Below are 56,599 nucleotides of genomic sequence, written 5' to 3'. Positions count from 1 at the left end.
TTTTTAGGTATTTTTTAGCGAAAATTAATAAGATTTTTGGCAGAATAGTTATTCATATTTCAAAAAAATCTTATAATTTGCAGCAAAAAATACCTAAAAATAGTAAATCAATTAGAAATGTTCACAGAACCTACGTTGCACTTTTAAAAAAAGTTAATAATAAAATTAATTTTTTATTCAGGGCTTTAATTAAAATTAATAATAAAAGAGGATAAGATGAAATGATTAATAATTATTAAAAGAACAAAAATTTTTCTAACTTATAATTTTGTTATATAAATAACACATTACTTTTAATTGAAAAACATTAATTAAATACTAAAATGTCTATAAGAATACTTATAAATAAAGTATTTCCTACATATAAAAAGTAACTATAAGTTACTTTTTCTTGTTTAAAATAAATTAAACTTTATGTATTTTTTATAGAAATTTGATAAATCGTATATAAAACTTAAGAAATACAAGGATAAAACCTATTTATTTTAGTCCTTTAATAAAAACAGCAAAATTTTATTAATTTTTGTATAGAAAGGAATACCCAAACCGTCACTATCATTGCGAGGAGGTCTGGATACCGATGTCATTCCTGCGAAAGCAGGAATCCAGCATAAAGCGAGATAAATCGAGCTTTTAATTTCAAAAATTTTCTGTATGTATACTTTTTTTCTGGATTCCCGCTTTTAGCTAAGAATGACATCAAGACCATATAACAAACCGCAGGAATGACACAATGATACTTAAAGATATAAACAAAACCGCTTTTTCTAGGCAAAATCTATAAATTTTTGCATAAACAAATTGATTTGCTACGAATAATAGAGTATATAGTATAGACATAATTAATTCTCGGGGCGTAGCGCAGCCTGGTAGCGCATCTGGTTTGGGACCAGAGGGTCGGGAGTTCGAATCTCTCCGCCCCGACCATAAAAACATAAATTATAATGTCAAAAGACGACCTCATTCAGTTTACAGGTACAGTACTTGAACTTTTACCTAATGCTACTTTTAGAGTAAAGCTTGAGAATGATCATGTAATTATTGCTCATACTTCCGGTAGGATGCGTAAAAATCGTATCAGAATATTACTAGGAGATAAAGTTACGATAGAAATGACTCCTTATGATTTAACTAAGGGGCGTGTGATTCATCGTCACTAGTCTTTATAAGTATGAAGCAGAACAAAAAAAAACTACCGATTATATTAGCATCAAGCTCTCCTGCAAGAATTGAGTTACTAAACAGAATCAAAATTATCCCTTCACAAATTATTCCGGCAGATATAGATGAAACACCTAATTTGCGTGAATTACCCGCTCCCTTAGCCATAAGGCTTGCTTACGAAAAAGCTATAAAAGTTGCATCTCAAATAGAGGAATCCGCTATAATTATAGCTGCCGATACCGTAGCGGCAGTAGGTAGAAGAATATTGCCGAAAGCTACTACTTATGAAGAAGTCAAGAATTGTATTAAGATGTTATCCGGACGTCGTCATCGCGTCTATACCGGTTTATGTATTATCAAAAAAGAGAATGATCAGCTTACAGTTAGACAAAAAATAGTTCAGACTATTGTTAAGTTCAAAAAATTAAGTGATGAAGAGATTAATTTTTATTGTTCTTTGGATGAGGGAACAAATAAAGCCGGCGGATGTAAAATTTCCGGTTATGCAGAAGCTTTTATCTCATTTATTTCCGGCTCATATTCAAATGTTATGGGATTACCTTTATTTGAAACGGTAAATGCTCTAACTTCTTTAGGTTTTAAGGTATATTAATATTGTAGTGTTGCCTCTGTAAAGATTGATCTCGTTACATGGATCGTTTATGTCATTCCCGCATAGGCGGGAATCCAGTAAAACACATAAAAAATAAGTTTTTTTATGTGTTTATTTTGTCAAATATGTAACTTCTATATCAATATTGAAGTTATTTTTCTGGATCCCCGCCGTTGCTAGGATGACATTGAGTAGGTTTTTCGAGCCATACACATCAATTACAATTTTAATTCCCAGGTTCATCCAAATGACTTCTCTCATAATTTTCATGACGCTCTTGAGCTTCAATACATAATGCAGCAATAGGTCGTGCTTCTAATCTTTTTATACCTATTGGGTCGCCTGTTTCTTCACAGTAACCGTATTCCCCATTTTTAATACGTGATAATGCTTCTTCTATTTTACTCATTAATTTACAATATCTATTTCTACTACGAAGCTCAAAAGCTCTTTCTGTTTCATGAGTAGCACAATCGTTAAGATCGGATTCTTTTAAATTTTCTTCCTTTAAATGATTTAAAGTCTCTTGAGATTCCTTTAATAAATCCTCTTTCCATCTTAAAAGTTTTTGTCTAAAATATTCTAGGTGATTAGGACACATATATTCTTCATCTTTAGAAGGTTTATATCCCCTAGGTAATTTAGGTGTTTCTAGCATATTAATATCTCAATATTAGCTTTAGTATATTATGTTTATAAGGTTTTTAAAATAATATAATATATAACTTAAAATTAACGCAAGAAGATTATGAATATTAATATATTTTATTTTTTAATTGGATATGCAGTAGTATATACAGCCTCTAAATGCTTTATACTTGTTTTAGTATAGTTTTGTGTAGTAGATAGACTTTTATGACCTAATAGCTCTTGAATAGAGCGTAAATCTGCACCATGCTCAAACAAATGTGAAGCAAAACTATGTCTAAATGAATGGGCAGTTAAATGCTGCGGTAAACCATAAAAATGCTTTAATTTAATTAATTCACGATTAAATACCGGTGGCTGCAATTTCTTACCCTGCTTTCCTCTAAATATTGGTTCATTATCACCTAGCTTATACGGCAATATTTCTAAATATTGGGTAATTAAATTTTTAGCAATCGGTAACCACGGAATTATTCTTTCTTTACTACCTTTACCTATTATTCTTATAAATTCTAGATTTTGTAGATGAAGTTTCGTAATTGATAATGCCTCCGATATACGTAGACCTGAAGCATATATAAGAACAAGTAGGGCTTTATTTCTAAGCTCTACCCACTTAACATTCCCGTATTCTTCAATATGTTCAAGTGATATTACTACATCATCCTCCGATAAAGCTTTTGGTAATAATTTAGTTTTTTTAGGAGATTTTATAGAAAAAATTATATGACTATTTAATTGTGTTGTTTTCTCTAAAAACCTATAAAAATTTTTTACTGCAGATAAACCACGTGAAATTGAAGAAGTGGTAAAATTATCACAGTTACGTTTTGCAAGCCAACTTCGGATTAATCTTATATCTGCGGTTTTAATATGATTTATCGTTACAAGCTCTGAATTATAATAATTCATAAACTCAAGGAAATGCTTAAGGTCATTATTATAAGAAATTACTGTATGATTAGAGTAATTTCTTTGCAAAACGAGGTATTTTTGCCACTTATCTATTAATTCTTGAATTGATGTATCTAACATTTATAAAAACTTAACTATTTTTAATATTATTCTTAATGCTAACAATTATTGACTCATAATTTTATAAATGTTAGCATGAATTGAGGGTTTATGTTTACATATACGTAACCTATAAAACACAAAAAATTTTTTAAGTAAAAAATTTAATTTATTTTAGGAGAATGAATAATGTTAAATAATACACAATTTTTAGATTTAATGAAATCCTATATGAATCCGGAATTTTATATGAGTTCTATGAAAAATATCCCTAGTGTAGATCTTTCATCTATCACAAATACAATGCAAAGAGCTATGAATATTCTTTTAACAACTAATCAAATTGCTACAGAAAGCATGCAATCTTTGCTTAAGAAAAATTCCGAGATTATACAAAATAATGTTAATACTATTTTGAATACTACTAAAGAAGCAGCAAATTCTAAAGATTTCAAACAAGCTAGTGAATGTCATCAAAAATGTTTAAAATCTATTTATGAAACATCTATGGATAATGCTAAGGAATTAGCAAGTATTGCTTATGAGTCTTCAAACAAAATATTAGAAGCCGCAAATAAGCATATTGCCGAAAATGTTCATCATGCTTCTAATAATATGCAAAATATGGCAGAACAAGTACAAAAAAACTTTAATAAGAAATCTGCGTAATTTTTAACTATTTTTTTTATGTCATTCATGCGAAAGCAGCAATCCATAATAAAGCGAGATAAATCGAACTTTTAATTTCAAAAATTTGCTGTATTTATACTTTTTTCTGGATTCCCGCTTTCGCGGGAATGACATAAAGAGCATTTACTGGTCCACGCAACAATGTCACGCGGGAATGACATAAAGGAGACATATGGCTGCTCGCAATGACGGCTCGGTATCGCACGCAATAACGGCTTTCCCCTCAATTACTCGCTTTCCTGTTTAACCAATTTTGTAAATAAGACTCTGCTAATTCCTGATCTTCTATAATAATTACATTTTCAGCATTACGTTTATCAGCAGCAGCCGTGAAATTAAACGAACCGGTTATTACTTTCTTTTTATCAATAATTATAACTTTATTATGAGCGATTCCCGGTACTTTATCTATACCCACATCAATTTTTGCTCGTTGTAATTCATGCAATTTAGAAAATTTTTGCTTAAGATTACTACGATCAAGCAATATTCTAACTTTTACTCCTCGCATCTGTGCATTAATAAGTGCAGTAGTAATTAACGCATCACTCATACCATATGCTTGCATATAAATAGATTCTTCAGCTCTATCTATCTGATTTGCTATAAACTTAGTACAACCGGCAGGAGGAGTAAAACATGTACTAACTTTACTTCTTGAAAGCTCTGAAATATTGTAATGCTTTATTTTCGGTGCAGATGAAGCTAATGATTTTTGATTTATTAGATTAGTAAAATAATCCGGATTTTGTCCATAAATACCTAAAGCAACTCCCAAGATAAAGACAATAGATATTTCTATAAATTTATTATTTTTTCTCTTCATGACTTATTTATATTTTAGGCGTTGTGTGTGGTTTTATGTCATTCCCGCGTGGATCAATTTTACCTCTGTTCATCCCGCGACTTGATCGCGGGATCCAGTTAAAAATACTAAAATTATTAGTATTTTTTATTGTTTTTATGGATACCGTGGTCAAGCCACGGTATGACATCGAGTGCTTTTTTCTATCCATGCGGGAATGACATAGAAGTAACAACACCTATCTTCTTACATAACTGCCTGGAGCCTCTTCAATAGCCTCTAGATTCTGATAATCTAAAGAATCTACTAGCTTATTATCATTATTTTTTATAAGCCAATCAAGCCAATAGTTCCACCATGAGCCTTCATATTCCGTAGCTTTCATAAGCCACTCATGACTACTTAAACTTAAGTCATCGTTAAGCCGATAATTATATTTAGCAATCGCAGGAGGATTAACTACACCTGCTACATGCCCTGAATCCGTGAGACAAAAAATCTTATGTCCGTTTAATAATTTTACTCCATCATATATTGAACGCCATGGAGCTATATGATCTTCTTTTGCGGCTACGAAAAAAGTGTTGCAATCAACTTTTCCAAGATCTATTTTTGTTCCGAGTAGCTCTAAATTATTAGACTCTTTTAGCAAGTTATTACAATATGTATTTTGTAAATATTCCTCATACATTTTTGCCGGCAAGTTAGTAGAATCCGCATTCCAATATAGCAAATCAAAAGGCATAGGTTTTTTACCAAGCAAATAATTATTGACAAAAAACGTCCAAATTAGATCATTTGCCCTTAGCAAACTAAAACTATTTGATAAATATTGTCCGTCAAAATAGCCCTTTAGCTTTATATCTTCTTTAATGTAATTAATCGTAGCTTCATTAAAAAATATTCCAAGCTCGCCCGGGTGAGTATAATCAAGCAAAGTAGTAAAGAAAGTGCTACTGTGAACAGAATCTATTTTTTTTACTTTAAAGTAGGCGATAATTATAGCAAGGAACGTACCACCCATGCAATATCCGACAAAATCAATTTTTTTAAAACCAAGGTTTCTCACATACTCAAAAGGTGCTAAAATACCGTCTTTTAAGTAATCCTCGAAGCCTTTTTCCGATAGAGAAATATCAGGGTTAACCCATGAAATAAGAAAAACTTGAAAATTATTTTCTACCAAAAAAGATACTAGAGAATTATGCGGAGATAAATCGAGTATATAATATTTATTTATACATAATGGTATGGACCTACCCTATATACGGAATCGATAAAAAATGTTATCGTTCTAGAGTAGGAAATTAATCCTAGACAACAATAAGGAGGTCCACAAATGGAAGTTAGCACAATTGGCATAGACATTGCAAAAAGAATTTTCCAAATTCATGGAGTAGATAAAAACGGGAAGACAGTATTAAAGAAAAAATTAATGAGGGATCAAGTATTAGGTTTTATGGTTAATCTGCCAAAATGTTTAGTAGGTATAGAAGCTTGTGGCGGGGCTAGTTATTGGGCAAGGGAGATAGTAAAATTAGGGCATGAAGTTAGGTTAATAGCACCGCAATTTGTAAAACCATATGTAAAAACTAATAAAAACGATCAAGCTGACGCAGAAGCAATTTGTGAAGCAGTGACAAGACCAAATATGAGATTTGTACCAATCAAGAGTATAGAGCAACAAGATATTTTTATCAATTCATCGGGTGAGAGCTAGATTAGTAAAAAACCGTACTGCACTAGCCAATGAGATTAGAGGCTTGTTGCATGAATTTGGTTTAATCATTCCCCAAGGGATAAATAAAGTTATCAGTACATTAACAGAGATTTTAGATAGTGGAGCTTTAAGCCAACTTAGCTATCAAACGTTTAGCGAGTTGAAAGAAGAATTTATAGATAATAATAAAAAAATAACAGAGTTAGAAAAACGATTAAAAATAATAGCTGGTGAATTGGATAAATACAAACAATTAACAGTTATACCTGGTATAGGTTTAATTACCGCTACGGCATTAATAGCAGTGATAGGTAATGCTAAATATTTTGAAAACGGCAGACAATTCAGCATGGCTTGGCTTGGTACCAAGACAGTATTCAAGCGGAGGTAAAGAAAAATTATTAGGTATTAGTAAGAGAGGTGATATTTACTTACGTACTTTATTAATTCAAGGAGCAAGGGCGGTTCTAAATGCTAAGCGAAGAGTTACAACTGAAGTACAAAAGACTAATAAAGATTTTAGTAAATTTACTGACTGGATGTTTAATTTATTAGAACGACGTGGACATAATAGAACTACTGTTGCAGTAGCAAATAAACTGGCACGGGTAGTATTTGCAGTATTACACACCGGTAATGATTATGATGAAACTAAAGTTTGTAGCTAATAAATTAATAATGCTTAGTTAAATATTAATAACGAATATAGGATAATATAGAGATTCTAACCTTGAATATGCGTGAGACGATAATATTGATGGTAAATAAGACAAACCTTAACCTACAAAAAAACTGAGGGCATCCAAGGCTCTAATGAAGTCGACAAGATGATAAGTTAAAAGTTTGTAGGTAGCGGATTCCATCAGGGCTATAGGGTTATTGATTTACTAGCTATAAGCCGGATACATGGCTGCATTTGATTTTTTTACTATATTATTTTTTTCTTGCATTGCGGGATAGGTCCATACATGGATACACGCTAAAGACGGGGTTTAAGCTGCAAGGCTCTGGATATATAAGTGTGTAATTCTAAAATAGGCATTAAATTCGCCCCTCAAATTTTATCAAAAAGTGAGCCATGGCCTCTCCCCAATTTTGGATAGGCATATTCCATTTTCGTGCAATATAGTCAATTGTCAAGTACAAAGTCTTAAATATAGAGTCGTCGTTAGGAAAACCCCTTTTGTTATTAGTAACCTTGCGTAATTGACTATTTAAACCTTCGATTGCATTGGTTGTATAAATGATACGCCTAATCACTTCTGGGTATTGTAAAAAAATTATCAAATTCTGCCAATTATTTTGCCATGATTTTGCAATATGTGGGTACTGTTTGCCCCATTTCATATCAAAATCAGATAAGGCAGTAAGTGCTTCATCCTCAGTGATAGAGCTGTATACTAGCTTCAAATCTGCTGCAAGTTCTTTACGGTCTTTATAGCTTACATATGACAAACTATTTCTGATTTGATGTACAATGCACAGCTGATGCTCAGTTTGTGGATATACTGCAGATATCGCCTCACTCATGCCCGTTAGATTATCGCTACAAGCAATTAAGATATCTTTTAATCCCCTGTCTTTCATTTCAGTAAAATTATTTAACCAAAATTTAGCTCCCTCATTCTCGCTAATACACAAGCCTAAAATATCTTTCCTTCCGGTTAAATCTACACCTAAAGCTACATATACTGCCTTATTGATAATTCTCTTATCTTGACGTACTTTAACTATAAGTGCATCAAAATATACTATAGCATATATGGCTTCCAGAGGCCTATTCTGCCAACTCCTGACCTCATCCATAACATTATCGGTAACCCGACTAATAAGGCTTTCACTGTTCTCTGCACCATATAGCTTATGAATCTGAATCTTAATGTCAGAGAGGCTCATCCCTTTAGCATATAAGGATAATATCTTCTGATCTAATCCATCAATCCTAGTCTGACGCTTTGGCACTAGTACAGGAGAAAATTCAGCATTTCTATCACGTGGTACTTCAAGTTCCAATACTCCACCTTCAGTAATTAGGCTTTTTTTGCATACACCATTTCTACTATTGTCAGTCTCTATCCTGCCATATTTGTTATAGACAAGATGCTCATCCATCTCAGCTTTTAAGGCTCTTTCAAATATATTTTTAGTTAACTGCTTTAATATCCCGTCTTTGGCAAAAAAACTCGTTAAATCAGTATCTTTATCTATTAGCAAATCTACTGCTTGTTTTATCTTCTCTTGGTTACTGTTACTCATGTTATTCCTGATAAATTATATTATTGTTAATATAACCTATCCTAGAAATTTACACACTTAGTGAGACAGCACCGATTCCTGCTTTGGTTTTAGCAATAGGGATATGTCTCTCTTTAATTCTAGCAGACTTACCGCTTCTATTTCTTAAATAATAAAGTTTAGCACGACGAACTACCCCGTATTTTACTACATCAATAGAGTGTACTATCGGCGAGTAAGTCATAAAGCGTCTTTCGACACCTTCACCATGGCTAATTTTACGTACTAAGAAAGATGAAGTAATACCACGATTTCTTTTTGCGATAACTACACCTTCATAAGCTTGAAATCTTTCCGTTAATTTTTCCTTACCGTCTTTCTCAATCGATCTATCAATAATTTTAACAGTTACCTTAACTGTATCGCCGGCTTCAAAATCAGGAATTTTTTTATTTGCAGTAAGCTTTGAAATATTTTCCTGTTCAAAGCGGTCAATAATATTCATTTTTTTAACTCCTTAACTCTATAAATCTTTAAGTAACTCCGGACGGCGTAATTTAGTAATCATACGTGATTGCTCTTTTTTCCACTCATTAATTAGACTGTGGTTACCGGATAATAAAACACTCGGTACAGCTCGATCACGCCAAATTTCAGGTCTTGTATATAGACAGCATTCAAGCCCGCCCTTAAATTCCCCGTCTTCTTCAAAAGACTCGGAAGATAAGGTATTTTGGTTCATTAAAACACCTGGCAGTAGTCTAATTAAGCAATCGAGAATGGCAAGGGTAGGTATTTCTCCGCCGGATAAAATGTAGTCGCCTACACTAATTTCTTTAACATTATACTCTTCAATTACACGTTCGTCAATCCCTTCGTAACGTCCACATAAGAATATAAGGTTTTTATTTTTTAACATCTCCTTAGCAAAGCTTTGAGTAAAGACTCTACCGCGAGGTGAAGGATAGTAAATTTCAGCATTAGGATTTAAAGAAAGGGCATGATCTATACTACTGCCTAAAACATCAGGACGCATTATAAGCCCGTCACCACCGCCGTAAGCTTCATCATCGACATTTTTATGCTTAGTTAGACCGAAATCCCGAATATTGATAATATCATATGACCAAATATTTTTATGCAGTGCTTGCCCTGCTAAAGAATACCTCAGAGTACCAGGAAACATTTCAGGAAAAACTGTTAAGATTGTAGCGTGAAGTATAGACATACCTTAAAAATAGTAGCCAGTACCAATTAATGCAATAAAATTATAATTTAATTATTTACCCCACCCACCTGTCCTATAATCTTCTTTTCTTTGTTTTTTAGCAGCAGCTGTTGCACCACTCCTAAATGCTTCAGCTTTTTGTTGATTCGTTTTATAAGCTTGATCACTTTGAAATTTTTGAAATTCTGCTTTCTTAGTAGCTTCTATATAACGACTTTTTATTTTCTCTAAGCGTCTCATAGCATCTTTATCTAAACTAATACCTGCTTCTTTTGCTTGCTGCTCTATTTTTAATGCTGTCTTATAACCTGCTGCTGCGTTTTTAGCTATAACTTGCTTCTGCATAAAATTCACTCTAGAATCTTTCTTCATTGCATCATTATATATGGATTTATCTTATTATTTTTAATATCCTTTATTTGTTTTTCTGCTTTCTTTTTATCAAAATCTTCCGGCATAACTTCCCTCAAAATTTAAGTTAAAAATATATCTATAGTTGCATATATTTTATTTCAAAAAAAGTTAATAAAGAAAAATAGAGGTAGAAGTAATTAAAAATTAACCAATTTGTGTTATAAAAACTTCATCACTTCTTCAGCGATGATTAGCTCTTCGTTTGTCGGCACAGCAAAAACTTTAACCTTACTATCAGATGTACTTATTAGATGCTCGTTTTTTTGGTTTTTTGTATCATCTATTTTAATGCCTAGCCATAAAAGTTTTTCGGTAATCATTTCACGTATTACAGGGGAATTCTGTCCGACACCGGCAGTAAAAATTAGACAATCAAGCCCCTCAAGGGCAGCAGTTAACTTACCTATTTCAAGTACAATGCGATACACGAATAAATCTATAGCAAATTTAGCATCAGGTGAGTTACTGGCAAGCAAAGTACGCATATCAGAGCTCTCACCGGACATACCGAGTAACCCTGATTTCTTATATAGTAACTCAGTTACTTCTTTCGTAGTCATTTTCTCATGGTCGATAAGATATAACACTACTCCAGGATCAAGGTTACCTGTCCTTGTACCCATCATAACACCGTCAAGTACGCTAAAGCCCATGGAACTTGTTAGACTAAGACCATTTTTAATAGCACATAGACTACTACCGCTTCCTAAGTGAGCTATAATAGTCTTTGTAGATAAATCTTCCTTTGTCATTTCTTTAAAATGGCTGCTAACATATTTATATGATAACCCATGAAAACCGTAACGAATTATCCCTTTATCATAATATTTTTTCGGTAAACCGAAAGCTTTTGTAATAGGCGGATTGGTAAAATGAAACGACGTATCAAAACATGCTATATGCGAGATTTCTTTATATTTTTGAAGAAATAAATCCAGTACCTGCAAATTATAAGGTTGAGGCAAAGGGCTTATAGGTATTAATACTCTCAAATCTTCACTAACTTTTTCATTAACAATAACCGGTTTATTAAAATTTTTTCCGCCATGGACAATACGGTGACCGGTTGCAATTAAATTGAGATTCTCTTGTTTTTTCCACCAATCTTCAAAAAGATCAATCATCATTTCAATAGCATCATCTTTAATATCGGTAGCAGCTTCCTGTTTTTTATTTATATGAAATAATATTTTATTGTCGTTCTTTTCTAAAAAAATATTATAAATTTTATCCTTAACTTTTTTATTCTGAATTTCAAAAATAGAAATTTTTAAACTAGATGAGCCGGCATTAGCTATTAAAATAACATCTTTCATATTATTTACCTGCTTGGATATGTAGCTTTGCCTTAGTGTGATTATAGATAAATGAAGCAAGTACACAGGAAATAACCCGCATATCCATAGGATCGGCTCTAATTGTTAAAATAATAGGCACACGGGCTCCAAGAACGATACCCGCCATAACCGCTTGACCCAAATATTTTAGCTGCTTTGCAAGCATATTGCCTGATTCAAGATCAGGTACTACTAATATATCGGCATTTCCTGAAACCGAAGAACTAATGCCTTTTGCTTCTGCAGCAAATAAAGATATAGCATTATCAAACGCAAGCGGCCCATCAACTATAGCATTCGTAATTTGCCCTCGATCTGCCATTTTCGATAAAGCGGCTGCGTCAAGAGTTGTAGGGATTGCGGAGGTTACCGTCTCAACTGCTGATAATACCGCAACTCTAACCTGCTTGTCTTCTTTAATCATATGCATTAAATCAATAGCATTCTGCACTATATCACGCTTATCTTCTAGAGTAGGACGAATATTAATAGCAGCATCAGTAATAATAAAAGGCTTTGGGAACGTTGCAACTGCCATTAAAAAAGCATGGCTTATACGGCGTTCGGTACGTAGTCCATTCTCCTTATGAACTACTGCAGACATAAGCTCATCAGTATGAAGCGACCCTTTCATAATAGCCGCAACTTCTCTTTTCTTCGCAAGCTCTACGGCTTTTTTTGCTGCTTCGTGGCTATGCTCAACGTTAATTACTTGATAATCCTCAAGATCAACATTATTAACTTTTGCTACTGATTCAATTTTATGTTGCGGACCAATCAAGACCGGTTTTATTACATTAAATTGTGCCGCTCTAACTGCACCGAGTAATGATTCTTTATCGATTGGATGAACTACTGCAGTTTTAACAGGCTTAAAGCCGTCGGCTCTAAGTAATAGATGATGAAATGCTTTGCTGCTTCATCAAAGTCAGGATCGTTAATTTCTTTTGGAGGAGTATAAGTAGTACCTAATTTCTTAGCTAGAATTGCATCTAAAAAAGTCTCGTTTATTATATGTTGTTTCTTCATAAACCCCTTAATAAATTAATCACTAACTTAATTAGATAATATATAAGTTAATTAATAAAGGGAAAACTAGTTATTGTTTTTAGTGGGAATTTCTTAAGTGCCATTAACGCAACAGTGTATATACTCGATGTCAACCTGTGGCTTGTCCTCTAGTAGCGGACAATTTTTACTTTATGTCATTCTCGCTAAGGATTGTTGCGTGGAACGAAAAATCCGTTCGGTGTCATACCGTGGCTTGACCACGGTATCCAAAAAACAATAAAAATACTAATAATTTTAGTATTTTTAATTGGATCCCGCGAACAAGTCGCGGGATGACAAGAGGCTAAATTGATCCACGCAACAACGCCTTCCCGCGAAAGCAGGAATACAGCATAAAGCGAGCTTTTAATTTTAAAAATTTGCTATATTGATATTTTTATGCTGGATTGTATCTTGAAGCAAGTATTGAAAAGAGTATAGAGTAGAAAATAATGAGTGATACCGTTTAACTGGATGGATCATAAAAGATCGAAGGAATCTAGGTACACACCTCATAATCTACAAAGTGTTGTAGTACGAACGGTAGGATGGTCCTGAAGAGATCGAATTTATAATCCTGTAATCGCACTTTGAACAACGTTAACAAGGTATCAGAAATGACAGAAGAAAACAAGTTATTTATAGGTATAGATGTATCAAAAGCAACATTAGATATATCTATGAATAAAAAACATTATAAAATTAAAAATACAGATGAAGCAATAACTGATTTTATAAAATCAGTTATTGCTTCTAATAAAATTAAGCTTTGTGTATTAGAATCGACGGGAGGTTATGAGCGTCTTGTAATGAAGAAGCTTCAAGAGTGGGATATTGCGGTACATAGAACACACCCAAATAAGGTATATGCTTTTGCTAAAGCTAGTAACCATTTTGCAAAGACTGATAAATTAGATGCAATATTACTAGAGAAATACGCTATTTTTGTTTCTAATGAAGAAAAAGGCGATGCTCTGGATATATAAGTGTGTAAATTCTAAAATAGGCATTAAATTCGCCCCTCAAATTTTATCAAAAAGTGAGCCATGGCCTCTCCCCAATTTTGGATAGGCATATTTCATTTTCGCGTAATATAGTCAATTGTCAAGTACAAAGTCTTAAATACAGAGTCGTCGTTAGGAAAACCCCTTTTGTTATTAGTAACCTTGCGTAATTGACTATTTAAACCTTCGATTGCATTGGTTGTATAAATGATACGCCTAATCACTTCTGGGTATTGTAAAAAAATTATCAAATTCTGCCAATTATTTTGCCATGATTTTGCAATATGTGGGTACTGTTTGCCCCATTTCATATCAAAATCAGATAAGGCAGTAGTGCTTCATCCTCAGTGATAGAGCTGTATACTAGCTTCAAATCTGCTGCAAGTTCTTTACGATCTTTATAGCTTACATATGACAAACTATTTCTGATTTGATGTACAATGCACAGCTAATGCTCAGTTTGTGGATATACTGCAGATATCGCCTCACTCATGCCCGTTAGATTATCGCTACAAGCAATTAAGATATCTTTTAATCCCCTGTCTTTCATTTCAGTAAAATTATTTAACCAAAATTTAGCTCCCTCATTCTCGCTAATACACAAGCCTAAAATATCTTTCCTTCCGGTTAAATCTACACCTAAAGCTACATATACTGCCTTATTGATAATTCTCTTATCTTGACGTACTTTAACCATAAGTGCATCAAAATATACTATAGCATATATGGCTTCCAGAGGCCTATTCTGCCAACTCCTGACCTCATCCATAACATTATCGGTAACCCGACTAATAAGGCTTTCACTGTTCTCTGCACCATATAGCTCATGAATCTGAATCTTAATGTCAGAGAGGCTCATCCCTTTAGCATATAAGGATAATATCTTCTGATCTAATCCATCAATCCTAGTCTGACGCTTTGGCACTAGTACAGGAGAAAATTCAGCATTTCTATCACGTGGTACTTCAAGTTCCAATACTCCACCTTCAGTAATTAGGCTTTTTTTGCATACACCATTTCTACTATTGTTAGTCTCTATCCTGCCATATTTGTTATAGACAAGATGCTCATCCATCTCAGCTTTTAAGGCTCTTTCAAATATATTTTTAGTTAACTGCTTTAATATCCCGTCTTTGGCAAAAAAACTCGTTAAATCAGTATCTTTATCTATTAGCAAATCTACTGCTTGTTTTATCTTCTCTTGGTTACTGTTACTCATGTTATTCCTGATAAATTATATTATTGTTAATATAACCTATCCTAGAAATTTACACACTTAGTGAGACAGCACCGAAAAAATTCTAGCTAATTTGAACCATCACATTTAAGGTTTAAAATTTTAATACTATTCGGATGATCAGCTCCGAATTTTTCTATCTGATTATTACGGAATTTTTCATACCAAAATTTCTTAGGTAAAGTGCAACTAGCTTTAGCGGCTGCAAGATACATATTACTTATTTCATACACATTTTTCATATTTTCTTTATAGTTATTCCAATATATATTTTCAGCAGTAGCATAAGCATCTACCGCCCCCTCATTTTGATTAAGTAACACTAGTGCATTCCCTTCAGCAACGAACGTTTTTGCCAAATCTATATCTGGTGATATAATAACCTCTTTATTAGGTCTAGTTGGATCATTAAAGAAAATTGCTTTAGCTTTTTTGGCATATTCTAGAGCTTCGGTAACATCACCGAGTCCTAGCTTTGCTCTTGATTTTTGGATAAAAATTCGTCCAAATACTTGATTTTCCTCTTTTTTACTCGATTTATTCATATCATATACTTGTTCTAATAAAGAAAGAACTTCCTGATGTTTCTTAAGATTATTTAATACATCTACTTTAATGAGATATGAACCGGTAAGAAATAAATCTTGAGGTTTCATGCCGTTTTCAATACAAGCATTTATAGTATCGTCAATTCTTCTTAATGCTTCATAATTTTTACCTTGGATATTAAATAATTTAGCTTTTGCATAATATATAGTTGCTATATCAGTTTGATCTACCAGATTTTGATCGAACATAGCTTCCATAATTTCTGCCTCCTCTAGATTTCCTAGCTGAATATTGGATATGGCCGAACCGAAAACTACATTACATTTTATGGAATCATATCCTTTTACTTCATCAAATACCTGGTTAGCTTTCGTATCATATTCAATTGCTTTTTTAGGATTCGACCAAGTTCTATAATACCACCCTATGCGTCCTAAATATGCAGCATAAGCAAATTTTTCTTCATTATTCATTGTCCATAATTTAAATTTACCTTTTTGATCGTTTTTATCAAACCAATTTACTAATTTTTTTGAGTTATATAAATCGGAAGAATTAGCATATTGTATTAATAAATTTAATTTTAACTCTAAAATTTTATATATTGGTATATCATATTTTTCTGCATTTTTTGTAATTATCTCAATATTATCCGATATAGTTTTAGCATTTCTAAAAATACGCCCCTTTACTAAACTTTTAGGTATAGAATTTAAAAGATTAGTAACACTAAGTTCTAGATATTCTTTATTTCCTTTATCTCCATTTATTTGTAATATTTTTTCAGCTATAACATCATGCATTTCAAATATCGGATTAACTTCATTAGGTTCAATATTAGAGATCAAAGCAAATTTAGAAAGCTGATAAATATCATCGTCTAGACTATGCTTATCTTCAGTAATAGAATTTAATAATTCTTTTGAAAAACTTTCAAGATTATTAAGCAATGCTATCCCATATAGTAATCTTTTAGCACTAGGCTTTAATTCATTGCTAACAAAAGTTTTATATTTAGCTCTATTTTATCCTTAGAGGCTTTTATCTTTTTCTTATATTCCTCTAAGTTCAAACCTTGTACTTGATTTAATATTTGTGCTCCTTGAACTACGAGAATCGGATATCCTCCAAATTCTTGAGTCAAAAAATTTATTAATTCCGGATTTTTATTTTCCAATATATTTTTTGCAAGTAATGCAGTTTCCGACTTAGTGAAAGCATTTGCTTTGATTATATTAGATAATAATTCATCATCTTGAGAACAAACTATAATATTACCGTTATATTCCCAATTAATAAAATCCTCTATTTTCTTATTCTCGCCTATTTTTAAATTATCAAACACCAACAACCATTTATCTTTACTTGCTAGATAAGCTATTAAATCTTTCCTCATCACTGCCATATCTTCTGAAATCACCGGTGATTTTACCTCGGTATTAATAGCTTTAGATAATTTGAGTAACTGCTGCTCTATATTTAGATTACAATCAATAAACCAAATTATGTTATAGTTTTCTTTATTTTCATAAGCGTACATCCTAGCAAGCTGCGTTTTACCCATACCGCTTACCCCTACTATACTAGATTGCTTGTATTTATTAAGATTTTCTTTTAGCTTTTCCAATTGCGATACATGATTTATAAAATAGCTAACCGGTACAACTAAATTAGATATTTGACTTTGAGCAAATATACTTCCGCTTATTAGAAGCATAATAATCCCTAATATATATTTTTTCATAATATTTATTAATTTTAAATTTTTAGCTGTAAAGCTAGATATATTTTCGACTAGAAGTCAATAAAAATTTGAGGTTAATGAAGATATTGCACTGGGTAGAAAAGTAGGTGATGTCATTCTCGCATAGGCGAGGCATTGTTGCATGGCTCAATTTCACTCTTGTCATCCCGCGACTTGATCGCGGGATCCAGCTTAAAATACTAAATTATTAATATTTTTTATTGTTTTTATGGATCCCGTGGTCAAGCCACGGGGTGACACAGTGGGTTTTACGGTCCACGCAACAATACCTCCTCGCAATGACGACTCAGTATTCATGAAACAAGACCTGTAGGCACGAAGAAAGAATAAAAAAAAGCCCCCTTTTTTCAAAGAGGGCTTTTTTCTTTAGAAAGTTATAAACTTGCTAATCGGGAGCGATTAGAAGTTTACACGTACTTTTAAAGTACCTTGATGTGCAGTATACTTACTTGCAGCATTGAAATCATAACCAATTCCGTATTCCATCTTAGCATCAGGTCTTATGCTTGCACTTAAACCTACATTGTAAGATGTTTTAACAGTTCTGTCAGGCTGGCTGATGAACGGAGTAACTTGTCCATCTAACTGAGACTGAGTTTTAGATAATCTACCATTTACTTTGTGAACTACAAAAGCGTGAGCTTCCGGATATACCGCAAGATCAGTTATATTCATAGTACCACCGGCTACTTTAGCACCTACTATTAAATCGGTTCTATCGCTAAACTTGCTGTTAACTTGCTTGTTTGCAACTGTTGTACCGGTTTCTTTGTAGTTTTCATCAGAAGACTTTAAGTAGCTAAGTCCTGCCATTGGAGTTACTAATACACCTTGCATTGCATTGTAATCATAACCGACCATTAAGTTACCACCGAATGTCATGTTATCGTAATTACCGGCAGCAATTTGCTTATTCATCTTACCGTTAGCATCGAAGAAGTAACGCTGACTTTTGTTCTTCACTTGGTTTAAGCTAAATATTGCACTACCTTGAGCAAAGAAGTTCTCAACAAGCTGCTGGGCACCATATAGAGAGAATGAGAAACCGTTAACGTCGGTTTTATCACCTTTCTTATAATCCTGGTGTTTTATATCGGTTTTAGTGATACCGATAGCAGCACCGATCATTAAATTATCGTTAGCTAGCGTATCTAAACCGATTACGACACCAGTGGTTTTAGCTTTATAACCAGCTAAACCGCCTTTCTTACTTTGATGTGCATCAGTATAGAAAGGTTTTGCCCATATACCGTAAGCTACATTGTCAACAGCTTCGTCACCTGCAGCAACCGCAGCCGGTATTGCTCCAGCTTCAGGTCCAGCCATTTCAGCAGTTTCAGGAGTACCTAAATATCTAAGGGTCCCTAATCTGTTACCAAGTTGAGCTTGGATGTCTTTTGCTACATCTAATTGTGCATTAGTTACTGCTGCACTTGTATCGGTAGTAATAGCTACAACAAAGTTAGCAGAATCAGCACTATTTTTAGCTAAAAGAAGATTATTATACACCGCAGTATTAGTTGAATTTACGAATGTCGTAACGTTCTGACCTACACCCGGTGCACCTGCAAATGGGCTATTTGCGATATCATTAGTAACTACTTTTGCTGCATCGTTAGTACGTGTTATTACATAATCTTGGTTAGCAGCACGTATTAAACCGTAATCTACGAAACGATTACTTCCGGTTACAGCAAAGTTAGGAGCTCCTAAAGTACCGTTAAATCTAGCACCACCTTGGATTAAAGTATAAGTTTGTGTACCGCTGAAATTTGCATTGGCATTATCTTGTACGTTAATGGTTGTAGTTCCTGTAGTTGTTGCATTAACCTGAGCATTTTCCGCAATAACGATGTGACCTATATTACCGTTTGCTACTGTTAAAGTAGTTTCAATAGAAGTATTGCTTCCCCATGTTGAAGTACCGCTTGCAAATGTTAAGGTATTTGTAAGAAGATCGATTTCACCGTTAATAGCAGTAGTACCACCGCCTAAAATTACGTTAGAATTTAAAACACCTAAGTCATAAGTACCAAAGTCTGTGACTTGTGAATAAATATTTCCTTGTAATCCTGCACCATCATCACTACCTGTAAATCTAACAGAAGCTACAGGAGTATCTGAACTACCTATATTACCGACTAATGCACTACCTAAGTAAGTTACAGTACCGTTATTAGCTTTAGTAGTAACAATCATACTTGTAGAATCAGAAAATGTACCGTCAGCAAATCTTACATTAGCGTTACCGTTAACACTTCCAAGGGTAATTTTACCGTCGAAATCTGTTCCGGCTACACCACCTGTAGTAACAGTTACACCGTCATTAATTGTTGCGTTAGTTGCGATAATATTACCTAAGTTGTTATAGTCTGTAGTAAACGTTACTTGCTTTAACTTTGGAGCTCCAATACCTTCACCTAAGCCATAAACCGTACCAGGGGTGTTAGGAATACCGCCGCTAAGTGTGACAGTACCTTGATTATTGTTTACAGTACCAATACCTGCGTATAATGTAGTAGCATTAACAGTAATACCGTTATCACTTCCAAGACCAAGACCTACAATATTACCCTGATCACCGATTGCTTGACCGTCAGCGATTACACTATCAACCCCTGAAACAATCAGTCTAGGAACATCAAAATCACCTGTAGCTGTTTCATTACCTACTGTACTTTTAATTGTTAAACCGTCTAATAAGATACCATTGGGTAAGAATAAAGCTGCACCTAAACTTGCATTTTCAAAAGAAATTGTATCAGTCGCCGCACCATGGTCATTACCTGCATTACCTATTTCATTAATCACTACGTTACCGCGACCGGAAACTGTTATTTGTTTTAAATCATCAACAGGTCCAGCTTGTTTGTTTAATGTTACGGTAATAGGAGCGGTGTTAACAAATTCTACTATACCGGTACCATCGGCAGATGCGACAAAGTCCGCAGTATAGTTACCACCGATTTGTAAGGTTGAATTATCTTCAATTGTAGTTTCACCGTTAAATATTGCGTTACCTAAGAACTTAGCAGTAGTACCGTTGTCTAATTCTACAGTATTAAACTTATTACCTTGCTGTCCACCAACTGTACCGCTTACTATATTTGTTCCACCGGCCGTAAAGCTGAAAGAACCTACATTAGCATCGGTAGTAGTAATATTAGTAGCATATAAATTTACACCTTCGCCAACATTTAATATAGTATCAGCATTAGCTCCTTTAGATCCAAAATTAATTTCAGAAAGCAGATTTGCTGCACTACCTAAATTTGTACCGGCTGCAAGAGTCGTATTAATATTTACAACAGGATTAAATATTATTTTACCTTGACCGGCAGCATTCGTAGTTTTTGTTATTAAGTAAGTATTGTGAGCGAGTTGTACTGAACCGTTATTTCCAATAACTAACTCATTAATAGCAACATCACCACTATTTAAAGCTGTTTTACTTGAGCCGATATTAAATTGTCCAAGAGTTTTATTATTAGCTGCAATAGTACCAATATTACCGCTAATAGTTAAAGTTTGATTATTTGTTAGGCTACTCGCATCAACAACACCTGTTTGATCAGTAGTGATAGCTAAATCAAAATCAACTAAAATATTATTTTGAGTACTTGTTAATTTAATAGTACCACCGTTAGCTAGGAAATCAATTGTTCCACCGGCATTAGCACCGATAATATTTGCTCCACCAAGTGTTAATGTTTTTGAAGCATCGTTAGCTAAAGTAATACCTTGTAACGCAGCATTACCACCACCGTTACCTATATCACCAGTAATTGTAGCACTTCCATCTAACTGAATAGCACCGCCAATAAGAGCAGTTTGGTTAACTTTACCATTGACAACTGTACCGTCAGCAAGTTTAAATACAGAACCGGCATTTCCTAAACGTAGCTCAGCAGTATGTGTTCCTGATAAATTAACAACTCCCACACCTGCTGCTTCGATTGCTTTAATATTATTTGTCACTGCAACATTTGCATCAGCATTACCGCTTGCTAAAGTACCGTTAGCAGCAAAAGTTATTACACCTGCAGTATTACCGTTATTGCTAGCATCACCTGTGAAATTACCTGTAAGGATCTTAGTATCAGGAACTGTAATCTGCACTGCAAGATTACCGAAATCAGTAGCACCAAAGTTTGAGTTTTGAGTTATTGCAACTTTAGAAGCTGCTGTTTTAAAGGCAGTAGTACCGTCTGTACCAACATCAACTATGTGGTCAAAGTTTACTTGTCCGCCTGCATTAGTACTTTGTATAACCATGTCTTTAGCATAAACTTGTCCAGCGATTGTTGCTGCATTTCCATTAGCTACGCTAACAACAAACCCTGCAGCTCTACCAGCTCCATTATTAGTACCTATTACTGCATTAGCTATAAGTTGACCGGCTACTGCAGTAGTATTAAATTCGATAATACCTTTTAGATTACCGCCTAAACTTCCTGTAACATTAAAGTCGGTAGCACCGCCACCAGCAGCATTACTTAATAATACTAATCTACCGGTACCGTCTGTTCCGTTAAAATTAATAGTAGCACCACCTACTTGTAAATTTAAAGCATTACCGTTAGTAGCATCAGTATTGAAAATGAAACCTTGACCGTCACCGATATTAATTGTCTTAATAGTAGCAAAAGTTTTATCTGAAACTTGAATAAATCCATTAGTAACATTTAATGTACCGTTAGCACCATTAGCTATTGCAGCATTATCAAGTATAAGAGGAGCTTTTTGAGTTGTAGGGTTTGTTAAATTAAATACTAATGTAGAAGCCGCAGCACCAAAATCTATTGTTCCTACGCCGCTAAGATCATTATTGGCAATAGCATTACCACCATTAACTTGTGTAACAACATTTTGAGCATTTTTTGTAGCACCAGCTTGTGCAGCAGTAATACCTTGTCCTGTTATGGTAAGAGTTTTACCGGCAGCAAGAGTAAGGTTAAAGATGTTACCGTTATTAGCAACATTCGTGAGGAACCCTAAGGTAGTATCTTCGCTAATTGTCACTGCTAAATCGTTTGCAGTATCTAAAAACAAACCGTTAAAACTACCTGCTGGAGTATTAAAATTAATACCATTATTAGCATTAGCCGTAATAACTGCATTTGGAGCAACTGCAAGATTTGCAGGAGCGGCAGTTTGGTCAAATCCCGCACCGTCAACAGTTGTAGCAGCTCCAGCTGTCGTTCTATTCTGCTGTGTAGCAGCACCCATAGCTGAGCCTACGAAGCCGGCTACTATGGTAGCTGTAGAAGCAGTTACCAATCCTGCGGAAATTAATTTTTTTAGAAAATTTGGTTTTTGAGCCATAATTTTTTTTCCTATATTTAAGTTAAAATTTAGTACCTAGTATTAAAACAAACTTATCAAACGTGAGTCAATATATCCCGCATTTGATAAGGAAATAACCTAATATTTTGTTTCAATAGTTTCTAAACTACGGGCTGTAGCATACTATATATTGTATATAATTACAAGCATCGCTGTAGTTTTTTTATAAAGTTTTAATAAATGTTATATTTTTATCACATTGGTGTTATGCCTTATCAGTGTCATACCGTGGCCCCTCCACGGTATCCAGCCCTTTATGTTATTTTCCCGCGTAGATACCGATGTCATTCCTGCGAAAGCAGGAATCCATTACTTTTTGCTGTCACCCCGTGGCTTGACCACGGTATCCAGTAAAACAAATAAAAATACTAAAATTTTAAACTGGATCCCGCTTTCGCGGGAATGACATAGAGGAGCGTGGAAATGACACCAAGAACTGGCCCCCGTGGTCCAAGCCACGGGGTGACACAGTTGGTTTTACCGATCCACGCAACAATGCCTCCTCGCAATGACGAGAAAACTACTCTTCATTAAATATTAGCACTTCAGCAGTATTTTCCCATTTTAGCATTTCGTCGTATTTAGTATCCCAAATACGCATAATTTCTTTTTCATATTCTACAATTTGCTCTTCTAATCCTTCAAATTGTTTCACCATTTGATGTGCTTTAGAAAGTATCGTGTCATTACTAACGTCAAAAACTTTTTTCAAATGACGGTCTTGTTCTTCTTTGTAATTTAAATGAGCCGCTCTACCAAGCTCAGCATCTTTATGCATATCTTCACTTCTTATCTGTATTTCAAAATTACGTTTAGAGTGTAAAAGCTGCATTATATTATGAAGAGACTGATAGCCGTTGCTTTTTGGTCTATTTATATAATCTTTGGTGTATAACCAATCTAAATGCGGAGAACTCTTAACTACGTCCAAAGCATTATAGCATAGAACTTTAGATTTAACTATAATCCTACATGCAATTAAGTCTTTCAACGCATCAATCGGCACTTCTTTCCTTTTCATCTTTTTTAAAACAGAATAAGGTTCTTTAAGACGCATATATATCTCATTTTCTATATCTGCTTTATTTAAATCTTCTTTAAGCAGATTAATAATATCACAAATCAAATCCCCTCCTGCTACCTAAAATTCTATATATCTCTATTCTTAGTAAATATTACCTATAGCTTTTAGAACTTAAATCCACAAGATTGTTCATAATACTATTCAAGTAATTTATAAAATTAATTCTTTAACTAAAAATTAAAAAACAGATTAATAGTAAAAATAAATTTTTTCAATAAAATTGTTTAATTAATTTTAACTTAGATTAATGTAGTTCCGTTGTCATCCCGTGACTTGATCACGGGATCTTGCATCACAGACTGCGTCCTAAGATACCGCGGCGGGGCCGCGGTATGACATAAATGAACACAGCATCAAGCAATTAACAGGTCAGAAAATTTATCCATAGAAACTTCCGAAACACTACGTAGAACTTCAGAAATTTTGTTAAATTCTCCGGTACATTCAAGCACTACATCTACGCCTGCATCTAAAACTCCTTTGGTAATATCTGCCATACTACCGCTTAAAGCTTTCATATCTATTGCATCGGAAATAATAAGCCCTTTAAAGCCGATATTATTTTTAATATAGTCTATAACTTTTTTTGATAGGGTGGCAGGATTCTCAGAATCAAGAGCTTTGTAAATTATATGTGCCGTCATAGCAAGCTTAATATTATCGTGCTTCGCTAGCTCCTTAAATACTTTAAAATCTGTATCCTCTAGTTCTTTTAAGCTAGTATCAACAATAGGTAACCCTATATGGCTATCTACTTTAGCTCTACCATGCCCTGGAATGTGCTTGATGCAAGCCCCGACTTTCTCTTCTTGTAATCCATCTATAGCAGCTAAACATAAAGGTACGACTACTTCCGGCTCTGAACCAAAACTTCTATCTCCGACTATCTTGTCTGCTCCTTCGTGAATCAAATCCGCTACCGGAGCAAAATCTAGATTAATACCTACTTCTCTTAGCTCTTTGCCTATATTGCTATAATTGTGTTTACATGTTTGGGGATCAGTAAAGTCCTTCGCAGCCGGAGCGTCATAAAAAGTCGGTGCTATGAGCCTTTTTACCCTACCGCCCTCTTGATCTATAGAGATGATAGTATTTTCTCCTAATACTTCTTTTATATCTGCAATAAGCTTAATAAGAGTTTCTTTATCCTGCTCACCGTTATCATTCTTTCTAATATTACGACGGAATAAAATTACACCTAAAGGATTATGCTCTTCAAATAATTCTCTTTCGGCATCGGTTAATTCAGGACCGGATATACCTATAATTACCGGCTTTACCATTTGTCTTATTGTCATAATATGCTCCCTTCTTTCCTTTAAAACGTAATATGACAAGTACTATACGCAAGTCATAGAGGAATCGGCAAGAATTTTTTTTATTTGAAGAGATAAATTATGGAAGTTGGTTAAGTAATATATCAATTCTACTCGATGAACTTGAAAAATTGGCGACAATGTCTTTGTAAGTCCTCGGATGCTCACGTATTATTATACGCTCCGCTCCTCGGCTTACAGGCTCATTGCTCTTTTCCAAGTTGATCTTCGTATAACTCGTTTTGTAACAAGATTTTTGAAGTAGTTCTATATCATTAGCAGTATAATATTTTCTATTATTTATTTTATAATTAGATAAATCAGGGATTTTTGTCTCTAGATATCTTAATTGATTTAAAGCAATATTTAAATGCTTAATCACTTCACTAGCAGAATAATATTTTTTTGTTAGCTTATTGTTTGTCATGTTCGTTAATTAAAGCTTTTAATTTGGAAGACGGGACAAAACGTAAATTCTTTTTTGATTCTATAATTACTGGTGATTTAGTATGAAAATTTATTCCGGGACGTGGATTTTTTTGTTTAACCTCAAAACTGCCAAAATTCTTTAAAGTTAATTTTTGCTCTTTTGCTATTTCTAAAATATTAGAAAAAACCGTATTAACTATTTCCTCGCATAAATTATTTGAAAAACCCAATTTGGAGCTTAACATAGCTGAAATTTTTTCTTTGGTAATAGTCATAAATAATACCGATTTTTTAATGATGTCATACCGTGGCTTGACCACGGTATCCAGAAAAAATTAAAAAAGGCTGGACCCCGTGGTCAAGCCACGGGGTAACAATGGTAGAACCAAAGCCCACTAAATAAAATCACGAATTTGCTTTTTCTTTATTATATTCGTTAATATTTTTATTTAGCTCTTCTAATTTATCCACTAGGTGCTGACGTATTTTTTCTTGCTTCCTGCTTTTTTATAACCTTCCATTTTTGCTTTTACATCATCTATAGATTTTTGCTGTTCTTCACCTTTTTTATCTTTCTGATCTTTCACATTCTTTTTTATCTCTGCAACACTTTGTGCTATCTGATCATAAGTATTGCTTAAGGTCTGATTAAATTTATCGGCTCCCGTTTGGGCTAAGTTTGTTAAATTGTCTTTTAATTCCTGTAAATTTTCGGTAATTGTTTTTGTACTGCTTGTAGCTATTTCTTCAGTTTGCACTTCATTTGCTTTTGTTTCATCCTTGGTAGGCGAATCTGCAAAAATGCTAGGTGTTAATAATAATGTAGCGGTAGCCCCTAGTGTTATTAATATTCTTTTCATTATATTCTCCGATTATTTATATTTATTGTTATATTGTTCAATTTTCTTACTTAAATCATCAAGTTTTTTTACAAGAGTTTGTCTATATTCTTCTACTTTATCATCTTTAATTTTCTGATAATCCTGCAACTCTTTCGTTAAACTTTTATATTGCTCTTTTATAGTTTCTAAAGAGTGGTCTTTACTATCCTTAGCATATTCCTCTAAATCATTAATTTTGACGGATAATTTATCTGCTACTTCATGACATTTTTTATTAAAGTCGGCAGTAATAATTTCAGCAGAATTCTTAAGGTTTTTATGTAATTCTTCAAGTGCTTCACCTATAGTTCTCATAACACCTCTTTTTGAAAATAGTTAATAAAAGTTAAACTTAAATATTATATATTCAGAATCATAAATAATATAATCTTAAAAAGCAATTTTAAAAAATACCTATTTAATATATAGTTATTATATAAAATAAATTTGAGGATGTTATGACATTAGAACTAGGAAAAAAAGCTCCTGATTTTTCGCTGCACATAGGTAACGATAAAATAATTAAACTATCGGATTTAAAAGGAAAATTCATAGTATTATATTTTTATCCGAAAGACGATACGCCTGGATGTACTATTGAAGCACAAGATTTTAATAGGCTAAAACCGGAATTCGATAAGCTTAGTACGGTAGTTATCGGAGTATCTAAAGATAAACTCGATTCTCATGATAAATTTAAAGAAAAATACGGCTTGGGATTTGACTTAGCATCCGATGCAAATTCAAACTTATGCGAACAATTAGGGGTATGGGTAGAAAAATCGATGTTCGGCAAAAAATATATGGGCATTGAGAGAGCTACGTTTTTGCTTGATAAGGAAGGCATCGTTAGACATATTTGGCGTTCGGTAAATGCTAAAAATCACGCCCAAGAAGTACTTGAAAAATTACGGACTATGCTTTCTTAAGCAGTAGTGGGTTGTTGCTAGGATACTGATGTCATTCCCGCGGAAGCGGGAATGACATCGAGTAGGTTTTCTGATCCACACAACAATCCCTGCTCGCAATGACGGAAAGCCGATTCATGCCACAATCCCAATTTTTCAAATTAAACTAGTATAAATTATTTCTTCCATCTATTGTGAAACCAGAACCATTGAGAAGGATTTTGCTTAACCCATGCTCCTAGCATTTGATTAATATTAAGCATAATATTATAGCAATCAACTTTATTATCACCGGTTTGCTCAAACTTTAATTGCGGGTGAACTATTACTTTAAAATAACTGCCTTTAGTTCTAATGATTTGGCAAGGTATAATTGGATATTTATACTGCAAAGCAATTTTAGCTATGGCGTTTGCAGTCATAGCAGGATATCCTAAAAAAGGCACTTCAATTCCATCGTTCATTTTTTGATCAACAAGCATAACAATAGATTCACTCTCCTTGATAGCCCTAACTAAAGCTCTGCTACCGTCAGGACCTTTCGGTATAAGCCTCAATTTATCACTAGCCCGACTTTCATTAATTAGCTTATTAACATACGGGTTATTTGCTTTACGATAAATTACGGCAAATTTCGGATAAGATTTATGCAGAAGATTAAGACCGATATCCCAATTGGCAAAGTGACCGCTAAATAATAAAAAGGGTTGCCCTCCTAGCTTTTTAATATTCTCAATACCTATTATCTCGGCTCTATTTTCTAACTCGGTTTCACTCATTTTATTAACATAAGCACTCTCGCCTATAAATCTGCCGAAATTATCCCAAGTTTGATCTATGATTTTTTCAACATCACACATATCGCCGAATACTGCTTTAATATTTCGTCTAGCAATTTTATTAACGGCGAATAATATACCGACTTTTCTTGCTATGAAACTACAAATATCTGCCGCTTTATCTACACCGAATATTCCTATTACTTTAAGGAATATAACGACGATAAAATACTCAATTAAATATCTGAGCTTTTTTAAAAATTTTTTCATTTAATAAATCAGGGTTGTTTATAGATAGTTCTACATCTAAACAGACCATATTATTATTTAAATCATTGAACTTAATATGATCTTTTCTTGTAGTAATTAAGGTAGCACTATGCTCTTTAGCTAATGAATATAAATTTTCTAAATCCGCTTGTAAATAATTATAATGATCAGGAAAAATTTTGTAACCGGTTATATTCAATCCATAATTTTTTAAAGTCGAAAAGAAACGCTCAGGATTACCGATACCGCTAAAAGCAAAATAATTTTTAGTTTTGTCTATATTACTTGAGGGTATGATTTGAGCATTTATTAGTTTACCTGTATAAGGCACTAGTTCATTTTGTATTTTATCGTGATTGCTACTGACTAAAAAGATTAAATCAGCTGCATCAAGGGCTTTATTTGGATATTGTCTTAAAGGACCGGCAGGAATTAGAAAGCCATTGCCGAAAAGCCTTTGGCTATCTACTGAAACTATAGTAAAATCTTTATGAAAATAAGGATTTTGTAGGAAATCATCAATTATTATTATATCAGGTTTAAGCTCGTTAATTAATGGTAAAATCTCTTTAATATTTTTAGTAGCAATAACTGTTCCGCACTTTGCAAGTATTATAGATTCATCTCCTACCTCTAATGCTGTATGTCCTTGATGTATGGTAGTGGCACTTTTAAGGTTACTACCATAAGCCTTAGTTACTATTACAAAACTTACATTTTTAGCTCTCAGTAATTTGGCTAGATACATTACTATCTGTGTCTTACCCGTACCTCCTACGCTACAATTACCGACACAAATAACTTTAGCAGGCAACATAATAGGACGTGCTAAACTAGCTCGTAAATAGCCTAAAAATTGATATATCAAGCTTACCGGCAAAAGCAAATAAGCTATAATATTTCGCTTCTGCCAAAATTCAGGATATAAAAGTTTGATCATATTAATATAAATTAGGTTAATATTCGTGTTGTTGAGTGGCTCAAAAAAACTACTCTATGTCATCCCCACGTGGCATTGTTGCGTGGACCGGTAAAACCCACTGTGTCACCCCGTGGCTTGACCACGGGGTCCATAAAAACAATAAAAAATACTAATAATTTTAGTATTTTAACTGGATCCCGTGGTCAAGCCACGGGATGACAGAGGTGAAATTGATCCACGCAACAATGCTACGTGGGAATGACATGAAACTATACAATAAAACCTATTTATCAACATTTACGGCAATTAAAAATAAAGTCAAACGGATTGATTGCTTTGTTGTCTAGTAGAATTTCAAAATGCAAATGCTCACCCGTAGCATTACCGGTTTTTCCTTGTATACCGATAAATTGACCCCGCTTAATTTTATTTCCTTCCTTAACTGACATTTCCTTTAAATGAGCATATTTCGTAACAAATTTGCGTCCATGTTTAATCTCAACAAAATTCCCGTAATCAGATGCTCTAGCGGCTTTTATAACAATTCCGCTTGCTGCTGCATATATCGGTGCTGCTTTTTTAGCTTGCAAATCAATACCGCTATGGAAACATTTCTTTTTTCTTTTCTTTTTATGAGGACTGTTCCTAGTTCCGTAATGGCTAGTAATTTTTGGCTCGTATTCCGGCATCATAAGCGGAATCGTGCTAATTATTCTATCAAGTTTGGTTAATTCCGAGATGTTATTCCTATGAGTTTGTTTTTTTGCAAAATAGCTAGCTTCCGGTTTAGAGAGAAACTTATATTTTGAATTTAGCTTTGTTACAACTGTCTTTATATCAGCTATTTTTATTTCGGCTGCTTTATTAAATTCTGCCGGATTTTTATTATGGAATTTTTGTAGAAAAATCTTATTTTGTTTAGGGTTATTAATTATTAGACCTAAGTTTTTTGCATATATACATTTGCTATTTTTATTTGTTAAATCATACTGTACTACTAAATTTGCATGACTGATTTTATATTTTTGCTTTAATTGAGATGAAGTCGTAGAAAGTAATGTAGTATCACTAGATTCTTTAATACTGCTGCAACCTTGAACAAGAAAAACTATAAACAGTAAAAAGATATATTTTTGAAGAGACATTAAAGATCACTATACTCCTGTGAAATGAAGAGTTGATATACGAAGTTCAACTTGGAAAAGAGCAAGGCATTTTGAAGCTTTTAACCGCAGCGTACATACTAGTCGTGAGGATTAAAAGCAAAAAATAACGAAGCCAATTTTTCAAGTTCAACGAGTATAATACGTAAATTTTAAATTAAGAAGGTTGCTTAAATATTCCGTTAATTTTTCTAATTCCTCTTTTATATTTGGAGGATTAATTAACATTAACCCACACTTTACCATATTTTTATCACTATTTAAAAGCTCATATTCAATAATTATAGTTTCTTTAAATCCGATATTCTTGTAGTTGTGGTAAAAAATCACGGACTAAAGGTAAATCTTTTATAGGATACCAAATTAAGACGGGATTATTAAGAACTCGTAGCTTAATTTTTTTAAGAGCTTCGAGTAGTTTTTGAAACTCATTTTTGACCTCAAAAGGCGGATCAAGAAAAATTAACCCTCTATTCTCTTTAAACGGTAGAAAAGCTTTAATCGCATTATACGCATCTATATTATGCGTATTATTCGGTAGTAGTTTTTTTAAACTCAAGTAATCGCTTGGATGAAGCTCACAGGCAATTAAACGATCATTCGGTCGTAATAATTGTTTAATTATAAAAGGTGAACCGGGATAATGATTAAGACCTGCTAGATTTACTATATTTAAAAAAACTTTTAGAAGTTCAGGAATAGGGTCTGTAAGCTTCAATAATTTGTCAATGCCGTTATTACTCTCTAAAGTCTTAGAAGCCGCCTCTGAGTTTAAATCGTAAAGACCAAGACCCACAAAAGCATCTAAAACCGCAAAAGGCTTTTCTTTTTTCTTAAGCTGTTCTAAAATGCTAATTAGCACTAAATGTTTGACTATATCAGCAAAATTGCCTGCATGGTAAATATGACGATAGTTCAAAATTATAAACCGTATTTCTTTTTTAACAATTCTGTTGCTTTTTCTGAAGTAAGAAGTTTATCACTATTATTATTTCTTCTTGCTAAAGCAATTTCTGCATCTTCTCTATTTTCTTTTAATTCACGTAAGTAATTCTTAATTTCTACCCATATTAATTGAGCTTTACTAGCCATAAAACTAATCATTTATTAAATTCATAATTAAGTTAATCATTAATTCTTTCTGTATAGGATCGCTTTCTGCAATAAGTAATGCTAGTGATGTCATAGCACTTACTCCAATATTTTTTAACCCAATATTTGCTTTGGTAAGATAAAGTAAAAAAAGTAAACAACCTATTCTTTTATTACCATCACTAAATGGATGATCTCTTTATATTATGAAATACAACAAATGAGCTGCTTTTTCTTCTGCCGAGTTATATAAAGATTTACCTTCAAAAGTTTGATCAATATTACCTAAAATTCCTTTAAAACTATTGTCTCTTTCAGCTCCAAATAAATTACTTATTTCTGCATCCTCTTGTTTGCCTAATTCTTGCTTTAATTTTTTAATTGCTTCTAAAGATTCTTGGTAGCTTAATAATCCATTAGTTTCTAACTGTAATTTTGTCGGTGGATTTAATTTGTCTTCATCATATTTAACTAATATCTTCCATGTTTTAGAGTAATTCTTTATAAGGTTAATTAATTCTTGTCCTGTACTATTTACCAAATTTTGATTTATCAAAGTATTAGTTAATAGTTCTACTGCTTGTTGTAGATTATTTAATTTCTTTTGAGTGATTTTATCTTGATTAATGCTATAGCCTTTAATGAGATATTCTTTAAGTAAGTTAGTAGCCCACTTTCTAAAAGCAATCCCTCTCCTAGAATTTACCCTATACCCGACTGATATTATTGCATCTAAATTATAATATTCCACTTGTCTTTCGCCCCTCCTTTCTCCTTCTATTTGAACTGTTGCAAAAAACGCAACAGTTGCGTTCTCTTCTAATTCTCTTTCTTTAAATATATTCTTTAAATGTCTTGAAATTACTGATTTATCTCGAGCAAATAGTTCTACTATTTGATTTAAAGATAGCCAAACAGTTTCGTCTATTATCTTGACTTCAACATTAACTTCCCCATTTTCATCTTGATAAATTACTATCTGACTTTCCATTTCTTTATTCATTAGCTCTTATTCCTCTAGATATGCTTTACCATCAGTAGCAGTTGTGGCAAAAAATGCAACAGCTGCTTTTCCTAAACATTTTTTATTATTGCAAGCCATTCTTCTTCATCAATAATTTTAATATTAAGCTCTTTAGCTTTTTTAAGCTTGCTGCCTGCATCAACGCCTGCTACGACTAAATACGTGTTAGATGATACGCTAGCTGCAACTTTAGCCCCAAGTTTTTCAGCCGTTGCTTTAGATTCCGCTCTAGATATCGTCGGTAAGCTACCGGTAAATACTACTATTTTACCCGTTAAACTGCTTTGTTCTCTAGTCTCTTTATAATCTTCAATATTTAATACTTCACCAAGTTTTTTGATAAGCGTGGTATTTTCTTTAATATCAAAAAAATCAATAATATCTACTAGAATCTTATCGCCGATACCCTCTAAATCATTTAATTTCTGATAAATATCAGGATCATTGTTGCTAAGCAATTCCACTTGAGCTATAAAATTAGCATAGCTGCCAAATTCTCTAGCAAGCAATTTAGCGTTTTGTTCACCGATATGCCTTATACCCAGAGCATATATGAATCTTGGTAAGCTAACGTTCTTTGATTTCTCGATATTTTTAAAAAGATTCTCTACTGATTTTTTGCCCCACCCATCCATATTCTCTAATTTGGTTAAACTAGAATCATTTTTTTCTTTTAAAAAGAATATATCGAGTGGATTGCTAATTAATCCCTTATCTATTAAAAACTCAACTTGCTTACGTCCAAGCCCTTCAATATCCATAGCATTTTTCGATACAAAATGACGGATACGCTCATAATTCTGAGCAGGACAGTTAAGACCGTTATCACAGCGTATAATAATATATTCAGGCACATAATGCAACTTAGAATTACATGACGGGCAAAATAAAGGAGTATCAAACGGTGCGGTATCATTAGGGCGTTTATCAAAATCAACTCCCATGATTTTAGGAATAACATCACCGGCACGCTGCAGAAATACATAATCACCAATCCGTACGTCTTTTCGCATGATTTCCTGAAAATTATGCAGCGTTGCTCTGCTAACGGTTACCCCGCCTATTTCTATAGGTTCAAGCTCGGCTACCGGCGTTAAAGTACCGGTTCTACCGACCTGCACCGTAATAGAAAGCAGCTTCGTTTGCCCTATTATTGCAGGAAATTTATGAGCGGTAGCAAATCTTGGAGATCTAGCGATAAACCCCATTCTATTTTGCAGTACAAAATCATTTAGCTTATATACTACTCCATCAATTTCATAAGGTAATTTTTCTCTATTTGTTTTGAGATATTCATAAAAGGTGAAAATTTCTTCTTCGGAATTTGTAAGCTTAGATATTTCATTAACACTAAAACCGAATTCTTTTAACTTTATAAGTAATTGATCTTGTGAAGAAGCGAGATTCTGCTCAGTTACTCCTCCTGAATAAACAAAATATTTGAGCGGTCTTTGAGCCGTAATAGAAGCATCAAGCTGACGAAGCGAACCGGCAGCAGCATTACGGGGGTTAGCAAATTTATCTCTGCCCTGCTCTTCTTGTTCTTCATTTAGGTTTAAAAAATCTTGTTTTTCAATATAAATTTCCCCGCGTACTTCTAAAAACTCCGGAGCATTATCTATTTTATGAGGAAAATTTTTGATTGTTTTAATATTTGCCGTTATATCTTCACCGACATATCCGTCACCTCTTGTAGCTCCCGTTATAAGTAGCCCGTTTTTATAAATAGCAGAAAAAGACAAACCGTCTATTTTAGGCTCACAAAAGATAGGAGCAAACTCATCAAGACGTAAGAAGTTTTTAATGCGGTCTATAAAATCTCTTACATCTTGCTCATCAAAAACATTACTAAGAGATAGCATAGGTGCTTGATGCGTAACTTTAGCAAATTTATTTGCTATTTTAGCTCCTACTTTTTTGCTAGGACTATTTTCTAAAACTAAATGGGGAAATTTCTGCTCTAGCTTTAGATTGGTATTAAATAGCTGATCATACTCGGCATCTGAAACTAAAGGATTATCTTCTATGTAATAAGCATGATTATACGCTGCTATTTTACAGCTGAGTTCTTCTAGTAATTTTTTTGCTTCTTCTTCAGATATTAAATCAATATTTTGCATTAGTAATTCATGTTTTTTAAGTGACTTTGTTGAATGACTCTTTTATGTCATTCCCGCGTAGGCGGGAATCTAGGGCAAAGCGAGATAACCTCCGCTTTTAATTTTAAAAACTTACTGTGTATACACCTTTTTATTACTGGATTCCCGCCTACGCGGGAATGACATCGAACAGGTTTTTCTAGGTCATATGATAAAACAAACCATCTTAAGAATCAAAATCAAAATCTTTACCTAGTTTAATATATTCTCTAATGCGACTCATGAGGCTTTGAAAATATGTAAGATTATGCCAAGTCATTAGCATAGAGCCAAGTATCTCACCGATTCTAACTAAATGATGCAAATAAGCTTTACTATAGTTTTTACAAGCAGGACATAGGCAATCATGCTCTAACGGCTCGTTATCATCTGCGTATTTGCTATTGCGGATATTTACCGTGCCGTATTTGGTAAAAGCCTGACCATTACGACCTGAACGTGTTGGGATTACACAGTCAAACATATCTATACCTCTGTTAACCGCACCGATAATATCAGCAGGCTTACCGACTCCCATTAAATAACGCGGCTTATTTTGCGGCAGAAAATTAGGAGCATAATCAAGTACTTTAAACATAAGCTCTTGCCCCTCACCTACTGCAAGCCCGCCTATAGCATAGCCCTCAAAATCGAGTTCTACTAAATCTTTAGCTGACTGCTCACGTAATTCTTCGTAAACACTACCTTGAATAATACCGAATTGTGCGTAGCCTTCCCGCTTAACAAAAGCATTACGTGATCTATTTGCCCATCTAGTCGTAAGCTGCATAGAAGTTTTAGCTTCTTCAAAGGTTACAGGGTAAGGCGTACATTCATCAAAAGCCATAGTAATGGTACTACCGAGCAGATATTGTATTTCGGTAGAACGCTCAGGCGTTAACATATATTTATCACCGTTAATATGAGAGCTGAAACTTACTCCTTCTTCGGTTATCTTGCGTAACTTCGATAACGACATTACCTGAAAACCGCCGGAATCGGTTAATATCGGCTTATCCCAATTCATGAATTTATGCAAACCGCCAAGGTGTGCTATACGCTCGGCAGTCGGCTGCAGCATTAAATGGTAAGTATTTCCGAGTAATATATCCGCTCCGGTTTCAGCTACTGATTCAGGCAGTATTGCCTTAACGGTTCCTCTAGTCCCGACCGGCATGAAAGCAGGGGTACGAATCTCACCGTGTACGGTTGTGATAACACCGCTTCTAGCTTTTTTATTCTGATGATGAATATTAAAAGAAAATTTTGACACTAATAATCACTTATTTTTAAAAGCAATATCTTAGCATACTATAATTTATCCTGGAATATAAAAATTAAGATTAAAGGTCGCAATACTTAAAAAATCATCAAGTATTGAACCACAAAGTTTTAACTCAGTATAAGATTTATTATATATTTCCGTTTTAATCAGTCCAAGTAAATATAAAGTCCCAATTACTGAAAAGAGAACTATACTGTTTGGAGTATTTAATAATTTATCTTCAATAAAAGCAGTAATGGTTCCTTTAGGCTCGTGTAAGATTTGAGCAACTAGCTCTCTTAAAATAGCATGATCAAATGAGCTTTGCTCTAAGATTTTTAATATAGTGAAATTATTTTGCCGACAATATGAATTAAGGAGTTCTCTACGACGCTTACGATTTTCAGAATTTGAGAGTGGTGTTAGAAAGATTATTATTTTTTTAGTGGAAGTCATTTTGATTTACCCCGTTTAGTTAAACTTAGATTTTTAAGTTCTAACCACCACAAAATATTTTATGGTGGTTGGGGAGTTAGAAAAACCGCTACTAACAGTTCACAATAGATTTTAAGCTCAAAGTAACCCCTAAGCTCTGGACATGTCTATCGTCATCCCCAACCATAAGTGCTGAGGATTGCACCATATAATGGCTGATGCATAACCATAATAGCAAGAGGTTTCTAAGCCCCGAAATAGCATTTTGCCATTCCGGTTATGATTCTATATACAACTTCCCAAAAAAGTCAATTAAACTTTACGTTTTATTGTTTTTTTCCTTTTCTAATCTAGTTTGTACCTCTATAAGCTTTTGACAAAATGCGATAAAATTCCTCGCTGCTTGTCGTGCTTGTTCTTCTGTGATTTCACCGTTATAAGCATTGTAAATAGCTTTAACTACATTATTAAATTGGCATTGCTAACTAAAGAGAGATGTCATATCGTGGCTTGTCCACGATATCCAGGAAAACAACTTAAAATACTAGATATTTAGGCATTTTTTTTGGATCCCGTGAATAAATCTATAGTACTGGACAATTTTCAAAAAGCTCTCGATGTCATCCCTGCGAAAGCAGGGATCCATGCTAAAAAAATCTTGATTTCAAAGATTTTTTTATTAGATAATTTTTTTCAAATAAAGCTTTATTTGACTAGATTCCCGCTTTCGCGGGAATGACATAAAGTAAAAATTGTCCAGTACTATAGAATAAATCACGGGATGACATCGAGTTTTTATTATTATTATCTCTCTTTAGTTAGCAATGCCTTTAAATTTTTCTTTTATTGTTTCTTTATTCATAATGTTATTCCTTTCTGTTAATGATATTTTTAACTCTAAATAATTATATTTATAGGTGAATTAAATTTATAAAACTATAATTATTACAATCAATAATTATAGTTATTGACTTATTTTAATTACTTCTATAGATTACTTCTCTTAAATTATAATTAAACTCTGTCATTCATAATATAATCTAATTTTTAAGAGTTAACATATGGAAAATAAAGAAGAAGAAACTTTAACCTCTGAGTTAATAATAGATGAAGAGGAGGAAAAGCGTTTAAAAGCTCAAAATGCAAGGAAAGAGCTTAAGTTAATATTAATAACATTTGCTATTATTCTCACTAGTTTTTTAACTTTTTGTTATTTCTTTTTTAACTATATAGAAGAAAAAGCAGCAGAGTATAAATTACAGCAAGAACAAGAAGCAAAAGTAAATAATAAAACAGAATGAAGTTGTTTAAATACAATGTAATCAAAAGTTATTAATCTATTTAAAGTTAAAAAATTATTTGTTATTGCAATTTTTTAACTTTTGCTTTAATTGTAATCAACTATTATTAATATAAATAAAATAACTTTTATGGAAGATATAAGCTCTTGGAAAGAAAAGTTTGAAATTTGCATTTACGCTAAAAAGCTGATTGATAAACTCGAATATTTAAACGATAAAGTAAAAAATCCTGTTGATATAGAGGAAATCAAAAAAGGTATCTACTACGCCCGTAAATATCACGGCTTGCAAATGCGTCAATCAGGCGATCCTTACTACTCTCACCCAATTGAGGTAGCGATTATGCTTGCGGAGTTTGTAGCAGACGAAGCCCCTAAGCTTTTTACTTCTAATATGATAAATGCTGCTCTACTTCACGATACTATTGAGGATACAGAACTTACTGAAGAGATGATTACCGAAATTTTTGAAATAGAAGTAGCGAGACATGTAGAGGGTTTAACTAGAATCAAACCTTATGGAAAAATCAGTGCCGAGGAAAGCTTAAACCTGTTAATCAAACAAAAAAGATATGATACCGCACTTATAAAATTATTTGATCGTATTCATAATGTACAAACATTAGCAGCTAAATCACCTGAGAAAGCTAGAAAAGTAATAAAGGAAACTCTAATACATTTTATTAGCTTTGCTACATATTTAGAAATTCCTGTTTTAACTCATCGCTTAATTGAATTATGTAACGAAAATTTAGGTATATCTAGCTTTAAACCAATACAACAAAATATATTTTTAGAAAACATATTTTCCTTTTAAGGATAATTTTTAGCCTTTTTCTCTAGCTTGTAAAAATGTGAGCCCCCCACATTGAACTTAATATTATAGGAACAGTTATAACTGATATTCCCCAATTACCCAAATATTTAATAAAATATACTCAACCAAATGAAGTAAGAATACTCATAAAAGTTCTAGATAAAGCATATAAAAGACTCGCATACGTAAAACGTTTAAAAACTGGAATATGTTTAAAAAGTATAGGTATAGCAGGTGAATAATTAAGAGAAAATGAAATTAGTATAACTTGTAATATCAATAAACTCAAAGGAGTAGTTATTATATTTAATAAATAAGGAAAAATAAGAATGCCAAATATTACTATTTTAACTCTTAAAAGAGTTAAGGGATAGATATAATAGCTTAAATAAGTCCATATTATGAAACTAAATATTTGAAATATTGAAACAATAAAATTTTGATGAATAATTTGCTCACTGGTAAAATTAAAATTATTTTTCATAATATTCCCACAGTGAAAATAGATAATATAAAAGCATACTGGCCATGCACACTGCAATAAAAATACAGCTAATGAAGTGCTATTACTAACTTTTTCTTTCCATACTGCACTATTTTCTAATTGCTTTTTATTAACTTCAACTTTTTCTAAAGCTTGTTCTAATTTTTTTTTCAATTGACGTTTTGCGTCAATGAATTCTGGAGTTTCTCTTAAATGTGTTCTAGCAACTGCTCCCACAATAGCAATAACTGCTCCTATCCAAAAAGCTATACGCCAATTAAGACCATATTTTGTAGCAAAATAAGCAATAGCCAAAGCTGCAAAACTTCCAAAAGCTGTAAAAATTGAAATTATAGCGACTGCTGGGTATTGTATAGGAGGTGTAGTTATTTCAGTTATATAAAGTTCAGCACCTATTATTTCTCCCATACAGGACATACCTTGTACGATTCGACAAATGGTAATTACCCAAGCAGCTGCTGCTCCTATTTGAGCATATGTAGGAAAAGTAGCCATTACTACACAAGATAAAGACATCATGGCTGTAGTTATAACTACAGTAGTTTTACGTCCGATATTATCTCCTATCCAACCAAATATTATAGCTCCTACAGGTCTTAATAGATATGTGGAACAAAAAGCAGCAGCCGTATAAAGTGCTGCAACATGTGCATCAGCTTTTGGATAAAATAGTTCATTTAAAAGCACTGCCATATGTACATAAAGCATAAGGTCAAAGTATTCAAGAAATGTACCTATGGAAAGTAATCCTATTGCTTCTTTTTGCACTCTATTTAAACTTGTTTGTGCCTTCTCTTCTTGTAGCCTAGCATAAATTCTTTACAAAAAATTAAATTGTAAAGAAACTTATACTGTTTTATGTAAAAGTCAATAGGAAATTTCGCTTTACACGATAAATAAGAAAATGAAGTGCAACTTAACACACTTTGTGGATTGAATAAGATTTTTTAAAGAATAGCTAATCCTATTTCAAAAAAAATCTTATAATTTGTAGCAAAAAAACATTTAATTATTTATTAGCACAATAAATATGTGATAAATAAACTAATTGAAAGAAAAAAATAAGTAATATATAGTAATGGTTCATTTTTAGATTGAAAAGCAAAAAATACTATACTATCGTTGGTAGTATAATTAAATATATTAAAAATATGCTTTTTCAATCACTAAATTTATACTCTATCTTAGTTGCAGGTCTTACAGCTACAATTATCGTTTTTATGCGTCAATTATCTTATTACAAACAGCAAATTATTAATAAGGATTTAAAAATGATACCTGCATATTTTGATAAAAAAATGTTATATAAAATTCTTAATAATAACTGCGATAGATATTCTGCTCTTGAAATGATTAAATCATATTTTAAGTTGAAAACTGCAAGATCGTTATCATATGAAGAACTTCAAAATGATCAGCAATTAAGCGAATTATTTGAAGATTCTTTAAACTATTTTATTGATAATTTTATATCAAAATCTGATAATCTAGTTTAGATTCGGCTAAATTTAAATGTCATTCCCGCGAAAGCGGGAATCCAAAAAAAAGTATAAATACAGCAAATTTTTGAAATTAAAAGCTCGATTTATCTCGCCTTATGATGGATTCCCGCTTTTAGCTAAGAATGACAGCGAGTAGGTTTTTCGATCCATGCAACAAAACCCTACTTTTAGCTAGGATGACATCAAGATCTTTTTAAAGAATGTCCGGTACTATACTACTTACTACCGAATGAAGAAACAATTTTATTAATTAATGATTCAATATTAATTGCTGATTGAGTATATCTTATCTCTTCATTAGCCGCTAAATTTTCATCATCATTACCAGGTACAATTGAAATATATTTACCTCCAAGTAACCCGCTGGTGACTACTTGGGCTTTAGAATCTTTAGGTATTTTAACATCATCATTAATATTTAGACATACACTTGCATAAAAGCTATTCGGATCTAAAGTAATTTTCTTTACACTACCTATTTTTATACCTGAGATCATTACGTCGCTTCCAACTGCTATACCCTCTGCACTCTGAAAATTAGCAGTTAACTGATAACCTTTTGAGCTAGTTATAGAACTACCTGTTTTGTAGGCAAAAATCAAAAATAGCAAAGCAATAATTAATACTACAAAGCCGATAATTGTTTCAATAATGTTCTGTTTCATTGTTTTTTTATATTTTATTAATTAATTACGGTTGCCATCTACTATATTTAAGATTTGATGTTTTAGGCGGCTTTTTAACTATTTTATTATTCTTTTGCCACGGGAAAAGCTGAATATTTTTCGGTATCTCATTTACTAAATGATGTAACCAAGCGTGCCAACTCGGCGGAATTTTTGTAGGTTCATTTACATTCTTATAAATAACAAACCTCCTTGGACGCCCTAAATAATCAATATTACGGCTTTCATAATATTGATTCAAAAATTCATCTTCTCCTACTTTTTTGTGAAAAAAAGTAATAAAAAACTTATCTATCCACGACATTTTAAAATTTCTATAGCAGTTTCTCTTCCTTGCACTGCAAGTTTATCGGCAGCAATATTACCGCTATTATTTGCATGACCTTTTACCCATTTCCAAATAATAGTATGTTTACTCAATTCTGCGTATAATTTTTGCCATAAATCGGCATTTTTAACGGGTTCATTGTTGCTTTTACACCAATTATTTTTTATCCAATTATGAATCCAAGCGGTAATTCCCTGTTGCAAATATTTACTATCGGTATAAATCTCAACATTACAAGATTTTTTTAAAATCCTTAATGCTTCAAGTGCTGCCGTAATTTCCATACGATTATTAGTCGTATCCAACTCATACCCAAATATTTCTTTGCTAGTATCATTAAATTGAAGCAAAGCTCCCCATCCTCCGGGACCGGGATTACCTGCACATGCACCATCAGTATATATAACTACTTTTGAATCCATATATGGGCATTAACTAGGTTTAGGTTTAGAAGAGTTACGAAACTTATCTAACATTATAACATTTGGATTTGGAGATAATGAAGTTTTATAACTTTTATTACTACTTATTTCCTCTTCATGTTGGTGATTTTCTTGTATATTTAACGACTGATTAAAAGTTAGGCTGTAATTATTATTGGAATCAACAAAGCTAATAAGTGCATCAAAAGGTACGTAAATTATTTCTTTAACACCGTCAAAACTTACCGTTAAGGAAAAACCGGTATCATTTACTATTAAATTTTCAAACTGATATTGAAGTACTATTGTTATCTGTTTTGGATATGCCTGTTTAACTTTTGAAGGTAAAATTACCGCAGGGTTATCGGTTCTGTACGATATGTATATTAACTGATCCCAATATAAATTTTCATGCTGAATCTTAGTTAGAATTTTTTTCACAAATTCTAGCATATATTCATTCACAAATTTTTTATATTCAATATTCATACGAAAAAAATAAAAATAGGTATATGAGTTATGTGGGGTTTTTCTGTTGCCCGGCAAACCCCCAGCCGCGTAGGATTAAGCTGCTAAAGCTGCACCTACGTTACGATTATTATCGTTTGCGTTTCTTTGTTTTGACCCATATGGCAAAAGCCATCGGCGGAATCATCCCGAGTAAAAGCAATCTTTTTATTAGGTACGTCGATCCTATTTCGCCCCCATAAAATACTCGATGAACTTCAAAAATTGGCTACGTCGTTCTACAAGAGCTGCGGTGCTCACGTATTAAGTATACGCTTCACTCCTCGCCTTGTGAACTCCTTGCTCTTTTTGAAGTTAATCTTCGTATTGTCTACTCTTTATTATATATTTAAACTTTTCTAAATGACGCCGCTAATAAAGAGGAATTTGAAGAAGACACGGAACGCAGAACCGCAGCGTACACTTGGTACGTGAGAATTCGAGTACCGGATCGACGTACAAATTACCTTTAGAAGCAAGTTATTTAGAAAGTTTTGGTGGAGGCGTCGGGTACTGCCCCCGAGTCCGCAACCTCTATTCTAAATTACGTTTATTACTATAGCTATATTAGCACCAAATATTATGCCTTAATTTGATTAAAATGTAAAGGTCAAATAAGAATTCTAGATTTATATTAAAAATGGACTTATAATAAATTTTTAGAATTCAAAATTAAAAACTTAATCATGCTACCAAATCTTGGAATTATTGCAGGCAGAGGTTCATTACCTTACTTAATAGCAAGTAACTATACAAAGCAAGGCGGCAAGTGTTATATAGCGGCGATTAAAGACGAAGCTGATATAGATCAAATTAAAGATTTTGAATATAAGATTTTAAAAATCGGTATGATTGGTGAAGCTATAAAATATTTTAAGGATAATGAGGTAAAAAATATTATTTTTATCGGCGGAGTTAATAGACCGAATTTTAAAAATTTATCCGTAGATAAAATAGGCGGTTTATTGCTTTTCAAAATAGTTGGGCAAAAAATTCGAGGAGATGATAATTTGCTAAAAATAGTAGCAGATTTTTTTGAAAGCTATGGTTTTAAAGTAATTTCAAGTAATGAAATATATAAAAATCAACAAGGTAACTCCAATATTATAACTGATACCACCCTTACGAATTCAGATAAAAATGATATTGAGCTTGGAGTAAAATTGTTGAATCATTTAAGTTCATTCGATATTGCACAATCGGTTATAGTTGAAAATGGTTACATACTTGGTATAGAGGCTGCTGAAGGGACGGATAATTTAATAGCGAGATGTGCAGATTTACGTAAAAATCCTTATGGAGGAGTGCTAGTAAAAATACCGAAATTAGGTCAAGATAATAGACTAGATATGCCAACAATTGGTCCTGATACTATAAAGAATCTTGCTAAATATAATTACAAAGGAGTAGCGATTCAGAAAAATAACGTAATTATAGTCGAAGAAGAATTAACTATAAAACTCGCTAATGAACATAAAATTTTTATAACAAAATGTTAGCAATAGGTATTACCGGTAGCTATGCATCGGGGAAAACTTTTATTTTGGATTATTTAGCAGAAAAAGGATATAAAACTTTTTGTGCCGATAGATGTATAAAAGAATTATATCAAGATTTAAGCGTGCAAACTCAAATCTTAAAATTACTTCCTGAACTTGAATCTTTCAATATCGGAAAAATCAGTAATTTAATCTACAATAACGACCTAGCTAGAGAAAAACTACAAAATTTTATTTACCCATTACTAATAGATAAACTGATTTTATTTAAAAAAGAAAATGCTAATTCCAAATTTGGCTTTGCCGAAATACCGTTGCTTTATGAAGCTAAATTTGATAAATATTTTGATTTTGTCGTAACAATATACTGCTCTGAAGAAATAAGAATGCAAAGAGCGATAACGAGATCTTCATTTGATATAGAAATCAATAATAAAATCAAAGAAATTCAACTATCACAAGAGAGCAAAATAGCAAAAGCAGATTTTGCTATAAATAGCGGAGTTTATATGTTAGACTTGGAAAAACAAATAGAGAAACTAATAAAGGATTTGAAAGCAAGGTAATTCTCGCTATTAGCGAGAAAATGTTGTCTTGTTGCATGGCACTTATGTCATTCCCGCGTAGGCATTGTTGCGTAGCCCCCCAGTCGTCATTGCGAAAAGAATTACGTAGTAATTCGACGAAGCAATCCAGTTAAAAATTCTGATTTATAGAATTTTTTTAATTATTTTGCTGGATTGCAGCAAAGCTTCGCTCCTCGCAATGACGATTTTGGTATCCACGCAACAATACCCGCTCGCAATGACGATTTTAAAAGACTAATAAAGGATTGGAAATGTCGAGTTTAAGAGAGATAATTTTAGATACCGAAACTACGGGACTTGACCCACGACAAGGTCACCGAATCGTCGAAATCGGTGCAATTGAGATGGTGAATAAGGTATTAACAGGCAGGAATTTTCATTTTTATATTAATCCTGAGCGAGATATGCCGTTTGAGGCTTATAGAATTCATGGCATATCCGGCGAATTTTTAAAAGACAAGCCTCTATTTCATACAATAGCCGATGATTTTTTAGAGTTTATTTCAGATAGCAAACTTATTATTCATAATGCTCCGTTCGATATTAAATTTCTAAATCATGAATTATCATTATTAAAAAGAGCGGAAATCAAACTTTTAGAACTGTCCAATGCTATAGATACTCTAGTTATGGCTAGAAGTATGTTTCCAGGCTCAAAATATAATCTTGACGCATTATGTAAAAGATTTAAAGTTGATAATTTAGGTAGGCAGCTTCACGGGGCTTTGAAAGATGCGGCATTACTTGCAGAAGTATATGTGGAACTAACGGGTGGTAGACAATCCGCTTTTAAAATGGCTGATAAATCTGCCGGAATAAATAATTTAGCAACTAATCAAGTAAATAACAAAACAGAGCAAGCTACTATTGTTATTAAACCTACAAAAGAAGAGCTGCAAAAACATAAAGAGTTCATAAATAAGATTTTAATACCGGCTTAATTAATGTCATTCCCGCGGGGCTTTGTTGCGTGGATCTAAAAATACGTCCGGTGTCATACCGTGACTTGACCACGGTATCCAGTTTTTTTATTTTTATGGATGCCGTGGTCAAGCCACGGCATGACACCACAGGCTTTTTTAACAACAATTCCCTTAAAACTTACCTATGAAAACAAACTTCCTTGTACTTATAACTTTTATAATACTCATCTCTTTAGGCTTTTGGCAGCTTAGTCGTTTAAAAGAAAAGAAATTATTTCTAGCTTCTATGCAAGCTAACCTCACCTCACCAGCAATTAATTTAGCAGAAATTCAAGACAATTTACCTTATCACAAAGTAAAAATTACCGGTCAATTTTTGCCTAATAAAGACATATATTTATATGGTAGAAGGTCAATGTCGAGTGAAAAAGACGGATATTATTTAGTTACTCCTTTTAAAACTATAGAAGATAAAGTTATTTTAGTAGCACGAGGTTGGTTTAGTAATCGCAATAAAAATATTATCACGCAAGCTACAAACGACCAGCAGCACGAGATTATCGGTGTTACTATGCCGTCTGAAAAAACTCGTAGCTACTTACCTGCTAATGATATAAAAAATAATGTGTGGCTAACTTTAGATTTAAAAGAAGCATCCCAAACCTTAGAATTAAATCTAGAGGATTTTTATATTATTGCGGAAGGAAAAGATATTAGCAATCTAGATATTTTATTACCTCTTTCAATAAATCATTTAGCAGCAATCAGAAATGACCATTTAGAATATGCCCTAACTTGGTTTGGTCTCGCTATTTCTTTAATAGTGATTTATATTGTTTATAAGCGTAATGTTATTTCTTCGTAGGTCATCTATGTCATTCCCGCGGAAGCGGGAATCTAGGGTAAAGCGAGATAAATCGAGATTTTAAAAAGTCTTAAAGCACTGGATTCCCGCTTCCGCGGGAATGACATAATAACTATACAATAAAGATTTATAAATGAGCAATCTACAACAACAAGCATCTGATCCTAATTATTCCGTTTGGGTATCGGCATCTGCCGGTACCGGTAAAACCAAAATCCTAACCGATCGATTTTTACGTCTGTTAATAATGGGCGTAGAACCTACAAATATTTTATGCCTTACTTTTACTAATGCTGCTTCTATAGAGATGCAAGCAAGAATTAATAGTAAACTTAAACATCTTTCTCTTTGTGATGCAGAAAAATTAGAAAATGAACTCTTCTTAATGAGCGGCAATAAGCCGCTACCACAAGAAATAGAAAACGCAAAAACTTTATACGATAAAATCCTAAATAGCAACGAGCCTTTAAATATCTATACAATTCATGCGTTTTGTCAAAAAATCCTTAACACTTTTCCTTTAGAAGCAGGTATCACACCGGAATTTAAGATTCTTGAAGAAACTAAATTACAGGATATCTTCCTAAATATCAGAAATGAAATCTACTTAAGTGATGAGCATAATGACTTAATTAAAATTTTACTTAACCGCTTTCATGAAATAACTCTGCAAGATATTTTTACCGAGATAATCGAGCAGAAAATTAAATTCAAAAAGTTATTTATAAATAAGCAAATTCCTAAAGAAATATCTAATAAAAGATTAGCGTTAGGGGAATTAAATAATATTTACGATAAGGTGAAAAACTTATTTGCAGAATATGATTTGGAAATAGAACCGAAAGAAATCTTTTTTACCAAAGACGGAAAAAAACGTAAAAGCCTTTTATCGAAAGAATTAACAAGAAAATATCCTAAATTATTGTTAGAGCTAGAAAAAATTATCTCTGAAATTTACCGTTTGGATGAGTTGCGTCGCATAGAGGAGCTAGAATATCATACGAACTTACTTACTAAACTTGCTCATATTATTTTAAAAAAATACGATTCATATAAAGAAGAAAATAATTTACTCGATTACGATGATTTAATTTATTACACCGAGAAATTACTGAATAATAAAACTACACATGAATGGTTGCTAAATAAGCTGGAGAGTGAAATAAATCATATTCTTGTCGATGAAGCACAAGACACAAGCCCCCAGCAATGGAATATTATCACCACTTTAATAACAGAGTTTAATGCGGTAGATAGACAACAAAATGTCATACCGTGGCCCCTCCACGGTATCCAGAAAAAAATAAAAAAAGACTGGATCCCGCTACAAGCTCGCGGGATGACAATTTTCATAGTTGGTGACGATAAACAATCTATCTTCAGTTTTCAAGGGGCTGATCTTCATAATTTCAGCTTAGTAAATGAGTGCCTAAAAGCAAAGTTTACAAGTGCCAATAAGAAATTCAAAAATATCACTCTTGAATATTCTTATAGATCATGTGCAGAGATTTTACAATTTACTCATAATGTTTTGAAAAATATAAAATCCAATTACCCGAATTTATTCCTTTCAAATAATCCTTTAATATCCTCATTTCGTACACATCAAGGCTCTATAACGGTTTGGCCGTTAATAACAAGCAAAAAACAAGAAGAGCTTTTTTGGGCATTGCCTGAAGATTATGAAAATTCTAAATCCGCCGCTGATTTACTCATAGAAAAAATCATAAATTTTATACAAGAACAAATAAAAAGCAAAGAAATTTTACCCTCTACCGCAAGCAGAATATCTGAAAAAGATTTCATGATATTAGTACGAAAACGAGATGAATTTAGTAATAATCTGATAAAAGAACTTAGCAAAGCTAAGCTTAAAGTTGAGATAAGCGATAGAATTAACATTAAAGAAAATCTAACGATAATGGATTTAATCTCGATAGCTAAATTTGTGTTATTATCTGACGATGATTTAAACCTTGCCGGCTTACTAAAATCGCCGATTATCGGCATGAACGAAGAGCAATTATACAAACTTCTTGTAAATAAAACCGATAATAGTTTATGGGATAATCTATCTGCTTGTGAAGAAATATACGCTAAGTTAAATTCCCTAATTGAAATTTATAAAATATCGACTGTTGAGAATTTCTTTGATTTAGTAGTGAATAATCTAAATTTACGAGAAATTTACGATGATAATATGATAAATGAGCTATTAACATTAAGCAAAAACTATGCAAATGATATAGATAATTCACTGCAAGGATTCATTGCTTGGTTTGAGAATAACGATATCTACATCAAACGTGATATGGAGCATTCAGATAAAATAAGAGTAATGACCGTCCACGGCTCTAAAGGACTTGAAGCTCCTATTGTTATATTATGCGATTCTACTACTTTGCCGGTAAGTAGCAATAAATTTATTTGGGACGATAAAGGGGAAATGTTTTTTTCTGCCAATATTGTAGATACACCGGAGTTCCTACAAGAACTAAAAGAAGCTGAAAAGTTAAAAGATTTACAGGAGTATATAAGACTACTCTATGTTGCAATGACAAGAGCTAAAGACAGGCTGATTATATGCGGTTTTAGTAATAAAGCAGCCGCTCCTGAAAATTGTTGGTATGAAATAGCCAAGCAAACTTTTGATTAACAGCTGCTTTATTAAGGGCATTGCTAACTAAAGAGAGATGTCATACCGTGGCTTGACCACGGTATCCAGGAAAACAACTAAAAATACTAGATATTTAGGTATTTTTTTGGATCCCGTGAATAAATCACGGGATGACATCGAGTTTTTTTATTATCATCTCTCTTTAGTTAGCAATGCCTTATTAAGTCATTATTCGGCTTTCCAACTCTCCTAAACGTTGCTCGATTCTCTCTATATCTTCTTTTGTGACAGGATTTTTTAATAAAAATGCAATTTCATCTTTTAGCATGTTTATCTCTTTTTCAGTAGAATCTAATACTATATCGTAAATGCTTTTTTTATCTTGATTTGACACTTAAATGCTCCCAAACTTAAATTGCTCAAGTTTCAACCACCAAAGAGAAATAATCCCTTGGTGGCGGGGAGTTCAAAGAACCGCATAAGACAGCTACAATAGCCTTTAAGCTTAAAGCATTGCTTTAAGCTCTGTACATAGCTATTATCTCCCCGACCGTGTGATGAAGTCGAGGATTATACCATTTATACGGCTGATAATACCGCTTAGGAGTGAGGCTTTGAAACCCCAGAATAACGTTACTGCTACTCTTGCGGAAGATTTTAATTAATTTTTTAAAAAAGTCAATTAGCTATTGTCAAAGAACGGCTGCATGGCTCGGAAAATGCCCTTAATATTATTCCCGCTTTTAGCAATTACTTCCTAGCTTACTCCGAACTAGTATTAAATAACTGCACTAAATGTATATAAATATCCAGTGTTTCAATTTCTTCCTTAGTAAATTTATAAGGAGATTTTACATAAATAAGTTTTTTGGCATCTTGCTTCTTTATTTGATCAGGCGGTAAATATATATATAATCTATGTTCTTCTTGATCCTGCGACTCTTTATTAGCATGCAGCACCTCATACAAAGCTGTTATATCTTTTTTTGTTTCATCTAAAAAAGATGCAGCAACTTCTTCTAACTTTTCTTTAAATAAACTACTGAGCTCCTGATCACTTTCTAGCTCTTTCTGCGAAATTACTCTTATATCATCTAATTTAAAATAAGATTTTATATTTTCTAAAAAAAAATTAGCATAATTCTCAGTTCTAGGGCTTTTAAGGTTTTTATTCAAATGATTATGAAGAAATTTTTTATCTAGATAAAATTGAATAATACTTAAATTTTTTTCTTTTAAGGTTTTTTTATACCTTGTTATTTTAGAAATAACGACTACAACAAGAAAAATAAAAATACTTATTAACAGAGGATATAAGATATTTAACTGATCAAACATTATAAATTTCATAGAATTTAGTTTACACTACATAATAGTAGTAACATTTATTTAAATTTCAACTTAAATATTTTTTATTTCAATTTAACTCCTATATCTTAAATTTAAATCATTTGTGTTTAAATATTGTCATAAGAAAATTAATAAGATTTTATTGAAACCGCTACTTCAGATAGCATAATAATTTATGCATTATAGTAATAATCATGACCTAATAAATCAGATTTAGGAATATCACACTTATATTCATATGAACCTAAATAAGCTTGTAATTCATGAACATTTTGTTCTATTTTTTCATAATTATATTTATGTGAGTTTTGAAATTTTTCAACTAATTTACCTTTATTAAAAACTTTTTTATAAGCATCTTCTTTAAAAAACCCGTCTTTTTGTTCTTCACTATGAAAATAATTCTTAAATTCACTATGTTTTTTCGGTAAATTAGAGATAAATTCTGCAAATTTTTCTAATTGAATATTGGTAATTAGAGTAAATACCAAACGTATATTCTCTTTATATTGGTTAACTCTTGAAATTTCATGCTCTATTGTATTTTTATATTCGCTATTTCCTCTTCTAATTCCTTTTCTGTAAATAATCTTTTAAATGCAGCAAGCCACGGACCAAAAGCTGTACTTTCTAACTTTTTAAAATATTCTTTTAACTTCATAACTAATTTCCTTGTTTATATTTTCTTAGTTTAATTTATAGTACTAGTTGGAAGTAATCAAGTTATAGAGCTAAGAAAAATTAATACTTTTGTAAAAATTATATGTAGCGTAGCAATTGAAAAACAGTTTTAAAATGCTTAAAATAATTTGACTATTTTAGAAAATTTTAATAAAATCTATTAATAAACTCAATCGATAATACCAAATATGAAAACAGCTTTTATCTTCCCCGGTCAAGGGTCGCAATTGATCGGCATGGGAAAAGATTTTTATGATAATTTTAAACCCGCCAAAGAAACTTTTCAAATCGTTGATGAAGCACTAAATCGAAAACTTACCGACATAATTTTTAACGGCACTTCCGAGGAACTAACCCTAACTACCAACGCACAGCCGGCATTAATGGCAGTATCTATGGCAATAATAAATATTATCAAAGCTGAAACCGGTAAAAGTTTGGATAGTCTTTGCAATTATGCTGCCGGTCATTCGCTAGGTGAATATAGTGCTTTATGTAGCACTGAAAGTATTAGTCTTGAGACAGCAGCAAAACTACTGCATATACGTAGTACATCTATGCAAGAAGCATGTCCCGAAGGTGAGGGAAGCATGGCAGCTTGTATCAATATTCCACTTAAAAAACTTGAAGAAATATTAGAAGATATAAACAAAATAAATTTATGCCAAATTGCCAATGATAACATCGAAGGACAAATAGTTATTAGCGGCAAGACCACAGCTATAGATCATGCTATTAGCATAATTAAAGATTTAGGCTATAAAGCGATAAAACTGAAAGTCAGTGCTCCATTTCATTGTAGCTTAATGAAGCCGGCAGAAGAAAAAATGCGAGTAGCTCTTGATAAAATTGTAATTAATAAGCCTTTGATACCAGTAATCCAAAATTATACTGCAAAACCTACTCTAAATCCTACAGAAATCAAACAAAATTTAATTCTTCAAATATGCGGACGAGTTAGATGGCGTGAAACTTTAGAACTATTTAATACCTTAGATATAACTCATATAGTAGAAATAGGTGCCGGAAGCGTATTAACAAATATGCTCCGAAAAATTAATTATCCATATAAGTTAAGTAATATAAGTAATTTAGAAGAACTACAGAATTTTTTAGACACTCTATCATAACTTCTGATTTATACTCAAATGATTTCAAGAACCCTCATTTTATTTTGAGAGGTGAGCACCCGCAGCCTATACTTAAATAGGTGAGGATGCGAATCCTTGATAAAAGAAAAAAGCAATTCTTGAAAGCAGCAGAGTATATAAAGTTTTTAAATTAACTTAATATTATTATTATATGAAAATTAGTTTTAGTTTTTTTAAGCAATTGCTAGAATTATTAACTAGTGATTGGCGGAGCTATTTAAATAAGGTAATAACGGAACTTGAAAAGTTAGCTTTAACAGATACTAATGATACATTTTTAAAAGAAGAATGTTATAGAAAAATTGCTCTTATTAAAGGATACATTAAAGAAGGTGAGTATCCATGGTATGTTGTTCCTTTTTATAAAAAAGATAATGCAAGTTTACTACTTACCAATATTCACATGCTAGAGCTTGATTATCTAAATCAAAATACGGTAAAAGCAGTAAAAAATATGCTGCGAAATAATTTCAAAGATATATATAATCCAGAAATTTACATTATCGCTAATTATGAAGAACCTATAATTCAAAAATATATAATAACAGATAAAATAGCTAAAGGTAAAATTATTACATTTGAGGATTTAAATATTAAATATGAAGAACACAAGAATGAAGAGTTAACATATATAGATGATATAGTAAATGATATTAGAAAACTAGACAGCGAGTGTAGTAGCAGATATATCAAATATAATCAAATTCATTTATCAATTTTATTTTGTAGATTCTGCTATTACTCAGTATACGATCATTTTTATGGCTGCACATTTTGAAGAACTACAAAATTTTCATCAAAATTTAGATAACCTCAACTTTATAGTACCATCACAAAAATATAATACTGAATGCCAACCAAAAAACTATAAGAACTTTATAAATATCGAAGCAATAACTTGGAATAGATTTTTAGTTAAATATCAGAAATTATTTAATAATCTTAGCGAAGAACATTCAGAAATACTATGTAGCATTTGTAGCGATAATGAGGATTTTGTAGAATTATTAATTTCTGATTCTATAAACCTTAGCTTAAACAAACGAGTCGAAATTATAAAATACTTAATAGACGAATATAAAAATGATATTGAATCCGTTTATCCCGTAGCCCTGCAGCTTTTTAATATTTGCAACAATAAAGATGGTTTTGTAAAATTGTTAATTTCAGACTCTTATAATTTGAACCTAAACAAGCGAACCAAAATTATAGAATCCTGATATGTAAATATAAAAACGATATTAAATCTATTTATTACATAACCGAACAACTTTTTAATATTTGTAACGATAATACAAATATTAAAACTATAGAAACAGAGACTGAACGTTTTTACAAATATGTTGAATATTACCGAAGCTGGGATGGCTTACCTAGTTATTGGCATATGGACTTTAAAGGGCTACCAGGCTTTGATACGAAATCTTTGATTATTGGCAATTCTGCATTATCAGAAAATGATTATGAATAATATTTAAATCAATAATAAAAATTCTAAAATAATTCTAGAAATTTTATAATTTAGATGATATAAAGTTAAGCCATAACCGGAGAGATGGCCGAGTGGCCGAAGGCGGCGGTTTGCTAAACCGTTATACGGGTCATACCGTATCGAGGGTTCGAATCCCTCTCTCTCCGCCAGCTCTATGCTCTTTTATTTTCTTTATAATGCTTAATATATTTATCTAGTAACATCCTAATCATTTTTTGATAAGGAACATGTGCAGTTGCTGCTTCTGATTTAAAGAATTCTACGCTCTCTTTACTTAAAGAAATGGTTACTTTTACAGAATCATCTTTTAACAACAGTTCTCTAGGATGTGGTAAGAAATCTTTTACTATTTTTACTTCCCCTATTTCCCCATCAGTGTATTTTATTCTCTTGCTCATAAATTCCCTTACCTTTACGCCAGTATCCTGCTCCAAAAATTCTTATATGATTATCTCGAAACATAAAACGGACTGTTAAAATATTACCATCAACTTGACCTAAACAAAAATATCTTTTCTTGAGAATACTATGGTCTATATCTTCTAAAATTATCCTATTCATATCTAGAAAAGTAGAAAAGCTTCTTGGGCTTCATAAAAACTTACGTTATGCTTCCTTATATTAATTTTATTTTTTTCTTCATCCCATTCAAAAGAGCAAGACATTTTTAACCTATAATTATTAATTTAATAATAGTTTGTTTTATAATAAATGTCCATATATTTATATGGGTAATAAACCATATTTTAAAATTAATAGTTTTCAAAGTAGACATAACAAAACTTAAGCGTAGCCTAGGTTCTGTGGACATTTCTAATTGATTTCCTATTCTGAGGTATTTTTTAGCGAAAATTAATAAGATTTTTGAAGGAATAGTTATTCATATTTCAAAAAAAATCTTATAATTTGCAGCAAAAAATAGCAGGAATTAAATCTTTTTAGAGATGTCCACAGAACCTAAACTAAGGCTAATCTAAACTCGTTAAAGGTTCGCATAACGTACCATGCTCCCGCCAGCGTCTGGACAGTTAGCCAATTCTTGTAGTTTAACTTCCGGGAAAGCCAAGGAGTAATCAAGGTTTCCGCCTTTCAAATTTAGGTTAGAGAATACAAATTATCGCCTTATTTCCTTTATTTAACAAGGAAATTAGATTTACATGTAAAATGTCTTTTCATACCTTACCTTTTTAAATTTTATTAAAAACTTTAACTATTTAAGATTATATAATATCATCTTCTTCACCCATTAATTTAATTAAGTCTGGATAGGTTTGCTCATATTGAGCTATAAGCTCAAGTGTTTCTGTTTTATCATGAGATGATAATTTAACTTTACCATTTTCTACTAACTCTCTTAATTCTTTTATTTCTTGTAAGTTAGCATAATGAACACTAACCACCTCGCCATCTTTTGCTTCATACCATTGATTTTGAGCATCGCATGAAAGGGCATTTAATATATTAATATTTTCTCTAGCATTTATGGGTTCTAGATCTAGTTTTACGAAGAAATTTCTTGTTAATCTGAATTGTAGAGTTTCGGTGATAGGTACGTATGATAATCCAAAAGATTCATTATTAAATATACAGAATGGCTCTATTTTCTTTTGAAAACTACTGTTAGGAACAAAACCAAAAATTTTTATTGTATAGTGTTGATTTATATAATTTATAAATAATTTTTGTTCTTTCATTTTTTACCTCTTACAATAGTTAAATTCTGTTTATTAAAATAGCCTAGCTATTTCAGCTTTTGATTACAACCTAAAATTTGTAAAAACTTAATAAACATATTGTTTGTAGTAAAAAGTAGAAAAAACTATATAGATACAAGATTTATCTCCTGTAGCCTTAAGTTTAATATGGTTTATATATGATTAGCAATTATACACCAAAAAACGAATGATAGTTTGTTTAAAAAAATCTTTCGAGATTTAGAGAGATTAAAGGAATTTATAAATACAGTTCTTGGACTTCAGGAGGGTTTTAGAATCAAAGAAATAGAGTTTATACCCATAGAGCAAGTCCTATGCTCAATAAAGGAAAAAGACCGTATCCCGCTACGCAGTAAACGACCTCTTCAGCTCATTGGTGGGAAAGGACGAACCCACATAGATATTATAACACCTAAATACTCAACTTACAATAATTATTATATAATAATTATTGCTTAGTAGTTGAGATATTATTTAAGTGGTTAAATTATGACTGACTTAGTTAAACAATTTGAGCTGCTACTGTCATTCCCGCGTAGGCGGGAATCCAGAAAAAAATTATAAATACAGCAAATTTTTGAAATTTAAAGCTCGATTTATCTCGCTTTACCCTGGATTCCCGCCTACGCGGGAATGACATAGAATAGAAATTGTCCGGTACTATGGGCTTGACCACAGGATTCAGTTAAAAATACTAAAATTATTAGTATTTTTTATTGTTTTTAAATTTACTTCAAATGTAGTAACTGATTATTTAAAATAATTAACTAATATAGTAAATTAGTAATTGTAATTATTACTATTTATTAAAGCTCTCTATTATTTCCTCTAATCCTCTATATATTCATAGATTCCTTAAATCAATCCTAATTCATTTATTCACACTTCTAGTTAAATTTCTATTGCTTTCTTAAAGCTCCTTATTATGATTCTGTCTATAAGCTCATTTTTAACGAAATATTAAAATTTATAGAATTTAATAAGGATATAATTATGTTTAAAGGACAATTTCAACATACATATAAAAAACTAATAGAGGTGATAAAAGCAAAAAATACGGCAGAAGCACAGAAATTAATTGCCACTATGGATATTACTGAATTAAGTAAAGCTACTAATACAGGAGAT

General features: G+C 32.3%; 59 protein-coding genes, 2 tRNA genes, 1 other RNA gene and 12 pseudogenes (1 of these 74 cut by a window edge). 28 read left to right on the top strand and 46 right to left on the bottom strand.

Annotation, left to right across the window (positions count from 1 at the left end):
- Nucleotides 1-583: 583 nt before the first annotated feature.
- Complete coding sequence (locus tag AC5587_RS01345; protein ID WP_499162606.1) at nt 584-775, bottom strand: hypothetical protein; 192 nt, start codon at nt 773-775, stop codon at nt 584-586.
- 75 nt (nt 776-850) lie between these two features.
- Between AC5587_RS01345 and AC5587_RS01340 the strand changes: the two genes are divergently transcribed.
- The 3 genes from AC5587_RS01340 to AC5587_RS01330 all read left to right on the top strand — a co-directional run bounded on the left by AC5587_RS01340 (nt 851) and on the right by AC5587_RS01330 (nt 1,777).
- Nucleotides 851-927 (top strand) — tRNA-Pro (locus tag AC5587_RS01340).
- Between the two features lie 17 nt (nt 928-944).
- Complete coding sequence (infA, locus tag AC5587_RS01335; RefSeq protein WP_499162605.1) at nt 945-1,160, top strand: translation initiation factor IF-1; 216 nt, start codon at nt 945-947, stop codon at nt 1,158-1,160.
- A gap of 11 nt (nt 1,161-1,171) precedes the next feature.
- Nucleotides 1,172-1,777: a Maf family protein gene (locus AC5587_RS01330; protein WP_499162604.1), complete on the top strand. Its 606-nt coding sequence runs from the start codon at nt 1,172-1,174 to the stop codon at nt 1,775-1,777.
- A gap of 226 nt (nt 1,778-2,003) precedes the next feature.
- Here the strand turns inward: AC5587_RS01330 and dksA are convergent, their stop codons facing one another.
- Complete coding sequence (dksA, locus tag AC5587_RS01325) at nt 2,004-2,435, bottom strand: RNA polymerase-binding protein DksA (RefSeq protein ID WP_499162603.1); 432 nt, start codon at nt 2,433-2,435, stop codon at nt 2,004-2,006.
- Nucleotides 2,436-2,542: 107 nt separating this feature from the next.
- Nucleotides 2,543-3,460, bottom strand: coding sequence for a tyrosine recombinase XerC (locus AC5587_RS01320; RefSeq protein ID WP_499162602.1), 918 nt, complete (start codon nt 3,458-3,460; stop codon nt 2,543-2,545).
- Between the two features lie 168 nt (nt 3,461-3,628).
- Between AC5587_RS01320 and AC5587_RS01315 the strand changes: the two genes are divergently transcribed.
- Nucleotides 3,629-4,108, top strand: coding sequence for a phasin family protein (locus AC5587_RS01315; protein WP_499162601.1), 480 nt, complete (start codon nt 3,629-3,631; stop codon nt 4,106-4,108).
- 244 nt (nt 4,109-4,352) lie between these two features.
- Here AC5587_RS01315 and pld read toward each other — a convergent pair whose 3' ends face one another.
- From pld to AC5587_RS01300, 3 genes and pseudogenes are all read right to left on the bottom strand, one after another.
- Nucleotides 4,353-4,955, bottom strand: a complete 603-nt coding sequence (gene pld / locus AC5587_RS01310; protein WP_410527812.1) for a phospholipase D — start codon at nt 4,953-4,955, stop codon at nt 4,353-4,355.
- 7 nt (nt 4,956-4,962) lie between these two features.
- Nucleotides 4,963-5,172 carry a hypothetical protein gene (locus tag AC5587_RS01305; protein ID WP_499162600.1) on the bottom strand — a complete coding sequence of 70 codons (210 nt, stop codon included), beginning with the start codon at nt 5,170-5,172 and terminating at the stop codon, nt 4,963-4,965.
- A 276-nt stretch (nt 5,173-5,448) separates the two neighbouring features.
- Nucleotides 5,449-6,159 (bottom strand): annotated as a pseudogene (locus AC5587_RS01300) (PHA/PHB synthase family protein); the annotation flags it as partial.
- A 114-nt stretch (nt 6,160-6,273) separates the two neighbouring features.
- Between AC5587_RS01300 and AC5587_RS01295 the strand changes: the two are divergent.
- Together AC5587_RS01295 and AC5587_RS01290 are read left to right on the top strand one after the other, a co-directional pair.
- Nucleotides 6,274-6,724, top strand: a pseudogene (locus AC5587_RS01295) (IS110 family RNA-guided transposase); the annotation flags it as partial.
- 234 nt (nt 6,725-6,958) lie between these two features.
- A pseudogene (locus tag AC5587_RS01290) lies at nt 6,959-7,322 on the top strand (transposase).
- 373 nt (nt 7,323-7,695) lie between these two features.
- Here AC5587_RS01290 and AC5587_RS01285 read toward each other — a convergent pair.
- From AC5587_RS01285 to AC5587_RS01260, 6 genes and pseudogenes are all read right to left on the bottom strand, one after another.
- Nucleotides 7,696-8,910: an IS256 family transposase gene (locus AC5587_RS01285; protein ID WP_499162599.1), complete on the bottom strand. Its 1,215-nt coding sequence runs from the start codon at nt 8,908-8,910 to the stop codon at nt 7,696-7,698.
- Nucleotides 8,911-8,959: 49 nt separating this feature from the next.
- Nucleotides 8,960-9,394 carry a 50S ribosomal protein L19 gene (rplS, locus tag AC5587_RS01280; RefSeq protein WP_499162598.1) on the bottom strand — a complete coding sequence of 145 codons (435 nt, stop codon included), beginning with the start codon at nt 9,392-9,394 and terminating at the stop codon, nt 8,960-8,962.
- Nucleotides 9,395-9,412: 18 nt separating this feature from the next.
- Nucleotides 9,413-10,117 (bottom strand): tRNA (guanosine(37)-N1)-methyltransferase TrmD, encoded by a 705-nt coding sequence (gene trmD, locus AC5587_RS01275; protein WP_499162597.1) that lies wholly within the window; start codon nt 10,115-10,117, stop codon nt 9,413-9,415.
- A 51-nt stretch (nt 10,118-10,168) separates the two neighbouring features.
- Nucleotides 10,169-10,462: a hypothetical protein gene (locus tag AC5587_RS01270; protein WP_499162968.1), complete on the bottom strand. Its 294-nt coding sequence runs from the start codon at nt 10,460-10,462 to the stop codon at nt 10,169-10,171.
- 227 nt (nt 10,463-10,689) lie between these two features.
- Nucleotides 10,690-11,847, bottom strand: a complete 1,158-nt coding sequence (locus tag AC5587_RS01265; protein WP_499162596.1) for an acetate/propionate family kinase — start codon at nt 11,845-11,847, stop codon at nt 10,690-10,692.
- 1 nt (nt 11,848) lies between these two features.
- Nucleotides 11,849-12,897, bottom strand: a pseudogene (locus tag AC5587_RS01260) (phosphate acetyltransferase).
- Nucleotides 12,898-13,092: 195 nt separating this feature from the next.
- On the opposite strand from AC5587_RS01260, the pseudogene AC5587_RS01255 reads away from it, so the two are divergent.
- Both AC5587_RS01255 and AC5587_RS01250 read left to right on the top strand, forming a co-directional pair.
- Nucleotides 13,093-13,248, top strand: a pseudogene (locus AC5587_RS01255) (MFS transporter); the annotation flags it as partial.
- A gap of 287 nt (nt 13,249-13,535) precedes the next feature.
- Nucleotides 13,536-13,889, top strand: a pseudogene (locus tag AC5587_RS01250) (IS110 family transposase); the annotation flags it as partial.
- 38 nt (nt 13,890-13,927) lie between these two features.
- Here AC5587_RS01250 and AC5587_RS01245 read toward each other — a convergent pair.
- From AC5587_RS01245 to ompB, 5 genes and pseudogenes are all read right to left on the bottom strand, one after another.
- A pseudogene (locus tag AC5587_RS01245) lies at nt 13,928-15,141 on the bottom strand (IS256 family transposase).
- An 86-nt stretch (nt 15,142-15,227) separates the two neighbouring features.
- Nucleotides 15,228-16,658, bottom strand: coding sequence for a tetratricopeptide repeat protein (locus tag AC5587_RS01240; protein ID WP_499163049.1), 1,431 nt, complete (start codon nt 16,656-16,658; stop codon nt 15,228-15,230).
- A 35-nt stretch (nt 16,659-16,693) separates the two neighbouring features.
- Nucleotides 16,694-17,425: an NB-ARC domain-containing protein gene (locus AC5587_RS01235; protein WP_499162595.1), complete on the bottom strand. Its 732-nt coding sequence runs from the start codon at nt 17,423-17,425 to the stop codon at nt 16,694-16,696.
- A 219-nt stretch (nt 17,426-17,644) separates the two neighbouring features.
- Entirely contained in the window at nt 17,645-17,770 is a 126-nt protein-coding gene (locus AC5587_RS01230; protein WP_410526804.1) for a hypothetical protein, read from the bottom strand.
- A 102-nt stretch (nt 17,771-17,872) separates the two neighbouring features.
- Complete coding sequence (gene ompB, locus AC5587_RS01225; RefSeq protein WP_499162594.1) at nt 17,873-22,798, bottom strand: outer membrane protein OmpB; 4,926 nt, start codon at nt 22,796-22,798, stop codon at nt 17,873-17,875.
- 220 nt (nt 22,799-23,018) lie between these two features.
- Between ompB and AC5587_RS01220 the strand changes: the two genes are divergently transcribed.
- On the top strand, nt 23,019-23,225 hold the full coding sequence (locus tag AC5587_RS01220; protein ID WP_499162593.1) for a hypothetical protein: 207 nt from the start codon (nt 23,019-23,021) through the stop codon (nt 23,223-23,225).
- Nucleotides 23,226-23,339: 114 nt separating this feature from the next.
- Here the strand turns inward: AC5587_RS01220 and AC5587_RS01215 are convergent, their stop codons facing one another.
- The 6 genes and pseudogenes from AC5587_RS01215 to AC5587_RS01190 form a co-directional block, all read right to left on the bottom strand.
- Nucleotides 23,340-23,945 (bottom strand): RelA/SpoT-related domain-containing protein, encoded by a 606-nt coding sequence (locus tag AC5587_RS01215; RefSeq protein WP_499162592.1) that lies wholly within the window; start codon nt 23,943-23,945, stop codon nt 23,340-23,342.
- Nucleotides 23,946-24,256: 311 nt separating this feature from the next.
- Complete coding sequence (locus tag AC5587_RS01210; RefSeq protein ID WP_499162591.1) at nt 24,257-25,201, bottom strand: glycoside hydrolase family 3 N-terminal domain-containing protein; 945 nt, start codon at nt 25,199-25,201, stop codon at nt 24,257-24,259.
- A gap of 42 nt (nt 25,202-25,243) precedes the next feature.
- A pseudogene (locus tag AC5587_RS01205) lies at nt 25,244-25,646 on the bottom strand (palindromic element RPE5 domain-containing protein).
- The gene (locus tag AC5587_RS01200) at nt 25,633-25,923 is read right to left on the bottom strand and encodes an HU family DNA-binding protein (protein WP_499162590.1); all 291 of its coding nucleotides are present in this window, start codon (nt 25,921-25,923) and stop codon (nt 25,633-25,635) included. Before AC5587_RS01200 ends, AC5587_RS01205 begins: the two are co-directional and overlap by 14 nt.
- 130 nt (nt 25,924-26,053) lie before the next feature.
- Nucleotides 26,054-26,508 (bottom strand): annotated as a pseudogene (locus AC5587_RS01195) (hypothetical protein).
- Nucleotides 26,509-26,520: 12 nt separating this feature from the next.
- A complete protein-coding gene (locus AC5587_RS01190) occupies nt 26,521-26,844 on the bottom strand; it encodes a hypothetical protein (RefSeq protein ID WP_499162589.1) in 324 nt (107 codons plus the stop codon).
- 143 nt (nt 26,845-26,987) lie between these two features.
- Between AC5587_RS01190 and bcp the strand changes: the two genes are divergently transcribed.
- Nucleotides 26,988-27,458: a thioredoxin-dependent thiol peroxidase gene (bcp, locus tag AC5587_RS01185; protein WP_410526794.1), complete on the top strand. Its 471-nt coding sequence runs from the start codon at nt 26,988-26,990 to the stop codon at nt 27,456-27,458.
- Nucleotides 27,459-27,613: 155 nt separating this feature from the next.
- Here the strand turns inward: bcp and AC5587_RS01180 are convergent, their stop codons facing one another.
- Nucleotides 27,614-28,486 (bottom strand): lipid A biosynthesis lauroyl acyltransferase, encoded by an 873-nt coding sequence (locus AC5587_RS01180; protein ID WP_499162588.1) that lies wholly within the window; start codon nt 28,484-28,486, stop codon nt 27,614-27,616.
- Entirely contained in the window at nt 28,449-29,426 is a 978-nt protein-coding gene (gene lpxK / locus AC5587_RS01175) for a tetraacyldisaccharide 4'-kinase (protein WP_499162587.1), read from the bottom strand. Before lpxK ends, AC5587_RS01180 begins: the two co-directional genes overlap by 38 nt.
- Nucleotides 29,427-29,498: 72 nt before the next feature.
- On the opposite strand from lpxK, the pseudogene AC5587_RS01170 reads away from it, so the two are divergent.
- Nucleotides 29,499-29,662: pseudogene (locus AC5587_RS01170) on the top strand (tRNA lysidine(34) synthetase TilS); the annotation flags it as partial.
- 36 nt (nt 29,663-29,698) lie between these two features.
- On the opposite strand, the gene AC5587_RS01165 reads toward AC5587_RS01170, so the two are convergent.
- From AC5587_RS01165 to ligA, 5 genes and pseudogenes are all read right to left on the bottom strand, one after another.
- Nucleotides 29,699-30,553 (bottom strand): M23 family metallopeptidase, encoded by an 855-nt coding sequence (locus AC5587_RS01165; RefSeq protein WP_410527404.1) that lies wholly within the window; start codon nt 30,551-30,553, stop codon nt 29,699-29,701.
- Nucleotides 30,554-30,700: 147 nt separating this feature from the next.
- Nucleotides 30,701-31,490 (bottom strand): annotated as a pseudogene (gene rlmJ / locus AC5587_RS01160) (23S rRNA (adenine(2030)-N(6))-methyltransferase RlmJ).
- Between the two features lie 2 nt (nt 31,491-31,492).
- Nucleotides 31,493-31,663: a hypothetical protein gene (locus AC5587_RS01155; protein WP_499162586.1), complete on the bottom strand. Its 171-nt coding sequence runs from the start codon at nt 31,661-31,663 to the stop codon at nt 31,493-31,495.
- A 199-nt stretch (nt 31,664-31,862) separates the two neighbouring features.
- Nucleotides 31,863-32,666, bottom strand: coding sequence for a virulence RhuM family protein (locus AC5587_RS01150; protein WP_499162585.1), 804 nt, complete (start codon nt 32,664-32,666; stop codon nt 31,863-31,865).
- A gap of 71 nt (nt 32,667-32,737) precedes the next feature.
- On the bottom strand, nt 32,738-34,807 hold the full coding sequence (gene ligA, locus AC5587_RS01145) for an NAD-dependent DNA ligase LigA (protein WP_499162584.1): 2,070 nt from the start codon (nt 34,805-34,807) through the stop codon (nt 32,738-32,740).
- A gap of 33 nt (nt 34,808-34,840) precedes the next feature.
- Here ligA and AC5587_RS01140 point away from each other — a divergent pair, with 33 nt between their 5' ends.
- A complete protein-coding gene (locus tag AC5587_RS01140; protein WP_410527409.1) occupies nt 34,841-34,969 on the top strand; it encodes a hypothetical protein in 129 nt (42 codons plus the stop codon).
- Between the two features lie 43 nt (nt 34,970-35,012).
- Here AC5587_RS01140 and tgt read toward each other — a convergent pair whose 3' ends face one another.
- On the bottom strand, nt 35,013-36,098 hold the full coding sequence (tgt, locus tag AC5587_RS01135) for a tRNA guanosine(34) transglycosylase Tgt (RefSeq protein WP_499162583.1): 1,086 nt from the start codon (nt 36,096-36,098) through the stop codon (nt 35,013-35,015).
- A gap of 45 nt (nt 36,099-36,143) precedes the next feature.
- Nucleotides 36,144-36,545, bottom strand: a complete 402-nt coding sequence (locus AC5587_RS01130) for a hypothetical protein (protein WP_410527411.1) — start codon at nt 36,543-36,545, stop codon at nt 36,144-36,146.
- A gap of 553 nt (nt 36,546-37,098) precedes the next feature.
- Between AC5587_RS01130 and AC5587_RS01125 the strand changes: the two genes are divergently transcribed.
- The 3 genes from AC5587_RS01125 to AC5587_RS01115 all read left to right on the top strand — a co-directional run bounded on the left by AC5587_RS01125 (nt 37,099) and on the right by AC5587_RS01115 (nt 38,641).
- A complete protein-coding gene (locus tag AC5587_RS01125; protein ID WP_499162582.1) occupies nt 37,099-37,263 on the top strand; it encodes a hypothetical protein in 165 nt (54 codons plus the stop codon).
- Between the two features lie 322 nt (nt 37,264-37,585).
- Nucleotides 37,586-37,825 carry an RP671a family tick cell line-upregulated protein gene (locus AC5587_RS01120; RefSeq protein ID WP_039594806.1) on the top strand — a complete coding sequence of 80 codons (240 nt, stop codon included), beginning with the start codon at nt 37,586-37,588 and terminating at the stop codon, nt 37,823-37,825.
- 129 nt (nt 37,826-37,954) lie between these two features.
- Complete coding sequence (locus AC5587_RS01115; protein ID WP_499162581.1) at nt 37,955-38,641, top strand: HD domain-containing protein; 687 nt, start codon at nt 37,955-37,957, stop codon at nt 38,639-38,641.
- Nucleotides 38,642-38,762: 121 nt separating this feature from the next.
- Here the strand turns inward: AC5587_RS01115 and AC5587_RS01110 are convergent, their stop codons facing one another.
- Nucleotides 38,763-39,914: an MFS transporter gene (locus AC5587_RS01110; RefSeq protein ID WP_499162580.1), complete on the bottom strand. Its 1,152-nt coding sequence runs from the start codon at nt 39,912-39,914 to the stop codon at nt 38,763-38,765.
- A gap of 383 nt (nt 39,915-40,297) precedes the next feature.
- Between AC5587_RS01110 and AC5587_RS01105 the strand changes: the two are divergent.
- Nucleotides 40,298-40,639 (top strand): annotated as a pseudogene (locus tag AC5587_RS01105) (hypothetical protein); the annotation flags it as partial.
- A 19-nt stretch (nt 40,640-40,658) separates the two neighbouring features.
- Nucleotides 40,659-40,784 carry a hypothetical protein gene (locus AC5587_RS01100; RefSeq protein ID WP_410527711.1) on the top strand — a complete coding sequence of 42 codons (126 nt, stop codon included), beginning with the start codon at nt 40,659-40,661 and terminating at the stop codon, nt 40,782-40,784.
- A gap of 79 nt (nt 40,785-40,863) precedes the next feature.
- Here the strand turns inward: AC5587_RS01100 and mlaD are convergent, their stop codons facing one another.
- The 5 genes from mlaD to ssrA form a co-directional block, all read right to left on the bottom strand.
- Entirely contained in the window at nt 40,864-41,313 is a 450-nt protein-coding gene (gene mlaD / locus AC5587_RS01095) for an outer membrane lipid asymmetry maintenance protein MlaD (RefSeq protein WP_499162579.1), read from the bottom strand.
- Between the two features lie 25 nt (nt 41,314-41,338).
- On the bottom strand, nt 41,339-41,638 hold the full coding sequence (locus AC5587_RS01090) for an NADH-ubiquinone oxidoreductase subunit NDUFA12 family protein (protein WP_011270533.1): 300 nt from the start codon (nt 41,636-41,638) through the stop codon (nt 41,339-41,341).
- Nucleotides 41,626-42,084: a ribonuclease HI gene (rnhA, locus tag AC5587_RS01085; RefSeq protein WP_011270532.1), complete on the bottom strand. Its 459-nt coding sequence runs from the start codon at nt 42,082-42,084 to the stop codon at nt 41,626-41,628. The genes AC5587_RS01090 and rnhA overlap by 13 nt, the downstream gene beginning before the upstream one ends.
- A 9-nt stretch (nt 42,085-42,093) precedes the next feature.
- Nucleotides 42,094-42,573 carry a ClpXP protease specificity-enhancing factor SspB gene (locus tag AC5587_RS01080; RefSeq protein ID WP_499162578.1) on the bottom strand — a complete coding sequence of 160 codons (480 nt, stop codon included), beginning with the start codon at nt 42,571-42,573 and terminating at the stop codon, nt 42,094-42,096.
- 31 nt (nt 42,574-42,604) lie between these two features.
- Nucleotides 42,605-43,203: a transfer-messenger RNA gene (gene ssrA / locus AC5587_RS01075) on the bottom strand.
- Nucleotides 43,204-43,277: 74 nt separating this feature from the next.
- Between ssrA and AC5587_RS01070 the strand changes: the two genes are divergently transcribed.
- The 6 genes from AC5587_RS01070 (at nt 43,278) to AC5587_RS01045 (ending at nt 49,121) form a co-directional block, all read left to right on the top strand.
- Nucleotides 43,278-44,090 carry an LpxI family protein gene (locus AC5587_RS01070; RefSeq protein ID WP_499162577.1) on the top strand — a complete coding sequence of 271 codons (813 nt, stop codon included), beginning with the start codon at nt 43,278-43,280 and terminating at the stop codon, nt 44,088-44,090.
- On the top strand, nt 44,084-44,656 hold the full coding sequence (gene coaE / locus AC5587_RS01065) for a dephospho-CoA kinase (protein ID WP_499162576.1): 573 nt from the start codon (nt 44,084-44,086) through the stop codon (nt 44,654-44,656). The genes AC5587_RS01070 and coaE overlap by 7 nt, the downstream gene beginning before the upstream one ends.
- Nucleotides 44,657-44,928: 272 nt before the next feature.
- Nucleotides 44,929-45,618 carry a DNA polymerase III subunit epsilon gene (gene dnaQ, locus AC5587_RS01060; RefSeq protein WP_499162575.1) on the top strand — a complete coding sequence of 230 codons (690 nt, stop codon included), beginning with the start codon at nt 44,929-44,931 and terminating at the stop codon, nt 45,616-45,618.
- A 29-nt stretch (nt 45,619-45,647) separates the two neighbouring features.
- The gene (locus AC5587_RS01055) at nt 45,648-45,788 is read left to right on the top strand and encodes a palindromic element RPE4 domain-containing protein (RefSeq protein ID WP_499162574.1); all 141 of its coding nucleotides are present in this window, start codon (nt 45,648-45,650) and stop codon (nt 45,786-45,788) included.
- Nucleotides 45,785-46,465: an SURF1 family protein gene (locus tag AC5587_RS01050; RefSeq protein ID WP_499162573.1), complete on the top strand. Its 681-nt coding sequence runs from the start codon at nt 45,785-45,787 to the stop codon at nt 46,463-46,465. Before AC5587_RS01055 ends, AC5587_RS01050 begins: the two co-directional genes overlap by 4 nt.
- A gap of 133 nt (nt 46,466-46,598) precedes the next feature.
- Entirely contained in the window at nt 46,599-49,121 is a 2,523-nt protein-coding gene (locus AC5587_RS01045; protein ID WP_499162572.1) for a UvrD-helicase domain-containing protein, read from the top strand.
- Nucleotides 49,122-49,148: 27 nt separating this feature from the next.
- Here the strand turns inward: AC5587_RS01045 and AC5587_RS01040 are convergent, their stop codons facing one another.
- From AC5587_RS01040 to AC5587_RS01020, 5 genes are all read right to left on the bottom strand, one after another.
- Nucleotides 49,149-49,259, bottom strand: a complete 111-nt coding sequence (locus AC5587_RS01040) for a palindromic element RPE4 domain-containing protein (protein ID WP_499162571.1) — start codon at nt 49,257-49,259, stop codon at nt 49,149-49,151.
- Nucleotides 49,260-49,302: 43 nt separating this feature from the next.
- Nucleotides 49,303-49,476, bottom strand: a complete 174-nt coding sequence (locus AC5587_RS01035) for a hypothetical protein (protein ID WP_410527439.1) — start codon at nt 49,474-49,476, stop codon at nt 49,303-49,305.
- 368 nt (nt 49,477-49,844) lie between these two features.
- Nucleotides 49,845-50,432 (bottom strand): hypothetical protein, encoded by a 588-nt coding sequence (locus AC5587_RS01030; RefSeq protein WP_499163048.1) that lies wholly within the window; start codon nt 50,430-50,432, stop codon nt 49,845-49,847.
- 173 nt (nt 50,433-50,605) lie between these two features.
- Entirely contained in the window at nt 50,606-50,923 is a 318-nt protein-coding gene (locus tag AC5587_RS01025) for a hypothetical protein (RefSeq protein ID WP_499162570.1), read from the bottom strand.
- Between the two features lie 44 nt (nt 50,924-50,967).
- A complete protein-coding gene (locus tag AC5587_RS01020) occupies nt 50,968-51,093 on the bottom strand; it encodes a hypothetical protein (protein WP_499162569.1) in 126 nt (41 codons plus the stop codon).
- 208 nt (nt 51,094-51,301) lie between these two features.
- On the opposite strand from AC5587_RS01020, the gene fabD reads away from it, so the two are divergent.
- The 4 genes from fabD (at nt 51,302) to AC5587_RS01000 (ending at nt 53,905) form a co-directional block, all read left to right on the top strand.
- Nucleotides 51,302-52,243, top strand: a complete 942-nt coding sequence (fabD, locus tag AC5587_RS01015) for an ACP S-malonyltransferase (RefSeq protein ID WP_499162568.1) — start codon at nt 51,302-51,304, stop codon at nt 52,241-52,243.
- 172 nt (nt 52,244-52,415) lie between these two features.
- On the top strand, nt 52,416-53,042 hold the full coding sequence (locus AC5587_RS01010) for a hypothetical protein (RefSeq protein WP_499162567.1): 627 nt from the start codon (nt 52,416-52,418) through the stop codon (nt 53,040-53,042).
- Nucleotides 53,026-53,484 (top strand): hypothetical protein, encoded by a 459-nt coding sequence (locus AC5587_RS01005; protein WP_499162566.1) that lies wholly within the window; start codon nt 53,026-53,028, stop codon nt 53,482-53,484. Before AC5587_RS01010 ends, AC5587_RS01005 begins: the two co-directional genes overlap by 17 nt.
- Nucleotides 53,485-53,813: 329 nt before the next feature.
- Nucleotides 53,814-53,905, top strand: a tRNA-Ser gene (locus tag AC5587_RS01000).
- Between the two features lie 3 nt (nt 53,906-53,908).
- Here the strand turns inward: AC5587_RS01000 and AC5587_RS00995 are convergent.
- From AC5587_RS00995 to AC5587_RS00985, 3 genes are all read right to left on the bottom strand, one after another.
- Nucleotides 53,909-54,154, bottom strand: coding sequence for a CopG family transcriptional regulator (locus AC5587_RS00995; RefSeq protein WP_499162565.1), 246 nt, complete (start codon nt 54,152-54,154; stop codon nt 53,909-53,911).
- Nucleotides 54,155-54,976: 822 nt separating this feature from the next.
- The gene (locus AC5587_RS00990) at nt 54,977-55,450 is read right to left on the bottom strand and encodes a hypothetical protein (protein ID WP_499162564.1); all 474 of its coding nucleotides are present in this window, start codon (nt 55,448-55,450) and stop codon (nt 54,977-54,979) included.
- Nucleotides 55,451-55,973: 523 nt separating this feature from the next.
- Nucleotides 55,974-56,111, bottom strand: coding sequence for a hypothetical protein (locus AC5587_RS00985; RefSeq protein ID WP_499162563.1), 138 nt, complete (start codon nt 56,109-56,111; stop codon nt 55,974-55,976).
- A 353-nt stretch (nt 56,112-56,464) separates the two neighbouring features.
- On the opposite strand from AC5587_RS00985, the gene AC5587_RS00980 reads away from it, so the two are divergent.
- Nucleotides 56,465-56,599, top strand: the start of a protein-coding gene (locus AC5587_RS00980; protein WP_499162562.1) for an ankyrin repeat domain-containing protein. It continues 1,518 nt past the right edge of the window; the window shows 135 of its 1,653 coding nt (coding positions 1-135); the start codon lies at nt 56,465-56,467; the stop codon falls past the right edge of the window.

The sequence above is a fragment of the Rickettsia endosymbiont of Hedychridium roseum genome, assembly GCF_964028255.1.
In the GTDB taxonomy this organism is placed as follows: Bacteria; Pseudomonadota; Alphaproteobacteria; order Rickettsiales; family Rickettsiaceae; genus Rickettsia; species Rickettsia asembonensis.
Note: the sequence above shows the minus strand (reverse complement) of the source record. Positions and strands in the feature narration are given on the sequence as shown.

Bases quoted from the DNA above. Each gene is read 5' to 3' on its own strand.
- infA (WP_499162605.1), top strand. From the start codon at position 945: ATGTCAAAAGACGACCTCATTCAGTTTACAGGTACAGTACTTGAACTT.
- AC5587_RS01330 (WP_499162604.1), top strand. From the start codon at position 1,172: ATGAAGCAGAACAAAAAAAAACTACCGATTATATTAGCATCAAGCTCT.
- dksA (WP_499162603.1), bottom strand. From the start codon at position 2,435: ATGCTAGAAACACCTAAATTACCTAGGGGATATAAACCTTCTAAAGAT.
- AC5587_RS01320 (WP_499162602.1), bottom strand. From the start codon at position 3,460: ATGTTAGATACATCAATTCAAGAATTAATAGATAAGTGGCAAAAATAC.
- AC5587_RS01315 (WP_499162601.1), top strand. From the start codon at position 3,629: ATGTTAAATAATACACAATTTTTAGATTTAATGAAATCCTATATGAAT.
- pld (WP_410527812.1), bottom strand. From the start codon at position 4,955: ATGAAGAGAAAAAATAATAAATTTATAGAAATATCTATTGTCTTTATC.
- AC5587_RS01285 (WP_499162599.1), bottom strand. From the start codon at position 8,910: ATGAGTAACAGTAACCAAGAGAAGATAAAACAAGCAGTAGATTTGCTA.
- rplS (WP_499162598.1), bottom strand. From the start codon at position 9,394: ATGAATATTATTGACCGCTTTGAACAGGAAAATATTTCAAAGCTTACT.
- trmD (WP_499162597.1), bottom strand. From the start codon at position 10,117: ATGTCTATACTTCACGCTACAATCTTAACAGTTTTTCCTGAAATGTTT.
- AC5587_RS01270 (WP_499162968.1), bottom strand. From the start codon at position 10,462: ATGCAGAAGCAAGTTATAGCTAAAAACGCAGCAGCAGGTTATAAGACA.
- AC5587_RS01265 (WP_499162596.1), bottom strand. From the start codon at position 11,847: ATGAAAGATGTTATTTTAATAGCTAATGCCGGCTCATCTAGTTTAAAA.
- AC5587_RS01235 (WP_499162595.1), bottom strand. From the start codon at position 17,425: ATGCTTCTAATAAGCGGAAGTATATTTGCTCAAAGTCAAATATCTAAT.
- AC5587_RS01230 (WP_410526804.1), bottom strand. From the start codon at position 17,770: ATGAATACTGAGTCGTCATTGCGAGGAGGTATTGTTGCGTGGACCGTA.
- ompB (WP_499162594.1), bottom strand. From the start codon at position 22,798: ATGGCTCAAAAACCAAATTTTCTAAAAAAATTAATTTCCGCAGGATTG.
- AC5587_RS01210 (WP_499162591.1), bottom strand. From the start codon at position 25,201: ATGACAATAAGACAAATGGTAAAGCCGGTAATTATAGGTATATCCGGT.
- AC5587_RS01200 (WP_499162590.1), bottom strand. From the start codon at position 25,923: ATGACTATTACCAAAGAAAAAATTTCAGCTATGTTAAGCTCCAAATTG.
- AC5587_RS01190 (WP_499162589.1), bottom strand. From the start codon at position 26,844: ATGAGAACTATAGGTGAAGCACTTGAAGAATTACATAAAAACCTTAAG.
- bcp (WP_410526794.1), top strand. From the start codon at position 26,988: ATGACATTAGAACTAGGAAAAAAAGCTCCTGATTTTTCGCTGCACATA.
- AC5587_RS01180 (WP_499162588.1), bottom strand. From the start codon at position 28,486: ATGAAAAAATTTTTAAAAAAGCTCAGATATTTAATTGAGTATTTTATC.
- lpxK (WP_499162587.1), bottom strand. From the start codon at position 29,426: ATGATCAAACTTTTATATCCTGAATTTTGGCAGAAGCGAAATATTATA.
- AC5587_RS01165 (WP_410527404.1), bottom strand. From the start codon at position 30,553: ATGTCTCTTCAAAAATATATCTTTTTACTGTTTATAGTTTTTCTTGTT.
- AC5587_RS01155 (WP_499162586.1), bottom strand. From the start codon at position 31,663: ATGGCTAGTAAAGCTCAATTAATATGGGTAGAAATTAAGAATTACTTA.
- AC5587_RS01150 (WP_499162585.1), bottom strand. From the start codon at position 32,666: ATGAATAAAGAAATGGAAAGTCAGATAGTAATTTATCAAGATGAAAAT.
- ligA (WP_499162584.1), bottom strand. From the start codon at position 34,807: ATGCAAAATATTGATTTAATATCTGAAGAAGAAGCAAAAAAATTACTA.
- AC5587_RS01140 (WP_410527409.1), top strand. From the start codon at position 34,841: ATGACTCTTTTATGTCATTCCCGCGTAGGCGGGAATCTAGGGCAAAGC.
- AC5587_RS01130 (WP_410527411.1), bottom strand. From the start codon at position 36,545: ATGACTTCCACTAAAAAAATAATAATCTTTCTAACACCACTCTCAAAT.
- AC5587_RS01120 (WP_039594806.1), top strand. From the start codon at position 37,586: ATGGAAAATAAAGAAGAAGAAACTTTAACCTCTGAGTTAATAATAGAT.
- AC5587_RS01115 (WP_499162581.1), top strand. From the start codon at position 37,955: ATGGAAGATATAAGCTCTTGGAAAGAAAAGTTTGAAATTTGCATTTAC.
- AC5587_RS01100 (WP_410527711.1), top strand. From the start codon at position 40,659: ATGTCATTCCCGCGAAAGCGGGAATCCAAAAAAAAGTATAAATACAGC.
- mlaD (WP_499162579.1), bottom strand. From the start codon at position 41,313: ATGAAACAGAACATTATTGAAACAATTATCGGCTTTGTAGTATTAATT.
- AC5587_RS01090 (WP_011270533.1), bottom strand. From the start codon at position 41,638: ATGTCGTGGATAGATAAGTTTTTTATTACTTTTTTTCACAAAAAAGTA.
- rnhA (WP_011270532.1), bottom strand. From the start codon at position 42,084: ATGGATTCAAAAGTAGTTATATATACTGATGGTGCATGTGCAGGTAAT.
- AC5587_RS01080 (WP_499162578.1), bottom strand. From the start codon at position 42,573: ATGAATATTGAATATAAAAAATTTGTGAATGAATATATGCTAGAATTT.
- AC5587_RS01070 (WP_499162577.1), top strand. From the start codon at position 43,278: ATGCTACCAAATCTTGGAATTATTGCAGGCAGAGGTTCATTACCTTAC.
- coaE (WP_499162576.1), top strand. From the start codon at position 44,084: ATGTTAGCAATAGGTATTACCGGTAGCTATGCATCGGGGAAAACTTTT.
- dnaQ (WP_499162575.1), top strand. From the start codon at position 44,929: ATGTCGAGTTTAAGAGAGATAATTTTAGATACCGAAACTACGGGACTT.
- AC5587_RS01050 (WP_499162573.1), top strand. From the start codon at position 45,785: ATGAAAACAAACTTCCTTGTACTTATAACTTTTATAATACTCATCTCT.
- AC5587_RS01045 (WP_499162572.1), top strand. From the start codon at position 46,599: ATGAGCAATCTACAACAACAAGCATCTGATCCTAATTATTCCGTTTGG.
- AC5587_RS01040 (WP_499162571.1), bottom strand. From the start codon at position 49,259: ATGTCATCCCGTGATTTATTCACGGGATCCAAAAAAATACCTAAATAT.
- AC5587_RS01030 (WP_499163048.1), bottom strand. From the start codon at position 50,432: ATGAAATTTATAATGTTTGATCAGTTAAATATCTTATATCCTCTGTTA.
- AC5587_RS01020 (WP_499162569.1), bottom strand. From the start codon at position 51,093: ATGAAGTTAAAAGAATATTTTAAAAAGTTAGAAAGTACAGCTTTTGGT.
- fabD (WP_499162568.1), top strand. From the start codon at position 51,302: ATGAAAACAGCTTTTATCTTCCCCGGTCAAGGGTCGCAATTGATCGGC.
- AC5587_RS01010 (WP_499162567.1), top strand. From the start codon at position 52,416: ATGAAAATTAGTTTTAGTTTTTTTAAGCAATTGCTAGAATTATTAACT.
- AC5587_RS01005 (WP_499162566.1), top strand. From the start codon at position 53,026: ATGGCTGCACATTTTGAAGAACTACAAAATTTTCATCAAAATTTAGAT.
- AC5587_RS00995 (WP_499162565.1), bottom strand. From the start codon at position 54,154: ATGAGCAAGAGAATAAAATACACTGATGGGGAAATAGGGGAAGTAAAA.
- AC5587_RS00990 (WP_499162564.1), bottom strand. From the start codon at position 55,450: ATGAAAGAACAAAAATTATTTATAAATTATATAAATCAACACTATACA.
- AC5587_RS00985 (WP_499162563.1), bottom strand. From the start codon at position 56,111: ATGTCATTCCCGCGTAGGCGGGAATCCAGGGTAAAGCGAGATAAATCG.